Source organism: Arthrobacter sp. 'calajunan' (assembly GCF_046940185.1).
In the GTDB taxonomy this organism is placed as follows: domain Bacteria; phylum Actinomycetota; class Actinomycetes; order Actinomycetales; family Micrococcaceae; genus Glutamicibacter; species Glutamicibacter soli.
In genome coordinates, this window is sequence record NZ_JBKZDY010000002.1 from 340206 (window position 1) to 397876 (window position 57671).

At 66.5% G+C, this 57671-nt stretch carries 51 protein-coding genes (2 of these 51 cut by a window edge); 26 read left to right on the forward strand and 25 right to left on the reverse strand.

Features of this window, described 5'->3' with window-relative positions; genetic code table 11:
• Positions 1-290: the 3' end of an ABC-F family ATP-binding cassette domain-containing protein gene (locus tag RF641_RS04105; protein WP_424572556.1), read on the forward strand. 1501 nt of this gene lie to the left of the window's left edge; only the last 290 of its 1791 coding nucleotides appear in the window; its start codon lies beyond the left edge, outside the window; it ends in the stop codon at positions 288-290.
• 482 nt (positions 291-772) lie between these two features.
• Here the strand turns inward: RF641_RS04105 and RF641_RS04110 are convergent, their stop codons facing one another.
• Complete coding sequence (locus tag RF641_RS04110; protein ID WP_424572557.1) at positions 773-1453, reverse strand: SDR family NAD(P)-dependent oxidoreductase; 681 nt, start codon at positions 1451-1453, stop codon at positions 773-775.
• 60 nt (positions 1454-1513) lie between these two features.
• On the opposite strand from RF641_RS04110, the gene RF641_RS04115 reads away from it, so the two are divergent.
• From RF641_RS04115 to RF641_RS04125, 3 genes are read left to right on the forward strand one after another with little or no spacing between them, the layout of a single operon-like run.
• On the forward strand, positions 1514-2239 hold the full coding sequence (locus RF641_RS04115) for a PIG-L deacetylase family protein (protein ID WP_424572558.1): 726 nt from the start codon (positions 1514-1516) through the stop codon (positions 2237-2239).
• Complete coding sequence (locus RF641_RS04120) at positions 2226-3395, forward strand: MalY/PatB family protein (RefSeq protein WP_424572559.1); 1170 nt, start codon at positions 2226-2228, stop codon at positions 3393-3395. The genes RF641_RS04115 and RF641_RS04120 overlap by 14 nt, the downstream gene beginning before the upstream one ends.
• The gene (locus RF641_RS04125; protein ID WP_424572560.1) at positions 3392-3961 is read left to right on the forward strand and encodes a hypothetical protein; all 570 of its coding nucleotides are present in this window, start codon (positions 3392-3394) and stop codon (positions 3959-3961) included. Before RF641_RS04120 ends, RF641_RS04125 begins: the two co-directional genes overlap by 4 nt.
• A gap of 44 nt (positions 3962-4005) precedes the next feature.
• Here the strand turns inward: RF641_RS04125 and RF641_RS04130 are convergent, their stop codons facing one another.
• The 5 genes from RF641_RS04130 to RF641_RS04150 all read right to left on the reverse strand — a co-directional run bounded on the left by RF641_RS04130 (position 4006) and on the right by RF641_RS04150 (position 9816).
• A complete protein-coding gene (locus RF641_RS04130; RefSeq protein WP_424572561.1) occupies positions 4006-5376 on the reverse strand; it encodes an NAD(P)/FAD-dependent oxidoreductase in 1371 nt (456 codons plus the stop codon).
• A 114-nt stretch (positions 5377-5490) separates the two neighbouring features.
• Positions 5491-6423, reverse strand: coding sequence for a 4-(cytidine 5'-diphospho)-2-C-methyl-D-erythritol kinase (locus tag RF641_RS04135; RefSeq protein ID WP_424572562.1), 933 nt, complete (start codon positions 6421-6423; stop codon positions 5491-5493).
• A gap of 2 nt (positions 6424-6425) precedes the next feature.
• Complete coding sequence (gene rsmA, locus RF641_RS04140) at positions 6426-7307, reverse strand: 16S rRNA (adenine(1518)-N(6)/adenine(1519)-N(6))-dimethyltransferase RsmA (protein ID WP_424572563.1); 882 nt, start codon at positions 7305-7307, stop codon at positions 6426-6428.
• 103 nt (positions 7308-7410) lie between these two features.
• Positions 7411-8589 carry a resuscitation-promoting factor gene (locus tag RF641_RS04145; RefSeq protein ID WP_047118467.1) on the reverse strand — a complete coding sequence of 393 codons (1179 nt, stop codon included), beginning with the start codon at positions 8587-8589 and terminating at the stop codon, positions 7411-7413.
• 255 nt (positions 8590-8844) lie between these two features.
• Positions 8845-9816, reverse strand: coding sequence for a TatD family hydrolase (locus RF641_RS04150; RefSeq protein WP_424572564.1), 972 nt, complete (start codon positions 9814-9816; stop codon positions 8845-8847).
• Positions 9817-10030: 214 nt separating this feature from the next.
• On the opposite strand from RF641_RS04150, the gene RF641_RS04155 reads away from it, so the two are divergent.
• The 3 genes from RF641_RS04155 to RF641_RS04165 are packed head-to-tail and all read left to right on the forward strand — an operon-like array spanning position 10031 to position 14765.
• The gene (locus tag RF641_RS04155; protein WP_082344653.1) at positions 10031-10993 is read left to right on the forward strand and encodes an AAA family ATPase; all 963 of its coding nucleotides are present in this window, start codon (positions 10031-10033) and stop codon (positions 10991-10993) included.
• An 11-nt stretch (positions 10994-11004) separates the two neighbouring features.
• Entirely contained in the window at positions 11005-12330 is a 1326-nt protein-coding gene (locus RF641_RS04160; RefSeq protein ID WP_424572565.1) for a DUF58 domain-containing protein, read from the forward strand.
• The gene (locus RF641_RS04165) at positions 12327-14765 is read left to right on the forward strand and encodes a transglutaminaseTgpA domain-containing protein (RefSeq protein WP_424572566.1); all 2439 of its coding nucleotides are present in this window, start codon (positions 12327-12329) and stop codon (positions 14763-14765) included. Before RF641_RS04160 ends, RF641_RS04165 begins: the two co-directional genes overlap by 4 nt.
• Positions 14766-14832: 67 nt before the next feature.
• Here RF641_RS04165 and RF641_RS04170 read toward each other — a convergent pair whose 3' ends face one another.
• Together RF641_RS04170 and rsmI are read right to left on the reverse strand one after the other, a co-directional pair.
• A complete protein-coding gene (locus RF641_RS04170) occupies positions 14833-16317 on the reverse strand; it encodes an NAD-dependent succinate-semialdehyde dehydrogenase (RefSeq protein ID WP_424572567.1) in 1485 nt (494 codons plus the stop codon).
• Between the two features lie 136 nt (positions 16318-16453).
• The gene (gene rsmI / locus RF641_RS04175) at positions 16454-17314 is read right to left on the reverse strand and encodes a 16S rRNA (cytidine(1402)-2'-O)-methyltransferase (RefSeq protein WP_231735988.1); all 861 of its coding nucleotides are present in this window, start codon (positions 17312-17314) and stop codon (positions 16454-16456) included.
• A 67-nt stretch (positions 17315-17381) separates the two neighbouring features.
• Between rsmI and RF641_RS04180 the strand changes: the two genes are divergently transcribed.
• Together RF641_RS04180 and RF641_RS04185 are read left to right on the forward strand one after the other, a co-directional pair.
• Complete coding sequence (locus RF641_RS04180; protein WP_424572568.1) at positions 17382-18992, forward strand: dolichyl-phosphate-mannose--protein mannosyltransferase; 1611 nt, start codon at positions 17382-17384, stop codon at positions 18990-18992.
• A gap of 90 nt (positions 18993-19082) precedes the next feature.
• Positions 19083-20924, forward strand: coding sequence for an AMP-dependent synthetase/ligase (locus RF641_RS04185; protein ID WP_424572569.1), 1842 nt, complete (start codon positions 19083-19085; stop codon positions 20922-20924).
• Between the two features lie 85 nt (positions 20925-21009).
• Here RF641_RS04185 and RF641_RS04190 read toward each other — a convergent pair whose 3' ends face one another.
• The gene (locus RF641_RS04190; RefSeq protein WP_424572570.1) at positions 21010-22431 is read right to left on the reverse strand and encodes a TIGR01906 family membrane protein; all 1422 of its coding nucleotides are present in this window, start codon (positions 22429-22431) and stop codon (positions 21010-21012) included.
• A gap of 277 nt (positions 22432-22708) precedes the next feature.
• The gene (locus RF641_RS04195; protein WP_053797515.1) at positions 22709-23092 is read right to left on the reverse strand and encodes a DUF3499 domain-containing protein; all 384 of its coding nucleotides are present in this window, start codon (positions 23090-23092) and stop codon (positions 22709-22711) included.
• A gap of 67 nt (positions 23093-23159) precedes the next feature.
• On the opposite strand from RF641_RS04195, the gene RF641_RS04200 reads away from it, so the two are divergent.
• Together RF641_RS04200 and RF641_RS04205 are read left to right on the forward strand one after the other, a co-directional pair.
• Entirely contained in the window at positions 23160-23618 is a 459-nt protein-coding gene (locus RF641_RS04200) for a metallopeptidase family protein (protein WP_047118458.1), read from the forward strand.
• A 65-nt stretch (positions 23619-23683) separates the two neighbouring features.
• Positions 23684-23887 (forward strand): hypothetical protein, encoded by a 204-nt coding sequence (locus tag RF641_RS04205; protein WP_424572571.1) that lies wholly within the window; start codon positions 23684-23686, stop codon positions 23885-23887.
• 95 nt (positions 23888-23982) lie between these two features.
• Here the strand turns inward: RF641_RS04205 and RF641_RS04210 are convergent, their stop codons facing one another.
• Genes RF641_RS04210 through RF641_RS04220 form a run of 3 tightly spaced genes read right to left on the reverse strand, consistent with a single transcriptional unit; the run spans position 23983 to position 30427 of the window.
• Positions 23983-26427 (reverse strand): DUF5719 family protein, encoded by a 2445-nt coding sequence (locus RF641_RS04210; protein ID WP_424572572.1) that lies wholly within the window; start codon positions 26425-26427, stop codon positions 23983-23985.
• Entirely contained in the window at positions 26424-29957 is a 3534-nt protein-coding gene (locus tag RF641_RS04215; RefSeq protein ID WP_424572573.1) for a glycosyltransferase, read from the reverse strand. The genes RF641_RS04210 and RF641_RS04215 overlap by 4 nt, the downstream gene beginning before the upstream one ends.
• Positions 29903-30427 (reverse strand): WhiB family transcriptional regulator, encoded by a 525-nt coding sequence (locus RF641_RS04220; RefSeq protein WP_082123812.1) that lies wholly within the window; start codon positions 30425-30427, stop codon positions 29903-29905. The genes RF641_RS04215 and RF641_RS04220 overlap by 55 nt, the downstream gene beginning before the upstream one ends.
• Before the next feature lie 287 nt (positions 30428-30714).
• Here RF641_RS04220 and RF641_RS04225 point away from each other — a divergent pair, with 287 nt between their 5' ends.
• Positions 30715-31440, forward strand: coding sequence for a TIGR03089 family protein (locus RF641_RS04225; RefSeq protein WP_146955898.1), 726 nt, complete (start codon positions 30715-30717; stop codon positions 31438-31440).
• 9 nt (positions 31441-31449) lie between these two features.
• On the opposite strand, the gene RF641_RS04230 is transcribed toward RF641_RS04225, so the two are convergent.
• A complete protein-coding gene (locus RF641_RS04230; RefSeq protein WP_047118455.1) occupies positions 31450-32043 on the reverse strand; it encodes a GtrA family protein in 594 nt (197 codons plus the stop codon).
• A 234-nt stretch (positions 32044-32277) separates the two neighbouring features.
• On the opposite strand from RF641_RS04230, the gene RF641_RS04235 reads away from it, so the two are divergent.
• The 4 genes from RF641_RS04235 to manA all read left to right on the forward strand — a co-directional run bounded on the left by RF641_RS04235 (position 32278) and on the right by manA (position 36960).
• Entirely contained in the window at positions 32278-33438 is a 1161-nt protein-coding gene (locus RF641_RS04235; RefSeq protein ID WP_053797510.1) for a 5-(carboxyamino)imidazole ribonucleotide synthase, read from the forward strand.
• Between the two features lie 76 nt (positions 33439-33514).
• Entirely contained in the window at positions 33515-34045 is a 531-nt protein-coding gene (gene purE, locus RF641_RS04240; protein WP_047118453.1) for a 5-(carboxyamino)imidazole ribonucleotide mutase, read from the forward strand.
• Positions 34046-34063: 18 nt separating this feature from the next.
• Complete coding sequence (locus RF641_RS04245) at positions 34064-35686, forward strand: LCP family protein (RefSeq protein ID WP_047118452.1); 1623 nt, start codon at positions 34064-34066, stop codon at positions 35684-35686.
• Between the two features lie 65 nt (positions 35687-35751).
• Entirely contained in the window at positions 35752-36960 is a 1209-nt protein-coding gene (manA, locus tag RF641_RS04250; RefSeq protein ID WP_424572574.1) for a mannose-6-phosphate isomerase, class I, read from the forward strand.
• Positions 36961-37064: 104 nt separating this feature from the next.
• Here the strand turns inward: manA and glpX are convergent, their stop codons facing one another.
• Positions 37065-38099, reverse strand: a complete 1035-nt coding sequence (gene glpX / locus RF641_RS04255) for a class II fructose-bisphosphatase (RefSeq protein WP_047118450.1) — start codon at positions 38097-38099, stop codon at positions 37065-37067.
• Positions 38100-38256: 157 nt separating this feature from the next.
• On the opposite strand from glpX, the gene RF641_RS04260 reads away from it, so the two are divergent.
• The 5 genes from RF641_RS04260 (at position 38257) to RF641_RS04280 (ending at position 43857) form a co-directional block, all read left to right on the forward strand.
• A complete protein-coding gene (locus RF641_RS04260; RefSeq protein ID WP_181728044.1) occupies positions 38257-38928 on the forward strand; it encodes a DUF4245 domain-containing protein in 672 nt (223 codons plus the stop codon).
• Between the two features lie 72 nt (positions 38929-39000).
• On the forward strand, positions 39001-39636 hold the full coding sequence (locus RF641_RS04265) for a carbonic anhydrase (RefSeq protein WP_082123811.1): 636 nt from the start codon (positions 39001-39003) through the stop codon (positions 39634-39636).
• Between the two features lie 130 nt (positions 39637-39766).
• Positions 39767-41179 (forward strand): class II fumarate hydratase, encoded by a 1413-nt coding sequence (locus RF641_RS04270; RefSeq protein WP_424572575.1) that lies wholly within the window; start codon positions 39767-39769, stop codon positions 41177-41179.
• Between the two features lie 126 nt (positions 41180-41305).
• Positions 41306-42628 carry a hypothetical protein gene (locus RF641_RS04275; protein WP_424572576.1) on the forward strand — a complete coding sequence of 441 codons (1323 nt, stop codon included), beginning with the start codon at positions 41306-41308 and terminating at the stop codon, positions 42626-42628.
• A 38-nt stretch (positions 42629-42666) separates the two neighbouring features.
• A complete protein-coding gene (locus RF641_RS04280) occupies positions 42667-43857 on the forward strand; it encodes a dipeptidase (protein ID WP_424572577.1) in 1191 nt (396 codons plus the stop codon).
• 16 nt (positions 43858-43873) lie between these two features.
• Here RF641_RS04280 and RF641_RS04285 read toward each other — a convergent pair whose 3' ends face one another.
• Entirely contained in the window at positions 43874-44440 is a 567-nt protein-coding gene (locus RF641_RS04285; RefSeq protein WP_424572578.1) for a GNAT family N-acetyltransferase, read from the reverse strand.
• Positions 44441-44538: 98 nt separating this feature from the next.
• Between RF641_RS04285 and RF641_RS04290 the strand changes: the two genes are divergently transcribed.
• Complete coding sequence (locus tag RF641_RS04290; RefSeq protein ID WP_047118443.1) at positions 44539-45204, forward strand: TetR/AcrR family transcriptional regulator; 666 nt, start codon at positions 44539-44541, stop codon at positions 45202-45204.
• 25 nt (positions 45205-45229) lie between these two features.
• Positions 45230-46933: an MDR family MFS transporter gene (locus RF641_RS04295; protein WP_424572579.1), complete on the forward strand. Its 1704-nt coding sequence runs from the start codon at positions 45230-45232 to the stop codon at positions 46931-46933.
• Between the two features lie 103 nt (positions 46934-47036).
• On the opposite strand, the gene RF641_RS04300 is transcribed toward RF641_RS04295, so the two are convergent.
• Positions 47037-47504: an NUDIX hydrolase gene (locus RF641_RS04300; protein ID WP_047118441.1), complete on the reverse strand. Its 468-nt coding sequence runs from the start codon at positions 47502-47504 to the stop codon at positions 47037-47039.
• Between the two features lie 4 nt (positions 47505-47508).
• The gene (locus tag RF641_RS04305) at positions 47509-48084 is read right to left on the reverse strand and encodes a prepilin peptidase (RefSeq protein WP_424572580.1); all 576 of its coding nucleotides are present in this window, start codon (positions 48082-48084) and stop codon (positions 47509-47511) included.
• Between the two features lie 40 nt (positions 48085-48124).
• Between RF641_RS04305 and RF641_RS04310 the strand changes: the two genes are divergently transcribed.
• Positions 48125-48940, forward strand: a complete 816-nt coding sequence (locus tag RF641_RS04310) for a hypothetical protein (protein ID WP_424572581.1) — start codon at positions 48125-48127, stop codon at positions 48938-48940.
• Here RF641_RS04310 and RF641_RS04315 read toward each other — a convergent pair.
• The 5 genes from RF641_RS04315 to mca all read right to left on the reverse strand — a co-directional run bounded on the left by RF641_RS04315 (position 48937) and on the right by mca (position 54730).
• Entirely contained in the window at positions 48937-50253 is a 1317-nt protein-coding gene (locus RF641_RS04315) for a PhoH family protein (protein ID WP_047118440.1), read from the reverse strand. The genes RF641_RS04310 and RF641_RS04315 overlap by 4 nt on opposite strands.
• Before the next feature lie 262 nt (positions 50254-50515).
• The gene (locus tag RF641_RS04320) at positions 50516-51277 is read right to left on the reverse strand and encodes an isoprenyl transferase (protein ID WP_424572661.1); all 762 of its coding nucleotides are present in this window, start codon (positions 51275-51277) and stop codon (positions 50516-50518) included.
• 97 nt (positions 51278-51374) lie between these two features.
• A complete protein-coding gene (locus RF641_RS04325) occupies positions 51375-53480 on the reverse strand; it encodes a thioredoxin domain-containing protein (protein WP_424572582.1) in 2106 nt (701 codons plus the stop codon).
• A gap of 19 nt (positions 53481-53499) precedes the next feature.
• The gene (locus RF641_RS04330) at positions 53500-53781 is read right to left on the reverse strand and encodes a hypothetical protein (RefSeq protein WP_053797498.1); all 282 of its coding nucleotides are present in this window, start codon (positions 53779-53781) and stop codon (positions 53500-53502) included.
• A 43-nt stretch (positions 53782-53824) separates the two neighbouring features.
• The gene (gene mca, locus RF641_RS04335; RefSeq protein ID WP_424572662.1) at positions 53825-54730 is read right to left on the reverse strand and encodes a mycothiol conjugate amidase Mca; all 906 of its coding nucleotides are present in this window, start codon (positions 54728-54730) and stop codon (positions 53825-53827) included.
• Positions 54731-54933: 203 nt separating this feature from the next.
• Here mca and RF641_RS04340 point away from each other — a divergent pair, with 203 nt between their 5' ends.
• Both RF641_RS04340 and greA read left to right on the forward strand, forming a co-directional pair.
• Positions 54934-55353 carry a DUF4307 domain-containing protein gene (locus tag RF641_RS04340; protein WP_181728045.1) on the forward strand — a complete coding sequence of 140 codons (420 nt, stop codon included), beginning with the start codon at positions 54934-54936 and terminating at the stop codon, positions 55351-55353.
• Positions 55354-55629: 276 nt separating this feature from the next.
• Positions 55630-56124, forward strand: coding sequence for a transcription elongation factor GreA (gene greA, locus RF641_RS04345; protein ID WP_047118436.1), 495 nt, complete (start codon positions 55630-55632; stop codon positions 56122-56124).
• A gap of 74 nt (positions 56125-56198) precedes the next feature.
• Here greA and ilvA read toward each other — a convergent pair whose 3' ends face one another.
• Both ilvA and RF641_RS04355 read right to left on the reverse strand, forming a co-directional pair.
• The gene (gene ilvA, locus RF641_RS04350; RefSeq protein ID WP_053797497.1) at positions 56199-57470 is read right to left on the reverse strand and encodes a threonine ammonia-lyase; all 1272 of its coding nucleotides are present in this window, start codon (positions 57468-57470) and stop codon (positions 56199-56201) included.
• Positions 57460-57671 carry the 3' portion of an AI-2E family transporter gene (locus tag RF641_RS04355; protein ID WP_424572583.1) on the reverse strand. It continues 1105 nt past the right edge of the window, so the window shows 212 of its 1317 coding nt (coding positions 1106-1317); its start codon lies beyond the right edge, outside the window — the gene reads right to left on this strand; it ends in the stop codon at positions 57460-57462. The genes ilvA and RF641_RS04355 overlap by 11 nt, the downstream gene beginning before the upstream one ends.

The window sequence follows — 57671 nt, forward strand, 5'->3', positions numbered from 1 at the left end:
AGGGCACCGGTTCCGGTTCCAACCGCACCCAGTCATCCGGCACCGAGCAGGCAAAGCCCGCAGGCCCCAGCGGCGCCGAGCTGCGTGCCGCGCAGAAGGAGCTGAACGCCAACGAGCGCAAGGTCGGGCAGTTGCAGGACAAGATCGCCAAGATCCATGAGAAGATGGCCGGCCATGACCAGTCTGATTACGAGGGGCTAGGCAAGCTGACCGCAGAGATCAGCGAATTGCAGGACCAGGTTGACCAGCTGGAAGAACGCTGGCTGGAACTCTCCGAAATCGTCGGTTGATCCCAAAGAAAATTTATCCGCGCTGACCCTCCCTTGCGAGGATATGTTGGTTGCCGCAGCAATCCCTTGATCGAGCGCCGTTGGATGCTCGATGGCGGTTCAGCGGCGCCCAACGTTTTTTCATTCCGGGGACGTTTACAGACCCGTAATGCTGACCACGACTGCACGGAAATCCCGACATCGCCGCTCAATTCATTGGCTGATTTCCACGGCCGACGGAATTCCCCGATGATGCTGAGGTGCAATCACCGGCTTCAGTTTGCTACATACACTCAGTCGCCAGGGGTACTGCTCCAACGCTCAAGATCGTTTTTCTGTTGCCTCAGTTCTGGTTCCTCGCTGAAATAATCAATGAGGATATCCAATGCTTCCAACGCCCGTGCACGTCAGACTTCATCGATTTGCACGGTCAGGCGCAGCAAGGTGAAAGCAGCTGCCGCGACGAAAGTTGCATCCGAATACCATTCTTCAGCGTCGGGCTGCTACATCGACACGACGCCGCGCACCCGATGCCCGACAGCCATCGATTCGCCGCTGATCCCCGCGGAGCGCGGCGAAAGCAGAAAGGTGATAACTTCGGCGACCTGGGTTGGCTTCGTATCGCCAAAACCACCAGTCGCTACCGAGGTCGCCGGATGCTCGCTGACAATGCCCGGGCTGACGGTGTTGATCCCGATTCCGCTTCCCGCATGTTCGTCGGCCAGATGCTTGGCGATGGTGATCAGCGCGCCGTTGCGTACCGAACCGGCGATGTTCCCCGTCACCATCGCGTTCTGTCCCGAGACCCCGACGATCCTTCCGGTGCCGGCCGACCGCATGTGCGGCAATACCGCGTTGGCCACGCGCAGGAAACCCAAGGCCTTGCCCTGCACCGCTTCCATGACACGGGCCGGGTCGGAATTGCCGGCCGGGTCCAGTGTCCTGGCGCTGGGCGCTGCGGCATGAACCAGGCCGTCGATCCGTCCATGCATGTCCATCACCTGCGCGATGCCACGCTGAACCGAGTGCTCATCGCTTGCATCCAGCTGCAGTTCAGTGCTGGCGGAACGTGCGGCGCTGATGGCGATCGCTCCCTCGGCCCGCAAGCAGTTGACCACCGCAGAACCGATCAGTCCGGTCCCTCCGACGACAAGCACAATTTTTCCATCAAGTTCCAAGTCCATGCCGTTTAGCGTATCCGCCATTGCTGGTGTTGCGCAGCCCTTTGGGGAAGAATCAGGCCCATGGATACCACGCGAATCGACAAGCCCGAGTTGGAAGTCTTCGACGAGAACTGGCAGCGGGCGCTGGTGCTCATGGCGCATCCCGACGACCCTGAATACGGGACCGCGCTGGCGGTGAGCCGGTGGACCCGGCAGGGCAAAGAGGTAGCCTACGTCTTGGCGACGGCCGGCGAAGCAGGAATCGAGACCATCGCCCCGGCGCAGGCAGGACCTCTGCGCGAAATCGAGCAGCGCCGGGCCATAACCCACGTCGGCGTGCAGGAGCTCGAATTCCTAGGCTTGCCCGACGGCCGGCTGGAATACGGCATCGAGCTGCGCCGCGCCTTTGCCGCAGCGATTCGCCGCCACCGCCCGGATGTGGTCATCACGCTGAACTTTGAACGCACCTTCGGCGGGGTCTCCCGGAACTCGGCAGACCACCAAGCTGTGGGCCGAGCCGTTCTCGATGCCGTTTCAGACGCAGCCAACTCCTGGATCTTCCCCGAACTCACCGATCCGCCGCATACCGAAGTGCAGATGATCGCTGTATTCGCCGACGAGGCGCCGACGCACTGCGTACCGATCGAGCAGCAGGATATTGACGCGGCGATTGCCGCGCTGAGCGAGCACCGCGAATACCTCGCAGCGCTGAGCCCCGACTCGATCGAGGACCAGGCCCGCGCGCAAGTTCAGATGGTGCTGGGCGAACACCGCCCGGCAAGGGTGGGCTTCCGTGTCTACCGCTGAGTGGGACAAGCTGACCGAAGAGCAGCTGCGCGTCAACGGATCGCTGAAGTGGACCGCCCACGAGCACGCCATCGGCGCGTGGGTAGCGGAGATGGACTATCCTATCGCTCCCCCGATCCGCCAAGCACTGCGCGACTACGCCGAGTCGGAACTCTTCGGCTACCCGCCTCCGGCGCTCGACGCGCAGCTGGCGGCAGCCACCAGCGACTACTACGGAAGGCACTTCGGCTGGAGTCCGGAGCCAGAATGCGTCGCGCCGATTGCCGATGTCCTAGCCGGGCTTGGTGCCGTGCTGGACATCTTCCTGGACCCGCAGGCCGCGGTCGTTGTTCCAACCCCGGCCTACATGCCGTTCCTGACCTATCCGGCGCTCAAGAACCGCCGGATCATACAGGTGCCTATGCTGCGCGACGGCTCCGGGTGGCAGATGAATTTGCCCGGCATCCGCGAAGCGCTGCGAAACGGCGGCGGCCTGGTGCTGTTGTGCAATCCGCATAATCCCATCGGCAAGGTCTACACGCGACAGGAACTGCAGTCGCTGTCGGAGGTTGTCGAGGAACAGGGGGCAAGAGTGTTCTCGGACGAGATCCACTCCTCGCTCATTTTCGAGGGCACCCATCGGCTCTACGCCTCGCTGTCGCTGGAAACTGCTGCGCACACCATCACCGCAACCTCCGCGACCAAGGCGTTCAACATGCCGGGGCTCAAGTGCGCGCAACTGGTCTTTTCCGCCCCGGCAGATCTGGACCTCTGGCGGGACAAGGGATTCTTCATCGGGCATGGGGCTTCGACTCCTGGCAAGCTGGCCACCATCGCCGCCTACACCTCAGGGGATCCATGGCGGAGGCAAGTCCTGGGCTACCTTCGCGACAACCGTGATCTGCTCGCAGGTCTTTTGGATGAGCATTTGTCGTGGGTCACTTGGCTCCCGCCCGAAGGCACCTATCTGGGATGGCTGGATGCCAGCGCCTTGGGCCACGGCGAACGCACGGCCGAATTTTTCCTTAATCAGGCTCGCGTGGCACTGGTCGAGGGCGCCCAATGCGGCGAAGGCTCTGCCGGGTTCGTGCGCATGAATTTCGCGCTCCCCCGCCCGATCCTGGTCGAAGCCGTCAAGCGCATGGGACAGGCCGCATCGAAGGCGGGCGGATTGTGAGCAAGGAACAGACGAAGCCGAAGATCCGGCGAAAGCTGGCCCATTCGCTCGACGGGCAGATTCCAGTGAGGCTCACACGCAGTGTTGCGCCGGACGAACGCGAGGAAGGAATCGTCCGCAAGCTGGGCGAGGACTGGGTCCTGCTCGTGAAATTGCGCGACAGGGCGTACTTCAACGGATACATGATCCTGCGCATTGCAGACCTCGAGAAGGTGAAGCTCAAGCGCAAATTCATGCCGTTCATTGAATCCCGGACACCGGCGGCACCCCAACTGAACCTCGACGACATCGATCTGGGCTCTGCCGGGAGCATCTACGGCACAACCTCTGCGACCGCGCCGCTTATCCTGCTCTACGAGGAAAAGCGAGCCCCGGACAAGTTGTGGATTGGCACGGTTGTAGATTTGCGCCGCAAATCAGCATGGATTCACATGATCAATCCGAACACACGCTGGTACTACAAAGTCGTTAATGTCCGGTTCAAGAATCTCACTCGTATTGACCTGCTCAGCGACTACGACAGGGCGCTGCTCTACATGGCCGGCCCCGAGCCGAAGGCCGGCTGACCTCAGGCGTCGCTTCCGGCCCATCCACGCCACAGGCGTCCCCGCTAGGGCTTTCCGGTAATCAGGTCCGCCATGCGGGCGATCGGCGAGGCGGTGCCGCGCCCGTCCAACTCGCTGCGGTCGGCCCAGCCGTACGCGGCGTACAGTCCCTTGGTGGCGATCCAGCGCAGTGGTTCCGGCTCCCACTGGCGCACGCGATGGTTGACCCACGGAAGCTCGGTCAGCTCGGTGGTTTCACCCAGCACCAGGTCGCGCAGGGTGCGCCCGGAAAGGTTGGTGGTGGCCACGCCGGTGCCGACGTAGCCTCCGGCCCAGCCAAGGCCAGTGGCCGGATCCAGGCCCACGGTGGCCGCCCAGTCGCGCGGCACCCCGAGGACACCGGACCAGGCATGGTCGATGCGGGCAGTTGCGGTCTGCGGGAACATCCGGTGCAGCACCTCGCTCAGCCCGTCGATGGTCACCTGCGGCGTCTTGCCGTCGGCGTCCGTACGCGAGCCGAATTTGTACGGCACCCCGCGTCCACCGATGGCGATGCGGTCATCCGCGGTGCGCTGGGCATACATGTAGACGTGGGCGAAGTCGCCCAGCACCTCTCCCCTGCTCCAGTTCAGGTCCTCCCAGATGCCCTGGCTCAGCGGCTCGGTGGCGATCATCGAGGAGTTCATGGGCAGCCACAGGCGCTTATGCCCCTTGATGCCGGAGGTGAAGCCCTCGGTGGCGCGCAGGATGAATTCAGCGTTGAGCGTTCCGCCCTCGAATTCCAGCTGGCGCGGGCGGATGGTGGTGACGTGGGTGTTTTCGTAGATCGTGACGCCGAGCTTTTCGACCACCGCGGCCAGGGCCTTGACCAGCTTCGCCGGGTGGATGCGCGCTGCATGCGGGTGCCACAGCGCCGCCCGGGTTCCGGCGACGTTGATTTTCGCGGAGGCCTCGGAAGCTTCAAGGAGCTTGGTGTCCGTGTGCGCCCACTGGGCTTCGGCTTTCGCGTGCGAGCGCAGGCGGTGTTCCTGGGCCGGGGTGTAGGCGACCTCGAATTCGCCGCCCTGCTGGATATCCGCGTCGATGCCTTCGGCTTCGCAGACGGCGATGACCTCTGCGACGGTGCGGTTCATGGCGTCCTGGAAGGCCTCGGCGGCGCTGGGGCCGTGGCTCTTCACGTAGCGTTCGCGGCCGCCGGTGACGGTGTTGGTCAGCCAGCCGCCGTTGCGCCCCGAGGCGCCGTAGCCTACGTGGCGCGATTCGACCACGGTGATTTTCAGCCCCGGCTGCGCCTTGGCCAGGTAGTAGGCGGTCCACAGTCCGGTGAATCCAGCGCCCACGATGGCCACGTCGGCGGTGTGGTGGCCGGTAAGGGTAGGGCGAGGATCGGGCAGACCGATGTGCTCCCACCAATGGGAGACGTGACCGTTGATCATCAGAATCCTTCACTGCCGCATCGCAAAATGAACGTGCTTCACTTTGTGGGTTCAGGATTCACCCTATGAGCCGGGCAACAGCCTGACAAGAGCTTGGGGCAAAATAACCGGAGGTTACTCGGAGAGTTCGACCTTCGCGCCGGGAGCCGGGGCGCTGACCGCCAGCGTGGCCACGCCCACCTCGTCGCCCAGCTGGGCGCGCACCTGTTCGGCATGCTCGGCATCGCGGACCAGCAGCGCCAGGGTTGGGCCGGAGCCGGAGACCATGGCCCGCAGCGCGCCGGCGCCTTCGGCCAGGTCGCGCACGGTGCCCAGCTCCGGGGCCAGGGCCAGGGAGGCCTGGGTCAGGTCGTTGACGAGCACCTGCGACAGGGCCTGGGCGTCCGAGTGCATCAATGCCTCGATGACATCCGGGTCCACTTCCTGGGGTACCGCGATTTCCTGCCCGCTGCGCAGCCGGTCGAGCATGGCGTAGACGCGCGGGGTGGACAGCCCGTAGCTGGCGGGGATCAGCACCCACTGGGTCTTGGCGCGGGTCAGCAGCGGGGCGAGCTTGTCCCCCACCCCCAGGCCGATGGCCGCGCCGCCCATCAACGCGAAAGGCACGTCCGCGCCCAGCCGAGCTCCGAGGCGGCCCAGTTCCTCGCGGTCCAGGCCGGTCTGCCACAGCTCGTTGCAGGCCACCAGCGTCGCGGCCGCATCCGCGGAACCGCCGCCCATGCCGCCGGCGATGGGCACCCGCTTGGTGATATGCAGGTTCGCGCCGAGGGTGCAGCCGGTGTGCCGGCGCAGCAGCTGCGCTGCCTTGTACACCAGGTTGTGCTCGCCCAGCGGGAAGTTCTCCGGGTCTGAAACCACTGCGGAACCAGGTTCAAGGCTCAGCTGCAGTTCCCCGTCCTCGCGCAGCGTCGCCTCGATCTGCTCCAGCAGCGACACCGCGACATACAGGCTGGCGACCTCGTGGTAGCCGTCCTCGCGGGGCGGGCCGACACGGAAGTAGACATTGATCTTGCCCGGTGCGGTGGCGATGACTCGCTGTTTAGCCATGTCTAGCACTCTGGCTTCGGCTCGGCCGGAACCTGCTCGGCGGCGCGGGCGATTGCGATGAACCCGTCGATATCCAGCTTCTCGCCGCGTTCCTTCGGGTCGATGCCCGCCAGCGTGAGGATCTGCTCGGCGCGCATGCCGGACCCTGCCCAGCCGGAGAGCGCTGCGCGCAGGGTCTTGCGGCGTTGGGCGAAGGCGGCGTCGATGATCGCGAAGACCTGCTTGCGGTCCGGCGCATCACTGCGGTCCTTGTCGCGGGTGAACCCGACCAGGCCTGAATGGATCTTGGGGGCCGGCCAGAAGACGTTCATGCCGATGACCCCGGCCTTGCGCATGGTTCCGTACCAGGCGCCCTTGACCGACGGCACGCCGTAGATCTTGCTGCCCGGGCTCGCGCTCATGCGGTCGGCCACCTCGTCCTGGACCATCACCAGACCGTGGCGGATCGAGGGGAAGTGCTCCAGCAGGTGCAGCACCACGGGAACCGCGACGTTGTAGGGGAGGTTTGCCACCAGCGCGGTGGGCTCCCCGGGAAGCTCGGTGACCTTCATGGCATCCGAGAGGATCACCGTCAGGTCCTTTTCACGGCCCGGACGGAACTCGGCCATGGTCTGCGGAAGGCGCTTGGCCAGCGGCGGATCGATCTCCACGGCGACCACCTTGTCGGCGGCGTCCATGATGCCCAGGGTCAGCGAACCGAGCCCCGGCCCGACCTCCAGCACGGTTTCCTCCGGGGAGACGTGGGCGGCCGCCACGATGCGACGGATGGTGTTCCCATCGATCACGAAGTTCTGGCCCAGGGTCTTGGTGGGCCGGATCCCCAGCTCATCGGCCAGGCGACGGATTTCGGTGGCCCCAAGCAGCGGCAAAGATTCCTTAGACATCACGTTCTCAATTCTAGTTCAGCCTGAGTCGGGCGCGGAAAAGCGCAACGCGCCGGTTCGCTGAACCGGCGCGTTGCGCTCAATGAAGTGTCCGGGGCGGTGCTTAGCGCAGGCCCAGCTTGGACGAGCAGGCTGGCCAGTGGCCCCAGCCGCCGCTGGCACGCAGCTTCTCGGCTGCGGCAACCTGCTCGGCAGGAGTTGCCTGGTGCGGCAGCGGCGCGTACTTGGTGCCGCCCACTGCACGCCACGAGGAAGCCGAGAACTGCAGGCCGCCGTAGTAGCCGTTACCGGTGTTGATCGACCAGTTGCCGCCGGACTCGCACTTGGCCAGGGCCGCCCAGGTCGAGGAGACGCTGCCGGACGGGGCCTTGGTGGACTTGGAAGAGGATTCCTTCTTCTCTTCTTTCTTTTCTTCCTTGGTGCCGACCTTGACAACCTCGGCAACAGGCTTCTTGGTGACCTTGGCCTTCAGGACTTCTTCCTCGCCCTTCTTGCCGTTGCGGGTCTCCTGGCGCAGGGTCAGCTCGCGCTCGCCCTTTTCGCCCTTGGTTTCCACCTTGGTCTTGCCCTTGGCCAGGTTCTTGTCCTTGACCTTCTCGGTCTCGAAGGCGATGTCGCGGGTCTCATCCCAGGTCTTGATGCTGACCTTGATGACCTCGATCTGCTGGCCGTCGGCGATCTTGGTGCTGGTCTCGACGTCTTTCTCGGTGTCCTTCTTAACCTTGACGTTGACCTCGTCGTCGTTGCCCAGGGAGACGTTTTCCTCGGCGAGCAGTTCCTTGACGGTCTGCGCGGTGGTCGAAACCTCGGTCTTCTTCTTGTCCACCTGCAGGGTGACTGCCTTCGGGGTGATGATCTCGATGTCGCTGGCGACTGCGGCCAGGTTCTGCGATTCATCCATGGAGATCTCGGCGCCCTTTTCCAGGTCGAGCTCCTCGACCAGATCGGCGACGGTCATGCCGGTGGTGTGCACCACGCGTTCTGTGCCGTCCAGGTTGACCTGGACCGACTTGTTGCGCTTGATCTCGATGTTCTGTGCGTCGACCACCGGGGCGTCGGTTGCCACGGAGATCTCGTCGCGCTCATCCAGGGTGATGTCCTGCTGCTCGAGCACGGAGGCTACGGTGGCGGCGCGGGTGGTAACCACCTTGCTCTCGCCATCGACGGAGATGGTGATTGATTTCTGGCCGGCGATATAGAAAACGGTGCCGGCAATCACCAGGGCCACGGCGAGCGCCTGGACCAGGTATTTAGCCCAGCGGTTCTTGAGCAAGTGAGTCACGGTAGTGAGATCCCCATCGTTTGTAGGCCGGGCTCCGGAAGGTGCCCCGGAAATGCTGTCCGGCCCGGCGGCTTGGCCGCCTGTCTATCATTCAGTTTCTGCGCCGTGTTTCCCAAGCTGTGGAACCAGGATCAGGCTGCGCGTCAACCAGCCGCCCTGTAATTGGGCGCCGTCGTGCAACACATCTGCATCTACCGTAACCGAATTGTTATATTTCAAGCAACAGTCATATGGCCATCAACACATTCGACGGGTCTAGAATGCCCCGTACACCTCGCGGGTATTCGCCTCCAGCTGCGCGCAGAATTCCGCCAGCTGGGCGCCGCGGGTTTCGGCCATGAAACGCACCGTGTACGGGATCATGTAGCTGGCGTTGGGACGCCCCCGGAAGGGGTGCGGGGTGAGGAACGGCGCGTCAGTTTCCACCAGCAGCAACTCGGGTTTGGCAAGGCTCAATGCCTCGCGCAGCTCGTGCGAGTTCTTGAAGGTGACGGTCCCGGCGAAGGACATGTACCAGCCGTTCTCGTTGCAGATCCGCGCCAGCTCGGCGCCGCCGGAGAAGCAGTGGAAGACCACACGCTCGGGCAGGGTCGAATCCTTCAGGATCCGCACCACATCGTCGTGTGCGTCACGGTCGTGGATTTGCAGGGCCTTTTCCTGCTCCACGGCGATGCGCAGATGCTCGCGGAAAGAGTATTCCTGGGCGCCGTGTCCTTCTTCGCCGGTGCGGAAGTAGTCAAGTCCGGTCTCCCCGATGGCGCGCACCCGCCCGTCGGCGGCCAGCTGCTCGATCCGGGCGATTGCCCCATCCAGGGCACCGTGTTCGGCCAGCCGCGCCGCATCGTTGGGATGGATGGCCACGGCAGCCAGCACGTTGGGGAAATCGTTGGCCGCCTTGACGGCGTATTCGGAGGACTCGACGTCGCAGCCGACCTGGATCAGGCCCTTGACCCCCACGGCCGCCGCGGCGGCCAGCGCGTCGGCGGCTTCGACCCGGACCTCTCCGTCCAGGAAGTCCAGGTGCGTGTGGTTGTCCACCACCGCCACCGGCAGCGGGTCCGGCGCTTCGGGATACCGCAGGTTGCGCTTCGATCCGCCCTTTTCATTGGTCCCGGAGCGGCCCCGCTCCCCGTCCGCGGCCGCAGCCTGCTGGGCGTCGGGGCGGTAGGCCGTGGGGATGCCGGCGTAGATATCGCCGGAGTTCGTCGCTTCGTTCTTTGCTGGCACCGCTGGTCCTTCACATCCGCTGGTCTTCCGGGCGCTGGGCCCACCAGTCATTCTCTCACCCCGCCCGCGCGCAGGTGAAGCCGACGGGGCCGGATTCGGGCAATTAGAGTCTGTTACTGGATAAAAGAACCCCATACGATATGTGCAACAGCTATCAGGATTCGACTGTCCGCAACGACCTTGCGGACAGGCTGAACCCGTCAGGAGGATGCGCATGAGCGCAAACCCAACGTTGCCTTCGCTCGACTCGTCGTTCAGGCACAATTGCCAGCGCGTCCTCGAAGCGGTGCAAACCGTCATCACCGGCAAACCCGAAGCGGTCACCAACGCCCTGGTGGTGCTGCTGGCCCAGGGCCACCTGCTGGTGGAGGACGTGCCGGGGGTCGGCAAGACCATGCTGGCCAAGTCCCTGGCGCGCAGCGTGGACGGTTCGGTGCACCGCATCCAGTTCACCCCGGACCTGCTGCCCAGCGACGTCACCGGCGTCTCCGTGTATTCCCCGCAGACCCACGAGTTCACCTTCCACCCGGGCCCCATCTTCGCGAACATCGTCATTGCCGACGAGATCAACCGCGCCAACGCCAAAACCCAGTCCGCGCTGCTCGAATGCATGGAGGAGCAGCAGGTGACCGTGGATTCCATCACCCACCCGTTGCAGCGCCCGTTCATGGTGGTCGCCACCCAGAACCCCATCGACTCCGAAGGCACCTTCGCCCTGCCCGAGGCCCAGCGCGACAGGTTCATGGGCAGGATTTCCATGGGCTACCCGCGGCGGGACGACGAGCTGGCGATGCTCGGCAGCCACCACCGGGACGAGCCGCTGCAGTCGCTGGCTCCGGTGCTGCAGCTGGAGGAGCTGGTCCGGATGATCGAGCAGGTCAAGCTCGTCACGGTCACCGACCGGCTGAGCGCCTACGTGGTGGATCTGGGGCGAGCCTCGCGCGAGCACCCGCAGGTGCAGCTGGGCGCTTCGCCGCGCGCGCTGCTGCAGTGGGTGCGCGCCGCCAAGTCCCACGCCGCGATCTCCGGGCGGGACCACGTGCTGCCCGAGGACGTGCGCGCGGTGGCGGAAATGGTGCTCAGCCACCGGCTGATCCTCACCCGCCGGGCCTTGGCCGACGGGGTGGAACCGGCGGCCGTCGTGCAGGAACTGCTGGCCAGCACGCCGGTCAGCTAGGCGGTGAGCCCATGGACAAGCCCCAGCGCTTCGACTCGCGCAACGCCCTGTCCTGGACGCGCTCCGACCCGGGCCCCGAAGCCCTGCGCCGGTGGCATCTGGACCTGTTCACCCCGCGCGGATGGTACACCCTGGGGGCCGGGGCGGGGCTGATCGCCCTGGCCTATGTCCTGGGGCGCCACGAGCTCATGGCCCTGGGCGTCGGGCTGGCCGCGCTGGCAATTGCCAGCTGGCTGCTCGTCCTGCGCGCCCGGCGCACCACCAGCCTGCGCCGCAGGCTGCACTCCCCCGCGGCCACCGTGGCGGAGCCCGCGCTGGTCACCCTCGAATGCCCCGACGAGGTGCGCATCCGCGAAACCCTGCCCGAAGAATTCGGCCCCGGACCCGAGCTGGAGGGCCCCGGCGCGGTCGACTACGAGCTGGTGTTCCGCTCGCGCGGCGTCCACCTGCTGGGCCCGGCCCGCCAGGTGATCTCCGATCCGCTGGGATTGATCCGCGGCATGGTGTCCATCGGGCAGCCGCAGCCGGTGCCGGTGCGCGCCCAGATCCACCCGCTGGCGCGTTTCGCCTCGCTGGGCGAACGCATGCTCACGGGCGACGCCCGGTTCTCCCGCAGCACCACCGCCGACTACTACGACGTGGCCACGCGCGACTACCAGCAGGGAGATTCGATCCGCCAGGTGCACTGGAAGGCCACCGCGCGCCACGGGAAACTCATGGTGCGCCAGGAGAACCACGTGGCCACCGCCCAGGCGCTGATGGTGCTTGACCGCACCGCGGAGCATTGGCAATCCGGCGGGGCTGACCTGCGGATCGGCATCCCGCAGGGCCTGGGCCCGGAACTGTCCAGCAGCCGCCGCTTCGAGAACGCGCTGTCGCTGGCCTGCAGCATCGGCCAGCGCTACGCGGACAGCGGCTACCAGCTGTTGTTCCGGGACCTGGACGGCAGCCCGCTGGTGGGCGGGGAATCCCTGCGGCTTTCCGAGCATGCCGCCCGCTGTAGCTTCGAGGACTTCCACCTGGCCAGCGCCGAACTCGGTCCGCTGCCCGCCGCACCGGGCCAGCACCAGGCCCAGGACCTGATCGGAGCGAATCTGCACCGCGAGCTGCTCTCGATGCGCGAAGAACCGGTGATCATGATTCTCGGCCAGGTGAGCCTCGACCAGGCCGCCGCCTTGGCGGCCCTGTCCCGCACGGTGCGCCACGTGGAGCTGTTCCTGCTGGCCGCCCATCCCGAACGCTACGCGCAGGTCCAGCAGCTGATGGCCCGCACCGGATGGAACATCCACCTGCTGCACGGCAACGGTTCCCTGGACGACGCGCGAGGTGTCTCATGAGCGCAACCCTGCACGACTCCCCCGCCCTCCCGGCCCCGGACCCCGAATCCCGGCGGCCCGCGCCCGCCGCGCCGATGACCCACAACCTGCTGGCCCGCACCGCGGCAGCGCTCTGCCTGGCCGTGGCGGTGCTCGCCGGATTCGCCTCGCTGACCGGCGTGGTGGAAGGCCGGGCGTGGTTCCCGGCGCTGGTGCTGCCGGTGCTGGCCATCCACCTCAGCGCAGGGGTGCTGCGCGGAATCACCGGGCTGCGTTGGGTCGCCTACCCGGTCGCCATGCTGGTGGCGCTGGTCGCCCTGGTCCAGCACGAAGCCATGCTGTCCACCGGGTACACGCTCACCGGATTCCAGTGGTTCAACGCGGTGCTCTCCGAGGCGGCCTTGCAGCTGTCCACCCAGGTGCCGCCGGTGGCCTACTCGCGCTACGTGGCCTTCGCCATCCTGGTCTGCGCGGTGGCGATCAGCCTGCTCATCGAGCTGCTGGCAAGCTTCCGCAAGGTCGCGCTGCTGGTGATCGCCCCGTTGTGCTTCGCCCCGGTGGTCGCCTCGCTGTTCAAGCAGGAAGGCGCCGGCATCTGGAACCTGGCGCTGCTGCTCGCGGCGGTGCTGGGCTACACGGCCCTGCTGCCCTACCTGTTCCGCGGCGGCCAGCCGCCGGCCCATCCGAAATTCCCTGCCCCGCGGCAGCTCGGATTCCTCGGGGCCACCGCGCTGGTCTGCATTGCGGCGATGCTGGCTGCCGGCTTCTGGGTGCCGGGCTTTCGCAAGGGCATGTTCCCGGAAGGCATCCGCCCCTCCGGAGACCTGCTGGCCAGCAACGTCGATCCGCTGCTGACCCTGGGCCGGGACCTGCGCGCCAACAACGGCAGCACCGTGCTCAGCTACTACACCACCTCGGACAAGGCCCCGTACCTGCGCACCTCGGTCATCGAGGACCTGTCGCAGGCCCGCTGGGAACCCAACGAGGCGCTGCCCAAGGACACCTACTTCGGCAACACCGCCATGCAGGAGGACTTCACCACCTTCAACGCCAACGAACAGGTGGCAAGGCTTGAATGGGCCAACGGCATCTCCTCCCCGGTGCTGCCGCTGCCGAACCGCAGCTACTTCGTGGAGGGCATCGTCGGCAACTGGAACTGGGTCCCCGAATCCTCGGTGGCCCGGCTCAGCGGCGATGCCGTAGCGGCGACCGGGGATGTTTCGGTGGCGTACTCGGAATTGGACCTCAGCCCGCAGATGGCCCGCAATCTGGGCTTCTTCGGCGGGGTGCGGCAGGACGAGCCCGGCGAGGTCTACCGCCAGCTGCCCGAGGACCCGGAAAATACGCTGCGCACCTCCCTGGACGGCGCCCTGGACGAGGCCTACAAGGATGCCGACTCGACCGGCAGCGACTTCGAGAAGGCCGTGGCGATCCAGGATTTCCTGCGCTCGCGCAAGTTCGTGTACTCGGAGCGCACCCCGCTGCGCGAAGGCTACGACGGCGCGAACAAGCGTGTGGTCGAAGCCTTCCTTGAACGCCGGCAGGGATACTGCGTGCACTTCGCCTCCGCCATGGCCCTGATGGCCAGGGAGGCGGGGATCCCCTCGCGGATCGCGGTGGGCTACGCGCCGGGCAAGGCCAACGGCAAGACCGTTCAGGTCGGCAAGGACGCTGCCGAAAGCGAGCTGGAGTCGAGGCTGGAGCAGGGCACCAAGCTGACCGGGTATTCGGTCACCGGCCAGCAGTCGCATTCCTGGCCCGAGCTCTACCTCCAGGGGCTGGGCTGGGTGCCCTTCGAGCCGACCCCTGGCCAGGGCCAGCCGCCGAGCTACGCCCCGCAGGAAACCAGCACCGTCGGGCCTGCGGAATTCGGCGACGAGGAGGTCCCCACGGACCGCGCCACCCAGCGCCCCGCGGAATCGCCCGAGGCCAGCGCCCCGGCCGCCGCGCCGCAGGCGGCTCCGGGAGAAACCGCCAACGGCTGGTGGGCGCTGGCGCTGCTGGCCGTCGTGGTCGGCGGGGCGCTCTCGCTGGCCCCGCTGCGGCGCCGGCACCTGGCCAGGCAGCGCCAGATGCTGATCGCCGCCGGCGGCGAACCCGCGGCCGAGGCGCTGTGGGTGGAGTTGCAGGCCATCGGCGCCGATGCCGGACGGCGGGCCGGGGAGCAGGAATCGGTCAGCGACTACACCCGCAGGCTCGGGGACGATTTCACCGGGCTCGATGCCGAACTGCGGCGGCTGGAAACTGCCATCCAGGCCAGCTTCTACGCCTCCCGGCATCCGGAACCCGGTGCCGCAAAGCAGCTGGTTTCCGACCTGCAGTCGGTGCGCGCGCAGTTGCACCTGTCCCTGCCGCTGCGCGCTCGGCTGGCCGCAGCGCTCTTCCCCGCGTCCCTGCGGACGGCGAGGCTGCGGCGGCTTGACGATTCCCGGGCCGCCCGGAGCACGGCGAGCTAGGACGGTTTAAAGCAGCCGACGGGCGGCCCCGCAAGGGGACCGCCCGTCGGCGTTCTACCGGTGCCGCCTACTTGGCCGCGTACGGATCAGAGATGCCGATGTACTGCACGGTGGTGTACTCGGCCAGGCCCTCGGCGCCGCCTTCGCGGCCGAGGCCCGACTGCTTCACGCCGCCGAACGGCGCCGCGGCGTTGGAGATGACGCCGGCGTTGAAGCCGACCAGGCCGAACTCGATCTGCTCTGCCACGCGGAACAGGCGGTTGAAGTCCTTGGAGTAGATGTAGGACGCCAGGCCGTACTCCGAAGCGTTGGCCAGCTTGATGGCGTGCTCCTCGGAGGTGAAGGTGGTCACCGGTGCCACCGGGCCGAAGATTTCCTGGCCCAGGATCTCGGCATCGTTGGCTACGTTGGCCAGCACGGTCGGCTGGTAGAAGTAGCCCGGGCCCTCGACCGGCGCGCCGCCGACGATGGCGGTGGCGCCGTTGGAAACGGCTGCCTCAACCAGTGCGTGGACCTCGTCGCGGGCCTTTTCCTCGACCAGCGGGCCGACGGTGGAGTCGGCCTCGGTGCCGCGCCCCGGCTTCAGCGCCTTCATGGCGGCGGCGAACTTGGCGGTGAATTCCTCGGCCACGTCCTGGTGCACCAGGAAGCGGTTGGCAGCGGTGCAGGCCTCGCCCATGTTGCGCATCTTGGCGGCCATGGCGCCCTCGACTGCAGCGTCCAGGTCGGCGTCCTCGAAGACGATGAACGGCGCGTTGCCGCCCAGTTCCATCGAGGTGCGCAGCACCTTGTCCGCGGCGTCCTTCATCAGCTGCTTGCCCACCGGGGTGGAGCCGGTGAAGGACACCTTGCGCAGGCGGTCGTCCTGCATCAGCGGGCCGGAGATCTTCGAGGCCGAAGCGCCGGAGACCACGTTCAGCACGCCTGCCGGCAGGCCGGCTTCCATCATGGTGGCGGCGAACAGCTGGCTGGTCAGCGGGGTCAGCTTGGCTGGCTTGAGCACCATGGTGCAGCCTGCGGCAACTGCCGGGCCGACCTTGCGGGTGGCCATGGCCAGCGGGAAGTTCCATGGGGTGATCAGCAGGCACGGGCCGACAGGCTTGTGCTGGACCAGGACCTTGTTCTTGCCCTCAGGGGTGGTGATGTAGCGGCCGTAGTGGCGCACGGTCTCTTCGGAGAACCAGCGCAGGAACTCGGCGCCGTAGGTGACCTCGCCGTAGGCCTCGGCCAGCGGCTTGCCCATTTCCAGGCTCATCAGCAGCGCGAAGTCGTCCTTGCGCTCGGTGACCAGGTCGAAGGCGCGGCGCAGGATCTCGGCGCGTTCGCGTGGAGCGGTCAGGGCCCATTCGGCCTGTACTGCATCGGCGGCGTCAAGGGCGGCCATGGCGTCTTCGCTGGTGGCGCTGGCCAGGGTCAGCAGCTTCTGTCCGGTGGCCGGGTCGAGCACGTCAAAGGTGCCGCCATCCGAGGCATCGCGCCATTCGCCGTTGATCAAAAGGCCGGTTGGCACCTTGGCGAGCAACTCGGCTTCGCGCTGAGCAGTAATCGACATACGCACATCTCCTGAAACTCTAAATGAAGCTAATCTTCGTTGATCCCAACGCTATTCTCGGCACGCTGGCGCTGTAAATCGCCCGTTGCACTACGAAAGCGCAGATTCATTGTGCATTCAGCCTACGCCAAGACGCCTATATTTCACTTTCCTTACGTTCAGCCAAGACTGCCTCGTATAGGTCTCGTTTTTTCACGCCGTGCTGCTCCGCCACGTCCGCGACTGCCTGCTTCATCCGGGTCCCGCCGTCGACCAGTTCCGCGACCTTGGGCAGCAGGTCCTCGATGGAGGCCGCTTCCGGTTCAGGAGCCCCCGACACCACCACCACGATTTCACCGCGAAGCCCTTCCAACGCCCAACGGTGCAGTTCACCCAGGCTGTCGCGGCGGACTTCCTCGAACTTCTTGGTCAGCTCGCGGGCCACGGCCGCCTGCCGGTCGGCGCCGAAGGCCTCGATCGCCGCTTCCAGGAAATCGGCGACGCGGTGCGGGGCTTCGAAGAACACCATGGTGCGTTCCTCGTGCAGCAGCGCGTCCAGGCGCTTGCGGCGTTCGCCGGCCTTGCGCGGCAAGAAGCCCTCGAAGGTGAAGCGGCCGGTCGGCAAGCCCGACAAGGCCAGCGCGGTGAGCACCGCTGACGGGCCGGGCACCGCGGTGACGCGGATTCCCTCGTCCAGGGCGGCGGCCACCAACGGGTAGCCGGGATCCGAGACAGCGGGCATGCCGGCGTCCGAGACCACCAGGATGGTGGCTCCGGTTTTGGCCAGCTCCAGCACCTCGGAGAGCTTGTGGGCCTCGTTGTGCTCATGCAAGCTCATGACCCGGGCGTTGATCTTCAGCCCCAGCGCGTTGGCCAGGTGGTGGAAGTTCCTGGTGTCTTCCGCAGCGATGATATCTGCGCTCACCATGATTTCCTTCAGGCGCGGTGACGCGTCGGACAAATTGCCAATGGGGGTGGCTCCCAGGACGATGACGCCCTCATTCTCTGAGTTCTGCACATTCTTTAGCCTACGCGAAGTAGGAAAAGCGCACATTCTCCCAAGCGCGCCGGTAGCATGACTCTTGATGAGCCCCACTGCCTTGCAAACCCCGGACACCGGTCACGTGCGATCAGCGCGCCAAGCCTTCACCTTGGAGAGCCTGAAACTGCGGTTGCTGACCGCGACGGCTCCCCGGGGGCCGCTGATGTGGATCATTCCGCTGGCGGTCACGCTCATCGCAGGGCTGCTGCGCTTCATCAACCTCTCGCACCCCCACATGCTCATCTTCGACGAGACCTACTACGTCAAGGACGCGTACTCGATGCTGCAAAGCGGCTACGAGCGCGAGTGGGAAGAAGACATCAACGAGCAGTTCATTGCCGGCGATCCGCGGCTGACCAACGAGCCCTCCTTCGTGGTGCACCCGCCGCTGGGCAAATGGCTGATCGGCCTGGGCATGCTGCTCTTCGGGGACTTCAACGGCATGGGCTGGCGTTTCTCCGCCGCGCTGTTCGGCACCCTGGCGGTCCTGCTGGTCACGCTCAGCGCCCGGCAGCTGTTCGGCTCGCACTACCTGGCAGGCATCGCCGGGCTGCTCATGGCAGTCGACGGGCACTCGATTGTCATGTCGCGCACCGCGCTGTTGGACATCTTCCTGATGTTCTTCATCAGCGTCGCGTTCTACGCGCTGCTCAAGGACCGCGCCCACGGCAGGCTGTCCCTGGCGAAAAAACTCGCGGTGCCCGCCGGCAACCGGCCCGACGACTTCCTGCTGACCCACGGCCCCATGCTCTGGTGGCGGCCGTGGCGGCTGGCCGCCGCGGTGATGCTCGGCTGCGCGGTCGGCGTGAAATGGTCGGCGCTCTCCTTCGTCGCGGTGTTCTGCGTGATGGCCGTGCTGTGGGACTTCTCCGCACGGCGCACCGCCGGCATCCACAAGTGGTTCAGCTCCGCGCTGGCGCGCGACGGCATCTACGCCTTCGCGACCATGATGCCAGTGGTCCTGCTGACCTACCTGTCCACCTGGGCCGGCTGGTTCGCCACCAACGGCGGGCGCTACCGGCACTGGGCCGAGGAGCATCCGGGCGAGGGAATCAGCTGGCTGCCGGCGCCGCTGCGCTCGCTGTGGGAATACCACCAGGCCGGCTACACCTTCCACACGGGCCTGGGATCCCCGCACGGCTGGCAGTCCTCCCCATGGACCTGGCCCTTCGCCGGACGCCCGGTGATGTTCTATTTCGAAGGCTACGACCAGGGTGTCAACGGGTGCGACGTCTCGCGCTGCACCGAAGTCATCACCGACCTGCCGAACCCGGTGATGTGGTGGGCCTGCTCGCTGAGCATGCTGCTGCTGATCCTGTGGTGGATCGGCGCCCGCGACTGGCGGGCCGGGGCCATCCTCTCGGCCGGCGCCGCCGGCTTCCTGCCCTGGCTGATGTACCCCGAGCGCACCATGTATTTCTTCTACACCCTGCCGATGGTTCCGGCCATGGTCCTCGCGCTGACGTATATGATAGGGAAGTTCATTTCCAGCGATCCTCGCCGGGGCGCGGCTACACGCCCCCGGGTTGCCGCGGTCTCCGTGTTCCTGGCAGTTCTGCTGCTGGTTTCCGCCCTGTTCTGGCCGATCTGGAGCGGCGAGCTGATCGATGATGAGTACTGGCGTGCGCTGCGCTGGATCCCCAACTGGGGATAGTCCCCCGCTGCCGCCGCGCCCCACGCACCACCTAATGGCGCGGTTTTCCTATGGAACGCGTCACCAACGATGTCAAAGGAATCATCTTCCATGCAAGAAGTGCACGTCGAGCAGCTGACGGATCTGGCGCCAGAAGTGAACGCCACCAACCTGCTCCTGGACCGCGTCGCGGCCTCCGGCGGGCAGGCCCTGTTCATGGTCCAGCGCTCGGGCACCTGGCATGAAGTGACCGCCGCCGGATTCCTGGCCGACGTCAAGCGGCTGGCCATGAAACTGGTCTCCGACGGCCTGCAGCCCGGCGGGAAGGTCGCCATCATCTCGCGCACCCGCTACGAGTGGGCGCTGGCAGAGGAAGCCATCTGGTTCGCCGGCGGCGTCTGCGTGCCGATCTACGAAACGTCCAGCCCCTTCCAGATTGAATGGATCCTGCGTGATTCCGGGGCGCGTGTGGTGTTCGCAGAGGACCACGAGCTGCGCTCGCATGTGCGCCAGGCCGCAGCCCAGCTGGGCGAACCGGTCATCACCCACATGTTCGAAGGCTCCGACGGGTCGAACAAGGAGCTGATCCCCTCGGTAGGGCTGCACAAGCTGCTGGTCGACCAGCACGAGGTCGATGAGCAGCTCATCGAGCAGCGCCGCGCGTCGATGAAGCTGTCAGATACCGCGACGATGGTCTATACCTCCGGCACCACCGGACGCCCCAAGGGCTGCAACATGACCCACGCGAACTTCGCGCTGGTGGCGCACAACCTGGCGGCGCACATGGAAGACATCCTAGGCGAGCGCCGCCGCACGCTGATGTTCCTGCCGCTGGCCCATGTGCTGGCCCGCGCCGTCCAGCAGACCTGCATCCACGGCGGGACCGTCATCGCGCATTCGAATTCCACCGCCACCCTGGCCCAGGACATGGCAGCGATCAAGCCGGGCTTCCTGCTGGCAGTCCCGCGCGTGTTCGAGAAGATCCGCACCACCGCGCTGTCCACGGCCGAGGCGAGCGGCAAGGGCGAGTTGTTCCTGAAGGCCGAGCAGACCGCAATCGAGGTCTCCCGGATCCGCGATGCCAAGGCCCGCGGGCAGAAGGCCCGCATGCCGCTGGGGCTGCGCGCCCGCTATGCGCTGTTCAACAAGGTCCTCTACCCGAAGCTGCGCGCGGTCTTCGGGGGCGAGTGCGGCTACGCGATCTCCGGGGCCAGCGCGTTGAATGAGGAACTGGCGCACTTCTTCCGCGGGGCAGGCATCCAGCTGGTCGAAGGCTACGGCCTGACCGAGACCACCGCCCCGGCCACCGTCAACCAGGCCACCCGCACCCGGGTCGGCACCGTGGGCCGCCCGATCCCGGGCACCAGCGTCCGGATCGCCGAGGACGGGGAAATCCTGATCAAGGGCATCGGCGTCTTCGCCGGCTACCACCAGAACCCCGCAGCCACCGCCGAGGCCTTCGACGCCGACGGCTATTTCAAGACCGGCGACACCGGCGTGCTGGACGAGGCCGGCTACCTGAAGGTCACCGGCCGCAAGAAGGAACTGATCGTCACCGCGGGCGGCAAAAATGTCTCCCCCGGCCCGTTGGAGGAAATGGTCCGCGCCGGGCGCATCGTGGCGCAGTGCGTGCTGGTCGGCGAGAACCGCCCGTTCATCGCCGCCATGGTGTCCCTGGATCCGGAGGAGCTGGTGCTGTGGGCCAAGGCCAAGGGGCTCGGTTCCATGTCGCTGGCCGAGGCCGCGGCCAACGGGCAGGTGATCCAGGAAGTGCAAAGCTACCTCGACCTCGCGAACTCCACCGTGTCCAAGGCCGAGTCCATCCGCAAGTTCGTGGTGCTTCCGGTGGAGTTCACCGAGGAATCGGGGCACCTGACCAGCACGTTGAAGCTCAAGCGCCAGGACGTGCTGCGCGATTTCGCGCAGCGCGCCGATGAGCTCTACCAGCGCTAGGATTCGCTGTCCCGCAAAAGCAGTGAGGCTGGCCCACCACGATGCGTGGTGGGCCAGCCTCCGTGCTTTGCAGCCTGCGTGCGGCCTAGTTGCCCAGTCCGAAGGCGCGGGCTTCCTGGCGCAGGCGCGCCGCTTCGCGGCGGCGTCCGGTGGGCCAGCAGGAGATCAGCACAATGACCACCGTCAGCAGGATCAGTCCGGCGACGGCCACGGCCGAATCGATCCAGAACTGCTCCGGGTACAGGCGGATCAGGGTGTCGCTGAGCTTGAAGGTCCAGGTTCCCTCGGAAAAGAACAGCGCGTGGAAGTCGCTGAAGAATGACTGCCAGCCCATGAACGCCATGGCGAGAAGCGCGGCGATCAGCACCAGGGTGGCGATGGCTCCGGAGAACAGCGCGCGGCGCACGCCGCCGGCGTAGCGCTTGGCCAGGTACCAGATGCCGATGACCATCAGCACGGCCAGGCAGGCGCCCAGCACGTAGGCGAATCCGATCAGGTTCTTCACGTCCACCATGTGCTGGACTTCCCCGGCGGTGAACATGGCCGAGCCGGTGGGCAGCACCAGCCCCGAGAGGAACTCCGGGCCGGCGAAGTTGTTCAGGTAGTCGACCCCGTAGCTGCCGTAGGTCAGCCGTTCGGCGGCGCTGAACCCGTAGATGTCGTCGGGGAATCCAGGGCGCCCGTAGGACAAGGCCAGGAATCCGGGGGTCGCCACCAGGCGGATGGCGGCGATCAAGGTCAGGATCGGGAAAATCACCGCAACCAGGATCTGCGCCGGGCGGGCCATCGCGGGCTTGGAGTTCAAGGCGCGCTCACGGGCCACGCGACGCTTCATGGCGGCTTCCGAGGGCTCCTCTTCGGGGCCCGAGCTGCCGAAAACGCGGGAGCGGGCCTGGGCCACGGCAGCAGCGGTGGAGGCGTTGGATTCGTTCTGGGGTGCCACGGACACCGGCGGGACCACGGCGCCCGCCGCCGTGGCGGGGGCTGGGGCCGCCTGCGCTTTCGCAGCCTTTTCCGCCGCGATTTCGTGGGGCAGCTTGATCGCCCGGATGACGTCCTCCACCGGGGTTTCCGCCTTCGCGGAGGCCGCCGGAGCAGCTGCGGCGGCCGGCGCGGCCTTCACCGCTGGCTGCACGGTGGTCTTGGCCGCGGTCTTTGCTGGCGCCGCCGCTGCGGCCGGCTTGGCGGCAGCGGGTTTGGATTCCGCTGGCTTGGCCGCAGCTGCAGGTTTCGCCGGAGCAGGCTTCTGCGCCGGCTGCTCGGCTGGCTTGGCCGGTTCAGGCTTGGCGGCTTCCGGCTTGGCAGCGGGAGCGTCGCCCTTGATCACGGCCTTGGCAGCGGCCCGGCGTTCGGCCGCGGCCTTGGCCGCCGCGTCCGCCTGGGCCTTGTTCTTGTGCTCTTCCAGGCGAGCGGCCAGCTCTTCGGCCTTCTGGCTCAGCGAGGCCTTGGGCATCTGCGTGGTTCCGGGATCCGGGGCCCCTACGGGGTCCTTCGCAGCCTCAGCCATGAGGAGTCCTCCTGCAATTTGCGCGATCAAGTGATGTTTGGGGTGGCGTGCGGGCGTGGTGACAGGCCTCGCGCCTTTAGCATATCCAGCAGAAACTCGCATCCAGCGTATAGCCACACCTGATTTGGCCACCGGGTGCGCCACATGCGCAGTTCCGCGAGGACGCCTATCGTGCCGTGGAAACGCGAAAGCCGCCGCCCGGTTCCTCGCACGGGGTCCGTTGGCAGCGGCGGGCGCCCGCTACGGGGCGGCGCGTGGCGTGGTGCTTGGTGCGGCGCTACTGGTTGTCCGGGGCGTCCGGCAGCATGGCCAGCCGCACGCGGGCATCGAAGCGCGGGCCGCGCGATTCGGCGGCATCCGGCTCGGCGATGGCTGCATGGCGCGGGGCGCGATCCCGAGGCCGGGGTTCACGGACTGCTTCGACCAGCGCGTTCAATTCGTCCTCGGGCTCGATGACATCCGGGATGGTGCCGCGGATCAGGCTCCACCCGCTGGGCACTGTCAACCGGTTGGCATGCCTCGCGCACAGGTCGTAGCAGTGGGGTTCCGGATAGGTCGCCAGCGGCCCCAGCACCGCGGTCGAATCCGCATAAACGTAGGTGAGGGTTGCGCGGGCCGTTTCACGGCAGGCTGGGCGAGAGCAAATACGAAGACCATCCACGCCCTCCAGTCTACTCGCGTCGGCGACGGTTGACCGGCAATTGGGTTCCCGGGGGTAGTCTGGAGGCATGAACGCCAAACTGCCGGATGAACCCAGCGGGCCACGCCGCAACCGGCATGGCAGGGGCCGGCGCGGGCCGTTGGTTCCCATGCACCTGCCGGCGTACCGCAACCGTCCCGAGCGCTTCGACGACGCGGTCATGGCCAGCGCCCAGCGCCTGGCCGAACGCTGGGAATCGCGGATGCTGAAAATCGATTTCCTCATTGAGCCGGTGCCCTCCGATACCCTGCTCTCCCAAGCCGAAGGCGCCGGCGAGCGGGTGCCGCTGTCCTGCTCTCGCACGGCGACCGCGCATGACCGCGCCCAGATCACGATTTTCCGGCTGCCGCTGGAGCAGCTGGCCGCAAGCCCGGTGGAATTGGTGGATCTGGTGCACCAGTGCGTGGTGCACGAGGTATCCGAGCTCTGGATGATCCCGGTGAGCGAAGTCGATCCCGACTACTTCCCCGAAGACCCGGATTTCTGACGCACCCAAGCCTTGGCGCGCGCCGGCGCGGAACTTACACTTGATGAACCGATGAAAGGTTCGTCATGGACAAGCTGGCTTTTTCGATTCCCGCTGATGACAGGTCGCAACCCGCCCAGGACGTGCAGCTGGTCCTCGAAGCATCACCGGGCAACAGGATGCCTAGGTGCGCGGACACCGGCCAGCCCGGAAGCCTGGCATTGCTTGAGCCCCCGCACTTCGAATGCCTGGTTGTGGCCGCGGCCGAATGCGACGGCGACGGCGATTAGCCCCGCTCCCCCGCCCTGCGGCGGGCGGCTTCCCGAGACAGCACAGGGCCTGGAACCGTTGCCGGTTCCAGGCCCTGTGCTGCAGGAGGGGAATCTCATCCCCCGACGTTGACCACGATGCCTTCGCGCCCGGCGTTCGCCGCCGGCATGGAGGCCCAGCCGATGGACTGCTCGGATCCCAGGATCACCTGGCCGATATAGGCGTTGGCGTCCGAGGAGAAGATCACCGCTTGGGCGTCTTCGCTGGTTTCGCGCGGATCGAAGACCGTGCTCGTCCCGGCCTTGATGTTCAGCTTCTGCGTCTTCTGCAGCTTGCCGTCCTTGGCGACGACCACCGCGTCAATCGAGGAATCGGCATCAGTCGCGGCAATCACGAACTTCCCGGTGCCGTTGGCGGACAACGGCATGACCTGGTTGCCTGCCAGCGGGTTGGAGCTGACCGCCCATGCGGTGTCCGAGGCGTCCTTCGGGTCGGCGCCGCGCACCATCTTCACGGAGGCAGTGACCGGGGCGTCGGCCTCGACCACCAGGGTGTAGTAGCCGCCGGCCAGCTGGTCCAGGTTCTGGACCGAGGTCGCGTTGGAGGACGCGGCCAGGTTCCGCTCGAAGCTTGCCGCCACCTCGCCGCCGGCGCCCAGCACCTTCACCTTGTAGCCGGCGCCCTGAGCGCCCGCCGCGGCGACGTGCAGCTGCGGAACCAGGGACTTGTTGTCCTTGGACAGCTTGGCGGAGTTGTTCTTGTTGTCGATCCACACCCCCGGAATCACCTGGGTGTTGGAAGCCGAGGCGTTCCCGGCGACCAGGTCCACACCCGAAGGCGTGAGTCCGCGCAGCGCTGCCTGCTGGACATATCCGGTCACCTTGCCGCCGGTGCTGGTCACGGTGGCGGCCACCGCCGAAAGGTCCTGGGCGTAGCCGCCGAGCACGATGGCCCGCTGCTCGCCCGGGGCGATCACCACATTCTGCAGCGTCGAGGTGTCGATCGGCCCCTCGGGGCCGCGCAGGTCCACTGCCACCTGGGCCGAGGTGCTGGTCGGGTTGGCCAGGTGCAACACCGAGGTGGACCCGGTGGTGGTCTGCAGCCCGGTGAAGCGCCAGGTCGACGCAGGCACCTGGCAGCTCGCCGCGGCCAGGCCGGCGAGGTCGCCGTCCTTGGCCTGGTAGCTGCGCAGGGTGCTGCCGATGGAGGGCAGCTGGCCCAGCGGCTGCACCTCGAAGAGCTGCTTGCCGTCGGCGTTGTTCACGGTGCTGACCTTGGCCGAGCGTCCGGTCAGGCCCTGGTCGTCAGCGCTGCGCGACTCGGAAGCCTCTGCGTCGTCGATGCGTTCGGTCAGGGTCTGCCGGGAACTGCCGCCCAGAGCGGAGAAGGTGGAGCCCGGGATGCGCTTGGCCAGGTCGGAGACCACGACGCTGCGCAGGTTGCTGGAGATTTCCTTGGCGCCCGGCGCGAACTGCGGATCGGTCCCGTCCACGCCCTTGAGCAGCTGCGGGGTCGAGGCGCAGACGCTCAACGCGTCGCCGGCCGGCAGGCTGGTCACCGCGGCCGGAAGGGTGGTGGTGTCAGGGCTCGGGGCCAGCAGCGAGCCCGCCGCGACCAGTCCGCCCGAGGCGAGCACCGCGGCCAGGCTCAGCAGCACCGCGCCGGTCTTCCGGCGGGTCGGTGAATGCTCGGCATCCCGCGCGGCGGCCGCGCGGGCGCGTTCGAGCTTCTCGCGGCGGCGTGCGGCCTTGGGGCTTTCCTGCGGCTTCTGTGCCGCCTCAGGTGCTTCCGACGTGTCGGCCTGTTCTGCGGATGTTGTGGAGCCCATGGTTTTCTTGGACGCCGTCGGCGCTGCCTCGGCGGCCTTGACCTCGGCCGCTTTCCCGGCCTCGGGTGCTGGCTTGTTCGGAGACGCCGGTTGTACCGCGGCAGCAGCAGCGGCGGCAGAAGCGGTCGAAGGCGCGGGCGAAGTGCCGTTTTTCTCCGGTGCGCTGGCTGCGGCATCGGCCGAAGGCTCCGGGAGCGAGCCGGCGTCGGCCTTGCCCTGTGCGGGGACCTCTGTTGCGGGCCTCTGGGCGGCGTCATCAACGGACGACGCCGCAGAAGACTTCACTGCCGGGGCAGGGGCCGCAGGTTCTGCCGGTGCGTCGGGAATCTTGGTTTCGGCAGGTCCTGGATCGGCGGCCGGAACAGCCGGTTCGGGCTTGGCCGCTTCGGGCTTGGCCGGTTCCGTTGGCGCGGGTTCGATCTTCTTCGATTTCGCGGCCTTGGCCTGTGCCTTGGCATCGGCCTTGGCTTGGATCTGCGCTTCTTTCTCGCGCACCTTGGCCAGCTTGGCATCGACCTTGGCCTTGGCCTTGGCGGCCTTCAGCTCGGCTTTGGTGACGGCGGCCGATACCGGGGCCGCGGCAGGCACCGCGGAGGGAACCGCCTGGGGCTGCGCCGGCTGCGGCTGCGCGGATTGCGTGGACGCGGATCCAGTCTGAGTTTCGGGCTGGCCCGCAGGCACCTGGGGTTCGGCGGAGGAACCCTGGGTGTTCTCGTTGTTCTGGTCGCTCACTGGTTCTTCTCCTGCTCCGGCTCATCGTCCGAAATGCGGTCGCTGAGCTTCGGGGTCAAGTTTTCACGAATCTGGCTGGCCTGGGCGCGTGCCTCGCGGCGGCTGCGCGGACGGCCGGCCTCTTGAACCTGGCTGGCTCCGGGCTGCGCGGCGGCGAGCACCTGCTCGCCGTCGGCGACTTCCTGGGGATCGCGCTGGGTTTCGCGGATCCGGTAGGAGTCGTTGCGGTAGTTCGCCAGGCGGCGGGTGCTCGGCACCGGGATCGCCAGCAGGACGGTGATCAGCAGGACCAGGCCGCTGAGGACCAGCATCGGCACGGCCAGCGGTTCGCGGTGGCTGAGCGCCAGGGTTCCGCCGGAGGCCGGGACCTCGTAGGCCTGGGCCCAGCGGGTCTGCGAGTCCTCCGGGTAGGACACCATGCGCAGCGCCTGCCCGTCGATCGAAGCGCGCAGCTTCGGGTCGGCGGCGGTGGCCAGCACCAGGGTCCGGCCGGAATCGGAGGCGGGAATCTGGACGTTCTGGATCTTGGCCCGGTTGCTCGGCAGCACCGTGACGGTGCCGTCTTCCGCGACCAGTCGTGCGAAGCCCGCGCCCCGGGCGGCCTCGGTGGTGGAATAGTCCACCCGCCACAGCCAACCGCTGTCGGTCTGGCCCACGGAGGCAAGGCCCGTGGCGGAGTCCAGCAGGCGGACGGTCGAGGAGACCGCTTCGCCGGTTTCGTTCAGCACCACGTAGCCGACACCCAAATCGCGCAGCTGCTCGCGGGCGTCCAGCCCGGATTCGGACAGCAGCATGGCCACCGCTTCACGCTGCACGGCATCCACGGCGGGCTTTTCGTTGCGTTCAGGGTCCAGCAGCGAACCGGTCAGCGTGGATACCTGCGAATAGCGGCTGAGCGTATCCAGGCTTTCGCCGTTGCCGGAGACCACGATGCTGTCGATTTCCCCGGACGACCGGGGCGTGAGCACCAGGGTGCGTTCGTGGAAATCGGAGCGGCCCGCGTCGGAGGCGGTGGCAGGGATGGTGCGTTCCTGCGAGGAGCCGACCTGCTGGGGCGCGTTCAGCGCGGTGAGCGTGCCATCCGGGTTGGCCGGATTCAGCTGGGCGCCGAGCAGCACCGCACCGCTGGCGAGGATCGCCACGGTGGACAGCGCCGCCATGAAGCCCAGCGCCGGGCGTCCGCCGGGCAGCCGCAGGGCGCGCGGAAGGTCTTCGCGGCGCAGCGCGGCGCTGGCATTGGCCGCGGCCGCCAGCAGCGCGAAGGACGCCATGGAGACGAACGGGCCGGTGTAGGCGCTGACGGTGGTGTGCGAATCCAGCCCCACGGGGATGAATCCGACGGCCCATCCGGCGGCCAGCGACAGGGCCGCGCCCCACAGCAGGCGGCGCGAATTGCGGCGCATGGTGGCGCTCGCGCTGGCGGAGCTGCTCAGCGTGCCGAAAACCGCCAGCAGCACCAGCGGGGCGCCGACCAGCAACGCGGCGACCAGGGCCCACGGGCCCTCGGGCAGGAAACCCCAGCCCACCGGGGTGGCCGCGGCGTCGAAGGATTCGGGGAAGCCCAGCGCCATCTGCCACAGCGAGGCCGGGGAGAACGCGCTAAGCGCTCCCGGCTCGGTGAACAGCAGGCGCGGAGTGCCCAGCGCGGAGATCAATAGCGGCAGGTTCCAGATCAGTGCGGGAACCGGGATCCACCACAGGGTGCGCGAGCGGTGCGGGGAAATCAAGGCCAGCACGTAGACCAGCACCGTTGCGCTCAGGAAGAAGGCCATGGAGCCGGCGGAGATGACCCACAGGATCAGCGCGGCGCAGGCCGAAGCGGTCCACGCCGAGGTGGTGCGCTGCTTGGCATCGCGCACGCCCTGGCCTTCGGGGGCCACCTGGGAATCCATGGCGCGCAGCACCGCGAGGAAGAGCAGCGGCAGCATCAGGTGCACCAGCACCGAGCCGACCCGGCCCGAGGCCAGGGAGGAAACCAGCGACGGGGACAAGGCCCAGAGCAGCGCGGCGATGAAGCGCACGGCGCGCGAACGGCTCAGCGCTCCCACACCCCACCAGGCGGACAGCGCCGCCAGCGGCATGGCGGCGAAGTACAGGTAGACCGAGGCCTGGTTCGCGTGGTCCAGGGTCAGCAGGGAGAAGAACCAGAACAGCGAATCGCTGTTGTCCGGGGCGGCGCTCAGGCCGGTGGCGGTGTTCTGCCACCAGGAGGACGCGTTGGCGCCGATCTCGCCCAGGGTCTGGGAGAACGGCCGGGCCGCGCCCCCGGACAGCGCGCCGGCGCCGAAGAGCGTACGCCAGGCCACCAGCGAGGCGGCGGCGGCGAGCAGCAGCGCGAAGACCAGGGAGAGCACCGCGGTGGTGCGCGGCGGCCGGGCGATGGAGACGAAATCCGAGAAGTTGTCGCCGCTGGGTTCCAGCGTGCCCTCGGAGCCGCTGCCGTCGCCAAAGACCTGCGAGTCCTCGCGGCCGGTGTTCAGGTTGCGGCGGTATTCGCGCACTTCCGAACCCGACACCATCAGCTTGCGCACCTGGCGGCGCGGCACGGTGCGGATCTGCTTGACGTTGCGGCGCGAGGCGCCGAGCTTCACCGGGGAGAACAGCCCGCGCAAGGTCGAGCCCAGGTGGCTGAAGCCGTGGCCCGGGTCCTTGGCCAGCAGCGAGACCAGGAAATGGCCGATGCCGCCGAGCAGGATGCCGATCCAGACGAACGGCAGGCCGGGGCCGGAGGCGTACTTCAGCCGCTGGAAGACCTCGGCGCGCTTGGCTTCGCGCGGGCCGGCCAGCGTTTCGACGATCTCCACCTGGTGGTAGATCTTCGCTTCGGGCACCACGATCACGCGGTGGCCGGCCAGCCGGTTGCGCCAGCAGATGTCGACGTCGTCGCCGCGGCCCGGCAGCGCCAGGTCGAAGCCGCCGAGCTGCTCGAAGATGTCGCGCCGGATGAACATGCCGGCGGAGGACACGGCGAAGTAGTCGCTGCGTCCGTCGTACTGCCCCTGGTCGACTTCGTCGGTGTCGATCATGGTCAGCCGCTGGGCCTTGCGGTCGACGCTCAGGCCCACCTCCACCAGGTGGCGGGGGTTGTCGATGTCCAGCAGCTTGCAGCCGGCAATGGTGACCGACTCGGAGGCTTCAACCGTGCGGGTCAGGAATTCAAGCGCGTCGGGAGCCGGCATCGAGTCGTCGTGGATGATCCACAGCCATTCGTCGCGGTCCTCGCGCGCCTGCGGCAGCTCGGCGACCGCGGTGTCCAGGGACAGGCCGAGCGATCCTTCTTCCGCGACGACCAAGGCCGCGTTCGACGGCAGGTTCGCCTTCAGGACTTCCAAGGAGCCGTCGGTGGACGATGCGTCAACACCGATGAAACGTTCAATGGGCCGGGACTGGTTTCGCAGCGCGGCTAAAGTGCGTGGTAAAAAGTCAGCGCCATCGTGCGTAGCAACGATGGCGGTGACATGAATTGGCGGGCGAATTAGATTGCTCGTTTCCGTAGACGGCGGCGTTCGCGCTCCGAGAGCCCTCCCCAAATGCCGAAGCGCTCATCATTGCTCAACGCGTATTCCAAACATTCCGAACGTACAACACATGCCCCGCAAACTCTTTTAGCATCGCGGGTCGAGCCGCCCTTTTCAGGGAAGAACGCCTCGGGATCGGTCTGCGCGCACAGGGCGCGGGCCTGCCAGCCGAGTTCGCCTTCATCCACTTCCCCGCCGACGCCCAGCCATACGGCCTTGATCGCTTCGCGGGTTTCGTCGTCTTCATCCAGTTCCGGGGCCCACGAACCTGCCGAGGGAATCTCCTCGACGGTTTCAGCGGTCTCGTGGTCCTTCAGGAAGTTGTCAGCGGCCGACTCCAGGTCCGCCGCGACAGCAAGGCGTGCGAACTCTCCGGCTTGCGGATCGACAAACCAATCCGACGGTGCGTCTTCGAGCCCGTATTGGGCGGACGCAACAGCCGAGGTCGAAAATTCGGAGTACCCCTGCTCCAGCTTCGCCATGGTGATGTTGACCTTTCACGTTGGTTTGAGAAGATCGGGGCATCCTAGCGCCCGATCCATTCGGCTTCATTTATTCCATCGAAATATCGAAAATGATGGTGCGAGCCGAACTCACCATCTAATTACATCTTTGTAACTAAGCCTGAGTCAAGCGGGGAAGGTATTCTAAGAACACTTCCCAGCAAACTCTCGGCACAACACGCCGTCTAAACGGGCAGATCAACCGGGCGAGTCGCAACTTGCCTGAATTCCCGGCGAATTCTCAGTTAAGAAGATTAAAGGTACAGGTGAGTTTCAACTTGATTTCCGGCACTTTCGTGGAAAACCTCCTGGCGCCCCACCGGGCTTCGGCTTCGCCGTGGCTCACCTGGTACGGAGCCAGCGGAGAACGTATTGAATTATCGGGACGGGTGTTCGACAACTGGGTGGCGAAAAGCGCGAACCTGCTGGCCGACTCCTTCGACCTCGAAGAAGACCAGGTGGTCGTGGTCGACCTGCCGACGCATTGGAAGTCGCTGGTGCTGGCCTTGGCCTCGCTGCACCACGGGGCGACCCTGGTAGCTCCCTCGCATGAGCGCGCTGCCGAAGCCGTCCTGTGGGTCACCGCCACCCCGACCGACCCAGGCATTCCCGCGTCCTGCGAAATCCTGGCCGTCGACCCCGCAGCGCTCGCACTATCCTTCGGCGGCGATTTGGGACCGGTGGCCGAGGACTTCAACGCTTCGGTCCGCTCCTTTGGAGACCAGTTCTTCCCGTCCTCCGTATCCGGCGCGGCGACCGCGATTGCAGGCGACGAACACCGCATCGACCTGGAGACCCTGTTCGCCACCTCGGCCGAAGCCAAGGGAACCATCCTGGTGCGGGCCGGCCTGCCGGTTCTGGAATTCCTTCCCTACGCCATTGCGCAGTGGGCCGCAGGGGACGCCCTGGTGTTGCTGGAGGACGGGGTGGAAGCGACCGAGCGGTTGCGCGAAGGCGAGCGCATCACCGCCGACTACTCTCCCGAGGCCTGATCCAGCCAGCTAGTTGACCACGGTGGGAACGCTCCCGGTGTCCGCGGGATCCGAATCCCCGGACCTCGCGGCGCCGGTTGCCGGCTTCGCACCGCCCGGCGCCTGGTGCGTGGATGGTGCGAGCAGGTCGTGGTCGTGGGCGAACTGCTCTTCCTGGTCCATTTCGGCTCCGAAGACCCAGAAGCGGTAGGCGAAGAAGCGGAAGATGGTGCCGAGCACCAGGCCCACCACCGAACCGGCGATGAACAGGCTCGTCGGGTCGGTCAGGCCGATCCAGTATTTGGTCACCCAGACGCAGGCAGCCGCGATGCCCAGGCCGATCGCGTTCATGATCAGGAACATCACCAGCTCGCGCACCACATTGGCCTGGCGGCGGTGGCGGAAGGTCCAGAAGCGGTTCGCCAGCCAGGAGAACAGCGTGGCCACCACGCCGGCAATGATCTTCGCCTTCACCTGGGAATCGCTCATGGGGCCGTGGAGCAGCCAGACGTAAATGCCGGAGTCGATGATGAACGCGACGCCGCCGACCACACCGAACTTGGCCACCTCGCGCCAGAGCAGCGAAATGAGTCCGGTGATTTTCAGTCTGATGCGCTCGAACATTTTCCTCCAGCCAGCCCTGCACCGCGTCGCAGCCAGCGTCCTCGCGGCACTGGCTGCTCGGTGTCCCGGGGGCGATCTGCCCCGCAGGTTATGTATTAACCGTCGCCCTCGGCGGCAAGCGCAGAGACGACATCCCGCCATTTTAGCGAGAATTCCTGATAGTTGGCCGGACAAAGCGAGTCATCCGGCTTCCCCCATTCAAGGCATCCACCGCTGGTTCGCTAATCTAGTAGGGTGAGCTTTCCAAAAATTGGTGTAATTGGTGGCGGGCAGCTAGCCCGAATGATGGCCCCTGAGGCCCTGAACCTTGGTTTTGAACTTCATGTCCTGGCCGAAGGCCCGGACGTCTCGGCCGCACGCAGCGTCCCGGATGCACCGGTGGGCGACTACAAGGACCTGCAGACCCTGCGCGAATTCGCCCAGGGCAAGGACGTGGTGACCTTCGACCACGAGCACGTTCCCAACGAGTTCCTCACCACCTTGATCAACGAGGGCGTCAACATCCAGCCGCGACCGGCGGCGCTGATCCATGCCCAGGACAAGCTGGTCATGCGCGAAGCCATTGAAAAGCTCGGACTGCCCAACCCGGCCTGGGCCAAGGTCGACTCGGTCGACGAGCTGGTCGCCTTCGGCGACAAGATCGGCTGGCCAATCGTGCTGAAGACCCCGCGCGGCGGCTACGACGGCAAGGGTGTGCGCATCCTGGATGACGCCGGCGAGGCCCGCGATTCGGCCGACTGGTTCGAGAACGGCCCGCTGCTGGCCGAGGACAAGGTCGATTTCTCCCGCGAGCTGTCCGCCATGGTGGCCCGCACCCCGTCGGGACAGGCCAAGGCCTGGCCCGTGGTCCACACCATCCAGGTCGACGGCGTCTGCGACGAAGTCATCGCCCCGGCCCAGGACATTTCCGAGCACACCGCCCGCACCGCGGCCAACGCAGCGCTGCGCATCGCCGAGGAATTCGGCGTCACCGGCGTGATGGCCGCCGAGCTATTCGAGACCCCCGGCGTCGGCGCCGGCTTCGTGATCAACGAGCTGGCCATGCGGCCGCACAACACCGGCCACTGGACCATGAACGGTTCGGTCACCAGCCAGTTCGAGCAGCACCTGCGCGCGGTGCTCGACCTGCCGCTGGGCGAAACCCGTGAATTGGGTGTCACCGTCATGAAGAACTACCTGGGCGGCGCCAACCAGGACCTGTACTCGGCGTTCGCCGCGGCCCTGGCCGCCGCGCCCGAGGTCAAGGTGCATGCCTACGGCAAGTCGGTGCGCCCGGGCCGCAAGATCGGCCACGTGAACGTGGTGGCAAACGCCGGGCAAAGCGTAGATGAACTTCGCCAGCGCGCCGACCTCGTTGCCGCGTTGATCCGCGACGGCGTGCCCGCCACCGCCTAGCCTGTTACCTAGAGCGCTGCCGCTCCCCCTGCGGGGGCGGCAGCGTTTGACCACCTGACCCAAGGAAAATTTCGTTATGACTGAAGCACCTCTTGTCGGCCTCGTAATGGGCTCGGATTCGGACTGGCCGGTCATGCGCCTGGCCGCCCAGGCCCTGGCCGAATTCGGCATTCCCTTCGAAGCGGACGTCGTCTCGGCCCACCGCATGCCGACCGAAATGATCGATTACGGCAAGCAGGCCCACGAACGCGGCCTGCGCGTGATCATCGCCGGAGCCGGCGGCGCCGCCCACCTTCCGGGCATGCTTGCATCAGTTACACCGCTTCCTGTCATCGGAGTACCAGTTCCGCTGGCTAAGCTGGATGGAATGGACTCCCTGCTGTCCATCGTGCAGATGCCGGCGGGGGTCCCCGTGGCAACTGTTTCGATCGGCGGAGCCCGCAATGCCGGACTGCTCGCAGTGCGCATGCTTGCGTCGGGAACCGACAAGCTGGCCGAGTCGTTACAGGTAAAGTTGCTTCAGTTCGCTGAATCTCTGCGCGATTCCGCCCATGCCAAGGGCGCATCGCTGCGTGAAGAAGTCGCGAACGAGAATTTCGCCTCCTAGGGAAAGTCATATAAGTACATGGGTTCTGCCAGTCACCGCGCTCCAAATCCGTTGCGCAATCCGGAGAGCATCAGCTCGCCGCAGCGCAGCAAACGCGCCCTGATCCTGGTCATTCTGACCATTTTCTTCCCGGGCAGCGCCCAGCTGATTGCGGGCAACCGCAAGCTGGGACGCATTGCAGTGTCTGTCACCATGCTGTGCTGGCTGGCCGTCATCGGCCTGGCGGCCCTGTACTTCATCAACAGGTCGGTCATCCTCGGATGGGTGGCCCACCCGAACTTCCAGATGGTGCTGGTTATCGTGCTGGGCACCCTGGCGGTGCTCTGGTTGATCATGTTCATCAACACCCTGGTGATCATCAAGCCGAAGATCCTCGCCCCGGGCATGCGCGTGATCGTAACGGTCTTCACCCTGGCGGCAGTGGTCGCCACCAGCGGCCTGTTCATCTACGGCGCGTCGCTGGTCAACACCGGACGCCAGACCATTGAAAAGGTCTTCGAAGCTGGACCGGCCTTCGAGCCGGTGAACGGACGATACAACATCGCGGTGTTCGGCGCCGACTCCGGCGACAACCGCGAGGGCGTGCGCACCGACTCGGTCGCCCTGCTGTCCGTCGACGCGAAGACCGGCAAGACCCTGCTGATCTCCATGCCGCGCAACTTCCAGGGCGCCCGCTTCGCGGACGACTCGCCCATGAAGAAGGCCTGGCCCGACGGCTACAACTGCGGCAACGAATGCCTGTTCAACGCCATCTACCGCGACGCCGAGGACAACCACGCCGATTTGTTCCCCGATTCGGTGAAGAACGTCGGCGCCCAGGCGGCCATGGATGCCCTGGAGGGCACCACCGGCCTCGCGGTCCAGGGCTACGTCATGGTCGACATGGCCGGCTTCTCCCAGTTCGTCGACGCGCTGGGCGGGGTCACCATCGATTCGGGCGGCTGGGTGCCGTACAACGGCAAGAAGTGGGAAGGCACCAACCTGCGCACCCACTGGTTCGCCCCGGGAGTCCAGACGTTCAACGGCAAGCAGGCGCTCTGGTTCGCCCGCTCGCGCGACTTCACCGACGACTACCACCGCATCAAGCGCCAGCAGTGCCTGCAGCAGGCGATCATCAAGCAGTTCACCCCGCAGACCATCCTGACCAACTTCACCAGCATCATGTCCGCCGGCGAGCAGCTGGTGGAAACCAATATTCCCGCCAGCCAGCTGGGCTCCTTCGTATCGCTGGCCGAGAAGGTGTCCTCCACCCCGTTCGCCCGACTGACCCTGGGCGCCCCGGACTTCCCGCGCTCATTCTCCACCTACCCGAAGTTCGACCAAATCCAGGAGCGCATCCAGTCGATCATCGACAAGCAGAACGCCCCGAAGAAGGAAAAAAAGAAGACCGAGGAGTCCGCGAAGACCGAAGAGTCCAAGAAGACCACCGAGGCCTCGCAGGCTCCGGAGCAGTCCGAGGCTCCCGAGGATGCAACCGACGTGAACAACGCCCCGAAGCTCTCCAACGGAGAGCAGGAGGAGTTCACGCAGCCCGACGGCAGCCCGATCACCGAGGAATACCTGGTGCAGCTGGAGCTGATGGGGTACACGACCCGCATCGCCCAGATTGCCGCGAACAACGACGAATGCTCGGTGCCGTAAACGGTTAAGACCCCCCGACCGACTGGCAATCCACATCCGTTTGTGAAAGGCGAAGGCTACAAGACGTGTTCGAACTGAACAACACGATTAGGGACTACCACTGGGGATCTGACAGCCAGATCACCGACTTGTTGGGGCTGGAAAATACGACAAGCCCGCAGGCCGAGCTCTGGCTCGGCGCCCACCCGGGATGCCCGAGCCGGGTGGCCGGCACCGGGCAGGGGCTGGACGCGCTCATCGCACACGACCCCGCGGCCATGCTGGGCGCGGATGTCGCCGAGCGCTTCGGCCGGCTCCCGTTTTTGTTCAAGGTGCTTTCGGCGGCCCAGCCGCTGTCCATCCAGGTGCATCCGACCCTGCAGCAGGCCAAGACCCGCTACGCCCTGGAAAACGCCGCAGGCAAGGCGCTGGATGCCGCCGACCGGAACTACCGGGACGACAACCACAAGCCGGAAATGCTCTACGCGCTGACCGATTTCACCGCGCTGTCCGGATTCCGCCGGCCCGAGGAAATCCTCGCTGATCTGGAGCTGCTGGGCCCGGCCCTGGCCGATGAGGCACGCACCGCCGTCGCCCAGCTGTCCGGCCTGCTGCGCGGCGAGGATCCGCTGGCCGCGGCGCTGGAGTTCGTGCTGGCCCGCCCGGGCGGGGTCGCCCCGGTGGTGCAGCAGATCTGCGCAGCCATCCAGGCCAGCCCGGAACTTCGCGAACGCGAGCATTTCGCGCAGCTGGTGGAGATCAACGGGATCTACCCGGGAGATGCCGGGGTGCTGGTGGCGCTGCTGCTGAACCTGGTTGTCCTCGAACCCGGCCAGGCCATCAGCCTGGCCGCCGGCAACGTGCACGCCTACCTGCGCGGGCTGGGCATCGAGGTCATGGCCAACTCGGACAACGTGCTGCGCGGCGGCCTGACCAGCAAGCACATCGACGTCCCGGAGCTGCTGGACGTGAGCATCGCCCAGCCTTCGGCTCCCCCGCTGCTCACCCCGCAGGCGCTGGGCGCCTCCAGCCGGCTGTACCAGCCGGAATTCGACGAGTTCCAGCTCCAGGTGATCAGCGGTGCCGGGGACCCGCTCCCGCAGCCGCTGGACCTGCACGGGGCCGGCATCCTGCTGTGCACCCAGGGCGAGTTCAGCGTGCGCGGAACGCAGGGCGAACAGCTGCTGCGCCGGGGCGACTCGGTCTTCCTGTCCGCCGCGGAGCTTCCCGCCACCGCCACCTGCCTGACTCCGGGCACCGGATGGCTGTTCGCGGCCAGCGCGCAGCGCTGCTAGGCAGGCACCCGCCGCCACGCCATTAAACGCATCGAGCCGCAGACTTCCACGGAAGTCTGCGGCTCGATGCGATTCCGGCCAGCTGTTCTGCGACCGTCAGGGGCCTAGCGGGTGTAAGCGTCCCACTTGTCCTGCTTGTGCTCGCCTTCGACGAAGCGGATGGTGCCGGACTTGGCGCGCATCACGATCGACTGGGTGTGGATGCGGTTGTTCTTGTAGCGGACGCCGCGCAGCAGATCGCCATCGGTGATGCCGGTGGCTGCGAAGTAGCAGTTGTCGGAGGTGACCAGGTCGTTGGTGGTCAGCACGCGGCCCAGTTCGTGGCCCGCGTCGAGAGCCTTCTGCTTCTCTGCCTCGTCGGTTGGCCACAGACGGCCCTGGATCACGCCGCCCAGCGCCTTGATGGCGCAGGCGGTCACGATGCCCTCCGGGGTGCCGCCGATGCCCATCAGCGCATCCACGCCGGTGCCCTCGCGGGTCGCGGCGATGGCTCCGGCCACGTCGCCGTCCAGGATCAGTTTGGTGCGCGCGCCGGCTTCGCGGATTTCCTCGATCAGGTCCGCGTGGCGTGGGCGGTCCAGCACGGTCACGGTGACCTGGCTGATCTTCTTGCCCTTGGCCTTGGCGATCAGGTGCAGGTTCTGCTTCACCGGCAGACGCAGGTCAACCAGCTCGGCGGCTTCCGGGCCGGTCACCAGCTTCTCCATGTAGAAGACTGCCGACGGGTCGAACATGCTGCCGCGGTCGGCCACTGCCAGCACGGACAGGGCGTTGTTCAGGCCCAGGGCGGTCAGGCGGGTGCCGTCGATCGGGTCGACTGCCACATCGCACTCGGCGCCTGAGCCGTTGCCGACCTGTTCGCCATTGAAGAGCATGGGGGCTTCGTCTTTTTCGCCTTCGCCGATCACCACGACGCCGTTGAAGTTCACGGTGGACAGCAGGCCGCGCATCGCATCCACTGCAGCACCGTCAGCGGCGTTCTTGTCACCGAATCCAACCCATGGCGAGGAGGCGATAGCCGCCGCCTCCGTGGCACGGACAAGTTCCAATGCCAGGTTACGGTCCGGCTCCGCGTCGGTTACCGACAGTCGCGAAGATAGGTGGGCGTAGTTGTTCTTTTCGGTCACGAAAGATCCCATCACTGAGTCGTAGTCATTGCGCCTATGCAAACACTGCCATTCTATCCTCTTTGCTTTCTGCGACGCATGTTGTGTCGCAGCTATCCTGCGCACACTGCGACGTGGGCTTGGGCACTGTAGTTCGAAATCCACAGAAACTTCGGGGAGAATGGGTATCGTGCAGCCCGAGAATACTGAGAACAACACCCCAGCGACTGATGCCGGGACCGCTCCCGCGATCAGCGATGAGCCCACGCGCCGCGACCTGAACGACCCGAAGGCTACCTTTGCGGATCTTCCGTACAAGCCGCAGCTGACGGAAAAGCAGTCCAAGCGTGCCAACCAGACGCTCAAGGGCATGATCATCTCGGTTGCGTTCTGCATCGCCGTGTTCATCCCCCTCTACCTGCTCAATCCGACCCCCAACGAGAAGGCCTTCGAGTCCACCGTGGACCTGCAGGCCACCGCGCAGGGCGCCTCGGAAATGGCCGGCACCGAACTCTTCGCCCCGGAGCTTGCGGAGGACGAGTACGCGAACTTCGCCCGCTGGCAGGCAAACACCGCCCAGGGTGTGCCCTACTGGGAGTTCGGCGTAGTCATCGAGGACAGCAAATTCGTCTGGGTTCGCCAGGCCGTCGACTCGAACCCGACCTGGGTCGCCCTGATCACCGACTCCGCGGTGCCTGCCGGCACCAAGCAGATCGACGGGGTGCAATGGGAAGTCCGCACCAAGGATGCCAAGACCTACCTCATCTCCGAGGAGAAGGACTCGACCTTCGTGCTGTCCAGCGACACCGGCGAGGCTGAACTTCTCGAGATGGCCCGGCTGGTCTCCGCGGACGCCAAGTAGCTTCTTCACTTTTGACGTCGAGGCGCGTCATTTATTCGATATCCGAACACTGCACCGGATAGAATCCAAATCATGCCTCAAGAAACCACACAGCATTCCATGACCCCGAACGAAGCGTGGGCGAAGCTCCGCGACGGCAACCTGCGGTTCGTCAATGACGAAACCGAGCACCCGAACCAGGACAGCGCCCGCCGCCAGTCGCTGGTCGCCGGCCAGGAGCCTTTCGCAGTGATTTTCGGCTGCTCCGACTCCCGACTTGCCGCGGAAATCATCTTCGACGTCGGACTGGGCGACATGTTTGTGGTTCGCACCGCCGGCCATGTGATCGATCTGGCCAGCATCGGCTCCCTCGAATTCGCGGTGGACGAGCTGAATGTCCCGCTGATCGTGATCCTGGGCCACAACTCCTGCGGCGCGGTCACCGGAGCCATCAACAGCCGCAACAGCGGCGTCATGCCCAAGGGCTTCGTGCGCGACCTGGTGGAGCACATCGCCCCCTCGGTCCAGGCCGCCGAACGCCAGGGCATCACCGATGTCAACGGCACCGTGGTGGAGCACGTCAAGCAGACCACCGACCGCCTGGTGGAGCTCTCCACCGTCCTGTCCAAGGCCATTTCCGAGGGCCGCACCGCGGTGGCAGGCGTGGCCTACCACCTGGACGACGGCAAGGCGCAGCTGGTTTCCAGCCTCGGTCTGGATGTCGCCTAGGCGCTCCGGGCAGGGAGCCTAAACCATCTTCTGACAGGGCTTATTCCCTGTTCCGGACATCGTCACTGTTGGTTGTGATGTTTTCGCCGAAACCTGTCTTTCGCTGGCGGTTCAGGCGTACGCTGACCCTATGATCAACAGTGACGATTTCCGTATCGAACATGACACCATGGGCGAAGTCCGGGTTCCGGCACAAGCCCTGTACCGCGCCCAGACCCAGCGCGCCGTGGAGAACTTCCCGATTTCGGGCAAGACCTTGGAGCCGGCCCACATCAAGGCCCTGGCCCAGGTGAAGAAGGCGGCGGCGCACGCGAACCGCACGCTGGAGGTACTCGACGCAGAGCGCGCCGAAGCGATCATTGCGGCGGCCGACCTGGTGGCCAGCGGGAAGTACGACGCCCACTTCCCCATCGACGTGTTCCAGACCGGCTCCGGCACCAGCTCGAACATGAACGCCAACGAGGTCATTGCCGAGCTGGCCACCCGCGCGCTGAAGGAGTCCGGCAGCGGCACCGAGGTTCACCCGAACGACCACGTGAACGCCTCGCAGTCCTCCAACGACGTCTTCCCGACCTCGGTGCACGTGGCGGCGACCGCCGCGCTGATCAACGACCTGGTCCCCGCGCTGGAAACCCTCGCCTCCTCGCTGGAAGCCAAGTCCGCGCAGTTCGCCGACGTGGTCAAGTCCGGGCGCACCCACCTGATGGACGCCACCCCGGTCACCCTGGGCCAGGAATTCAGCGGCTACGCGGCCCAGATGCGCTACGGCATCGAACGCATCCAGGCGGCCCTGCCGCGCGTGGCCGAGGTTCCGCTGGGCGGCACCGCCGTGGGCACCGGCATCAACACCCCGGACGGCTTCCCGGAAAAGGTCATCGAGTTCCTGCGCGAAGACACCGGCCTGCCGATCACCGAGGCGCGCAACCACTTCGAGGCGCAGGCCAACCGCGACGGCCTGGTCGAGGCCTCGGCGGCGCTGCGATCCATCGCGATCTCCCAGATGAAGATCGCCAACGACCTGCGCTGGATGGGTTCGGGCCCGAACACCGGCCTGGGCGAAATCGCCATCCCCGACCTTCAGCCGGGTTCCTCGATCATGCCGGGCAAGGTCAACCCGGTGATCTCCGAAGCCGCCATCCAGGTGGCCGCGCAGGTCATCGGCAACGACACCACCATCGCCTGGGCCGGTACCAACGGCGCCTTTGAGCTGAACGTGGGCATCCCGGTCATGGCCTCCAACCTGCTGGAGTCGATCCGCCTGCTGGCCAACGTCTCCACCGTCATGGCCGAAAAGATGATTGACGGGATCACCGCCAACGTGGAGCGCGCCCGCTTCCTGGCCGAGGCCTCCCCGTCCATCGTCACCCCGCTGAACAAGCTGATCGGCTACGAGAACGCGGCCAAAATCGCCAAGAAGGCGGTGGCCGACGGGCTCACCGTCCGCGAGGCCACCGTGGCGCTGGGCTTCGTCGAGCGCGGCGAAGTCACCGAAGCGCAGCTGGATGCGCTGCTGGATGTTTCCACCATGGTGGGCAAGCACTAGCGGAACCACCTTCAAGCCCGGCGCAGGCACATGCCGACGCCGGGCTTTTGCGTGCCGCCAGGCAGTTCGTGACGCGCTCTCGCCACAGCTTTTGGACTTCACCGGCCAGCAGGCCAAAATCAAGGAATGACAAGCACAGCAGGTTCCGCGACGTACACCGAGATTGCGCCTTCCAGCGCCGAGTGGGCCGCCGTGACACGCAGGCCGCCCCGGGCGCTGGCCCAACGGATCTCCTGGCTTCTGGTGCTGCTCACCACGGCTGGCATCTTCGTCGGCTTCCAGCATTGGAATGACCCGGACGCCGAGGCCTGGGACGGCGGCTTCCAGCTGCTCGACGTCCTGGGCCTGGCCAGCATCGGCCTGGTCGTGATTTTCAGCCTCGCCGGCTGGTACCTGCACCAGTTCAACTTGGGCCTGGCCCCGCTGCTGCTCGGCATTGCCGCCGTGGCGCATACCCTGGATTCCTCGCCCGAGGCCGTGTTCTGGTGGGCCGGGACGCTGCTGGCAGTGCTGTGGCTGCTGTTCGATTTCACGCTCCTGGCCCGCCAGACGCTGCAGGTGCGGGCGCTGGCCCGGTCCCTGCCGGCAGGGACCGGGCTTGCGCCGGAGCGCGGCGCACGTACCAAGCTGCTGCTGGGATCCGCTGCCGAAGGCCTGTGGGGGCTTGGCGCCGGGCTCCTCGCGGCGGGCTTGTGGTGGTGGACCCTTCGCATTTTTGCCGCGGAAGAAGGGCTGACCGCCGCCGCATTGGACCAGGCCTCGGAATCCGACCTGTGGGCCATACCCGCGCTGCTGGCGGCCGCACTCGCGGCGGTCCTGCTGCTTCGTGCACTGCTCGGCGTCTTGGCCCGCGGCCTGGTCGGCCGCTATGCCTGGCGGCTGCCGACAGGCCCGGGCCCCGTGGAACTCGTCTGGGACGAGGACGAACCGTCCGGCGGACAGATCAATATCGAGCGGGATACCAGCGAATACAGGTGCATCTGCGTCGCTGAGCTGGTGCAGATGCTCCCGGAAGACGCCGAGGAGATCCGCGAAAGCACGGACGTCTCGGCCAGCAACCATTGCCCCATCCATGGAATTGACGCGATCAACCTGCTTTCGCCCAGGGACTTCGCCAGCCTGGCCGGTTCATTGTGGCTTTGGGACGAACTCTCCGGCCTGCCTCAGTCAGGCGGCTTCACCTGCAGCTCGCCGCTGGTGATCGGGTATTGCGGCAGCGCCTTCACCGGTTACCCCGGAACCGCAACGACGCGGGGAACCGTGGACATCGTCGACTATGCCGACTGCGCCCTCGAGGTGGGTCGGGGCGATGGAGAATTCGCAGGACCGCGCCCCGCGTCCGCACCATCGGTCGGAGTGGTGGACAAGATCGATCTGCGCCCGTTCGGGATTGCCGGGCACGCTGTTCGCTTCAAGCACGCCCGCGCCTGGTTTGTTCCCGGGACGTAGCCTCCCCGCGGCCCGGTCCCTTTGCTAGTCTCGGCACTATGAGCCGCACCACACGCACACTGTTCAAGCGACTGGCACTGGGCCTCGGGTCGTTCCTGGTCCTCGCCCTCGCCGCGTTTTTCATCTTCGCCCCGGGGATCGTCGAACGCAGCCACAACGAGCTGGCGGACACTGCGCTGCCTCAGCTCGGCGACGAGGCGAAGGCCGTTCATGGCAAGCTGCAGATCGTGGACATGCACTCGGACACACTCATGTGGGATCGCTCCCTGCTCAAGCGCGCCACCCGCGGCCACGTCGACCTGCCGAGGCTGCAGGAAGGCAATGTGGCCCTGCAGGTCTTCTCCTCCGTGTCCAAGTCCCCGGTGGGCCAGAACTACGAGTCGAACAGCGCGGATTCGGACAACATCACGCTCCTGAGCATCGCCCAACTGCAGCCTCCGAAGACCTGGTTCTCGCCGTTTGAACGATCGCGCTTCCACGCCACGAAGCTGCGCGAGGCCGCACAGCGCTCCGAGGGGGCGCTGCGCACCATCACCACGAAGGCCCAGCTGAAAGACCTGCTGGCCCAGCGCGCCCAGGGCGTCAATGTCACCGGGGCGCTGTTTTCGGTCGAGGGGCTGCAGAACCTGGAGGGAGATCTCAAGAACCTGGACGTGCTCTTCGCCGACGGCATGCGCATGGCCGGGCTGACGCATTTCTTCGACAACGAAGTGGCCGGCTCGATGCACGGCGAGGCCAAGGGCGGGCTCACCGACCTGGGCCGCGAAGCGGTCACCCGCATGGAGCAGCTGGGGATCGTCATCGACCTCGCCCATGCCAGCAACCAGAGCATTGACGAGGTATTGGCCATGGCCACCCGGCCCGTGGTCTTCAGCCACGGCGGCGTGCAGGCCACCTGCCAGGTGAACCGCAACCTGAGCGATGCGCAGATCCGCGCCGTGGCCGCCACCGGCGGGGTCATCGGCATCGGCTACTGGGATGCCGCCGTCTGCCGGCTGGACGTGGATGCGGTGGTGGACGCCATCGAGCACGTGATTGCGGTGGGAGGCCTGGACAGCGCCGCGCTGGGCAGCGACTTCGACGGATCCACCGAGGTCGCCTGGGACACCAGCCAGCTTGCGTTGGTCACCCAAGAGCTGATGGATCGCGGCCGTTCCGCGGCGGAGATCCAGGCCATCATGGGCGGCAACACCCTGCGGGTGCTGGGCCAGGTGCTACCGGCAGGCTAGCCCGGCCCGTCCGCTGCTACAGGCTGATCCAGTAGCGGCGCAGGTCCTCGACCGCGCCGAAGGGCTCGGCGATTTCCTCCCGCGGCACGATGCGCTCCATGTCGCCGCCGCAGGCCTCGATGGTCTTGGCTGAGGCGATGTTCGAGTCATTACAGGTGACCAGCACGCGTCGCAGGCCCAACGCCCGGGCCTGCTCCAGCGCCCCGGCGAGCGCGAGCTTGGCCAGCCCTTGGCCTCGGGCTGATGGGCGGATCCCGTATCCGATATGCCCGCCGATTTCCTGAAGGAAGTGGTTCACCAGGGCGTGGCGCAGGCTCACCGCCCCGAGGTACTCTCCCCCGCGCTCAAGCCACAGCGTGCTTTGCGCGGCGAAGCCAACCGGTGGCACCGCGCCCGGCTCGCCCATCTCGTTGAGCAGCTGCACCCACTGGGCAAACCCCTGCAGCGTGCGCAAGTTCCAGCCGAACTTCGACGCAAAGAAGACGCTGGCGCCGTCCTGGTCGGTGGTTTCCCACTCGTCCCAGCTCTTCAGCCAGGAGTTGTGCAGGGCGGCGGTCGGCGGGCGGAGCTCAATACTTGTCATTCCCCGAGCCTATGTCGCAGATCCGGCAGCTGTCGAAGCCGGTGTGCACCCAGTCACCTTATTTGCACTATCAGAGTTAAAGTGCAAAACTGCACTTTATGGAGAATAGTGCAAAAGATGATCCCGCGGCGAAGGGCAAGGGCCCTCATCTGAGCGCCCGCATGCTCAAGACCCGGCTGGCGATCACCCGGCAGGCCCGCACGCTGACGGCGGAGCACGGCTACAACGGCTTCACCGTCGAGCAGCTGTGCGAACACGTGGGCATCTCACGCCGCACGTTCTTCAACTACTTCCCCACCAAGCTGGACGCGGTCTTCGGCCACGACACCGACGAGATCCCCGAGGGCGCCGTGGAACGCTTCATGGCCGCCCGCCCGGAGGGGCTCACCGGGATCTCCCCCACCCTGCTGGCCGACCTGGTCGAGCTGGCGCTGGAACAGCTGACGCACGACGAGCAGGCCATCGTCAGCACCCACGGCTTCTTCTCCGTCATCCACCGCGAGCCCGAGCTGCTGCAGCGCATGATGCAGGTCGGTCCCGAAAAGGAAGCGGAATTCCTGCAGCTGATGGCCACCCGCGAAGGCGTGGAACCGGACGACCCGCAGCTGGTGGTCCTGGTCCACATCCTGCATCTGGCAGTCATGAAATCCGTGGACCGCTATGTGAAGGGCTCTGGCGAGCGCTCGATCACCGAGGAATTCCTGGAGTACATGGAAAAAGCCCGAAATATCCTCGCCCAGCCGCTGACGCGGCCGAACCCGTAAACCAAGAACTCCTGCAAGGACAGCCATGACCACCACCACTTCCCGCGGCAAGCCCTCGGGTGATGCACCGCTGGCACTGACCCAGCGGCGCATCTGGATCATCTTCTCGGCATTGATCGCCGGCATGATGCTCTCCTCCCTGGACCAGACCATCGTCTCCACCGCCATGCCCACCATCGTGGGCCAGCTCGGCGGCGTGGAGCACCAGGCCTGGATCACCACTTCCTACCTGTTGGCCACCACCATCGTCATGCCGATCTACGGCAAGTTCGGCGACGTGCTGGGCCGGCGCAACCTGTTCCTGATCGCCATCGCCCTGTTCACCCTGGCCTCGGTGGGCGCGGCGTTCTCCACCGACTTCTGGACCTTCGTGGTGTTCCGCGCCATGCAGGGCTTGGGCGGCGGCGGCTTGATGATCCTCTCGCAGGCCATCATCGCCGACATCGTTCCGGCATCCGAGCGCGGCAAGTACATGGGCCCGCTGGGCGGCATCTTCGGTTTGTCCGCGGTGGCCGGGCCGCTGCTGGGTGGCTTCTTCGTCGACCACCTTTCCTGGCAGTGGGCGTTCTACATCAACATCCCGATCGGCGTCGCCGCCTTCCTGATCGCCTGGTTCACGCTGACCCTGCCGAGCAAGAAGGCCGAGAAGAAGATCGACGTCCTGGGCGTGATCCTGCTGTCCATCGCCACCACCTGCCTGATCTTCTTCACCGACTTCGGCGGCTCCGCCGACCACGGCTGGGCCGCACTGGAAACCTGGGCGTGGGGCGCCGGTTTGGTGACCGCCGCGCTGCTGTTCGTGCTGGTCGAGTCCCGCGCCGCGGACCCGATCATCCCGCTGGGCCTGTTCAAGAACAAGGTCTTCATCAATGCCACCGCCATAGGCTTCACCCTGGGCATCGGCATGTTCTCCGCCATCGCGTTCGTCCCGACTTTCCTGCAGATGTCCTCGGGCACCTCCGCGGCGGTTTCCGGCCTGCTGATGCTGCCGATGATGGCTGGCATGATGGGCACCTCGATCTACTCGGGTATCGCCATCACCAAGTCGGGCCGCTACAAGGGCTACCCGATCGCCGGCACCGTGGTCACCGCCATCGCGATGCTGTGCTTCACCACGCTGACCGCGCAGACCCCGCTGTGGCTGATCTGCGTGTACCTGTTCTTCCTGGGCGCGGGCATGGGCCTGATCATGCAGGTGGTGGTGCTGGTGGTGCAGAACGCCGTGGATCCGCAAATGGTCGGCGTGGCCACCTCCACCAACAACTACTTCCGCGAGGTCGGCGCCTCGCTGGGTGTCGCGATCTTCGGCGCGATGTTCACCAACCGGCTCTCCGAGAAGCTGATGGAGGTGTTCTCCGGCGCCGGGGCCGGCCCCGAGGATGCCGGGCGGGCCACCGCCACGCTGGATCCGGAAACCCTGTCGCAGCTGCCCGAGCCGCTGCGCGACGGCATCGTGACCGCCTACGCGGACTCGCTGGCCCCGGTGTTCTGGTACCTGATTCCGTTCCTGGCCGTGGCCTTCGGGCTGGCGCTGTTCCTGAAGCAGGTCCCGCTCTCCGAGCAGGCGGGCATGGTGGCCCGTGGCGAGGCCATCGCCGGCGAGGAAGCCGAAGCCGTGGAGGCCGCCCAGCGGTCAGGTGGCGCCGCCCGGCCGGAGGCTGCCACGCAGGTCGAGCCGGACTCCGGTTCGGTGCCGGTTCAGGACCCGAAGGAGCAGCGCAACAGCTGACCCGGTGTCGGATCTGAACTGTTTCGGAAAAGAGCATGCCCCGCACCGTGGTGCGGGGCATGCTCTTTGCCTTGTGGGGACCGAGGGCCGGCCGCGGCACCGGTCAGGCGGCGAAGTAGCCGCCCGGGCGGGGATTCAGCGCCCAGTCGATGGCCCGCTCATGCAGCGGCGGAAGCTGCGGCCGCTCATCGAGCTGGAAGTAGCCGACCTCGAGGTTCTCGTCATCACCCCGGACCGCGTGGCCGGACCGGTGCGCCGCCTTGAACACCAGGTCCAGGTACTGCGCATGGTCGCCATTGGGGTACACGGTCGGCGCGGTGATGCCCACGCCGAGCAGGTCGGTGATTTCGCATTCCACCCCGGTTTCCTCCAGCACCTCCCGCGCTGCGGTGTGCGAGGCTTCTTCCCCGGGTTCGATGATTCCTGCCGGCAGGGTCCATTTGCCGTTGTCAGCACGGCGCACCAGCAGCACCCGGTCCTCGTCGAAAACCACGACCTTCACCCCGGACAGCCACAACATTTCGTGTCCGATATGGGTTCTCAGATTCGTGATGAATTCAGGGGTGGGCATGAACCTATCGTGCCACACCCAGCGCAATGAGCGCACCGAGGATCATGAACGGGCCGAAGGGCACCGCCGACTTCAGGGTCAGCCGGCGCAGGATCGTCCCGCCCAGCACGAACAGCGCTGCCATGACGAAGGCCAGCAGCGTGGCGAGGAACAGCGAGGGCAGGGAGAAATACGCCAGGTTCAACCCGAGCACGGAGGCGAGCTTCACGTCCCCCATGCCCATGGCCCCGGAGGATACCAGCGACACCAGCAGGTACCCGCCGCACAGCAGCGCCATGCCGAACAGGGCCCGCAGCACCGGCCAGAAATCCATGCGGACCGCGCCCAGCAGCGCGAGGATGACCACTGAGGCCAGCAGCCACCTGGCGACCAGCCGGTTGGGCAGCCGGTGCCCGGCGATATCCGCGGCGGACAGCGCGTACCCGTACCCTGCATAACAAAGCAGCAGCGCGGCGACCAGCAGCGCCGTCGCCCACGATTCCCGGGCGACGGCCAGGATCTGCACCGTGCTGTGCTCCATCATGCTTCCAGCATAGGCGCGGGCGCCGGCGGTGTCGGCGGTCCCGGCGGGAATGTGCACAACCGGTGCTATTCGCGGCTTCGGCTCCTAGACTGGAGTCATGACCCAGCCAGCAGCACCCCCGCTTTTCCCCGGACACCCGCTGCCCGATTCGGCGGCCCGACGGCATGTGCGCGCCCTCGCCCGCTCCGCGCCCTGGCTGAGCACATCGGTGCGCATCTCCTTCCAGGTGCCGCAGGAGTTCCAGGACCCGGCCCGGGGCTTGGAAGGACGCCTGGAGCTGATCCTGCGGCAGCGCGAGGCCGCCGCGGCCTTCGACGAGGCCGGCCGGCCGGTCTACCAGCGCGAGCATTTCACCGCCGACCGCGGACGCGATTACGTGGCCACCGCCTCCGCCTCCTCGTGGAAGCTGCCTGCGGGCCTGACCTCCCCGGTCTTCACCAGCGACCGGCTGGTGCTGCGCCGCCCGGAGATCGCCGGGTTCGGCGACCTGCTGCCGCTGCCCTTCCTGTCCACGATGCTCGACCCGTTCGAGATTGCCGGCGCGGAGCCAGCCTCGCTGGATCTGGCCTTCGACCATCCGACCTACATCCACGAGCTGGCCGAGACCGAGTTCTCCGGGCGCCCGGCGCTGGCGGCGGTGTTGTCCGCTGGGTACAGCTACCGGCCGTGCCTGGCTGACTTCGCGCTGGTGCCGCCGGAAACCAGGACGCTGGTCATGCTGGATGCGGACACCGGGATCTGCGTGCACCGGCGCGTGCTGGATGCCGGCAGCCGGGTTCCGGAAATCAGCCTGCAGGTCTTGGCGCACGACGAGTACTACATCGACTCGCTGTTCACCGCCCCGGCTCCCACGCTGACCGATGTCAGGGCACCGATCCCGTGGGAGCTGCGCAAGGACGCCGGCCGCGGCTAACCCAGGTAGGGGCCGTCCAGCATCTCGGTGACCAGCGCGGCGATGGCCGAACGCTCGGAGCGGGTCAGCGTGACGTGCCCGAACAGCGCATGCCCCTTGAGCTGCTCCACCACCGCGGCCACCCCGTCGTGGCGTCCCACATGCAGGTTGTCGCGCTGGGCCACGTCATGGGTCAGCACCACCTTTGAATTCTGCCCGATGCGCGAGAGCACGGTGAGTAGCACATTGCGTTCCAGGGACTGCGCCTCGTCCACGATCACGAAGGCGTCATGCAGCGACCGGCCGCGGATGTGGGTCAACGGCAGCACCTCCAGCATGCCGCGGTCCACCACCTCGTCGATCACGTTCTTGGACACGATGGAGCCGAGGGTGTCGAAGACCGCCTGGGCCCAGGGGCCCATCTTCTCTCCTTCGGAGCCCGGCAGGTAGCCCAGTTCCTGCCCGCCGACCGCATACAGCGGACGGAATACGGTGATCTTCCGGTGCTCCCGGCGCTCCATGACAGCTTCCATGCCGGCGCACAGCGCCAGGGCGGACTTGCCGGTGCCTGCATTGCCGCCCAGCGAGACGATGCCCACCCCGGGGTCCATCAGCAGGTCAAGGGCGATGCGCTGCTCGGCGCTGCGCCCGTGCAGCCCGAAGGCCTGCTGGTCGCCGCGCACCAGCTTCAAGGTCGTGGCATCCGTCTTGCGCCCCAGCGCGCTGCCGCGTGGCGAAGTGATCACGAAACCCGTGTTGACCGGGGCGTCGGCGATCTCCGGCAGGTTGGCCAGCTGTTCGCGTTCGTAGAGGGAAGCCATGGCGTCCTCGCCCAGTTCCAGCTGCTGGATTCCGCTCCAACCGGTGGAGGTGATCAGTTCGCTGCGGTAGACTTCCGCATGGATGCCGATGGCCGAGGCCTTGATGCGCATCGGCAGGTCCTTGGTCACCAGGGCGACGTCCTGGCCCTGGTCCAGCAGGTGCTTGGCCACGGCGAGGATCCGGGTGTCGTTCTCTCCGGTCCGCATTCCCACCGGCAGCACCTCGGCGGCGATGTGGTTCAGCTCGATACGCAGCGTTCCACCGAGCTCGGAGACCGGCACCGCGCGGGATAGCCCGCCGTGGCTTGCAATCAGGTCGTCCAGCAGCCGCAGGGCCTGGCGGGCGAAGTACCCGAGTTCCGGGTCCTTGCGCTTGTTCTCCAGCTCGGTGATGACGGTCAGCGGGATCACCACGTGGTGCTCCTCGAAGCGGTACATCGCCCGCGGGTCGGAGAGCAGCACCGACGTATCGATCACGTAGGTCCGGACAGCCTCGTCAGCATTTCGGGTCATGGCAGCGCACCTATTCTCGGTTCCGGCGTGGGGAGCATTCCCCACGCATGTGTGGGGACTCCCGGCACCGGATGTCCAAGGGCGAATCCGGCGGTGAAACCGGTGAACGCTGCTGTGGTCATCTAGTGGGAAACCCTTCGCTCAGCGGGGGCTGCTTGCCCCCGCCTTAGTGCCCACGATAGCCCCAAACCCCGGGCAGCGAACATCGTGTCGGGTTACGAGTAGGCAACGTTTTTCCCAATATTTGCCGCGCCGCGGATTCCTAGGTGCCGAAGCGGCGCTGGCGGTCGGCGAAATCACGCAGGGCGCGCAGGAAATCTACCCGCCGGAAGTCCGGCCACAACGCTTCGCAGAAGTAGAACTCGGAGTAGGCGCTCTGCCAGGTCAAAAAGCCGCTCAGGCGCTGCTCCCCGCTGGTGCGGATCACCAGGTCCGGGTCGGGCTGTCCCTTGGTGTACAGGTAGGACTCGATGTCATCGGTGCACAGCTGGTCGGTGACCTGTTTGAGGGTGCGTCCGTCCTTGGCTGCATCGCGCAGCAGCGACTTGATGGCGTCCAGGATTTCCCGGCGTCCGCCGTAGCCGATGGCCACGTTCACGTGCACGCCGCCGCGGTTCGCCGTTGCGGATTCCAGCGCGGCCAGCTTCTGCGCCAGCTCCGCCGGCAACAGGTCGCGGGCCCCGACCTGCTGGACCTTGACCCGGTTGGTCTCTCCCAGCCGGTCCAGCGTGGACCCGATGACTTCAAGCAGGTCGCGCAGCTCCCCCGGCTCGCGGTTCAGGTTGTCCGTGGAGAGCATGTACAGGGTGACGACCTTGATGTTCAGGTCTTCGCACCAGTCCAGGAACTCCAGGATCTTGTCCGCGCCGGCCTGGTGGCCGGCGACCGTCGGGGTTCCAGCGAGCTTGGCCCAACGGCGGTTGCCGTCCACCATCACGCCGATGTGGTGCGGCAGCTTGTCGGCAGGAAGCGACTTTGCCAGGCGCCGTTCATAGAAACGGTACGCGAGGTTGGGAAGCTGCACCGCGCCCTGCCTTTCCTTGGAAATCAAAAACCCTAGATTCTAAATCTACCGTGTCCGCCCGCCCGTTCCCTTCATCTTGCGTGGCGGAAGCGGTGATTCAGCGGTGGTGCAGGGTTTGCACAAAGCGCTCCAGCGAATCCACCGGGGCCTGGCACAGCTCCTTGCGGCATCCCTGGATGCGCAGCGTCCCCGCGGGGCCCGCTGCGTCTTTCTCCTCGCGTAGTTCCAGTCGCATCGACCGGCCCAGCCGGCGCAACCGCGCCAGCTGATCCGGCTGCGCGCCGCCCACGGTCGCGTACTGCACGGGAGCGTTGAGCACGGCCTGGACTTCCAGCGCGGTGGCGACCTGGGTCGGGACTTCGGTGGCCAGCGCCAGCGCATGCACGGTCAGCTCCCCCGCCCGCTCCAGGCCGGCGGCTTGGGCGTCGGTCCAGGCGCCGTCCGCCATGGCCGTGACCGCCCGGCGCGCCAGCGCCATGGCGTACAACGCACCGGCGGCCGGGATGGCGTCATCCAGCACTGTCGCCGCGCCGGCCGCTCGCTGGGCGCTCAGCCGCGCATCCAGCTGCACCGCATCGCGCGGCACACCGGTCCCAGGATCGATGAAGTCGCCAGCGCGTTCCAGCAGCGCATCGGCGCGCGCTGCCCAGGGCCCGTTGCCCCGCGCGGAGTCCAGGGCCAGCAGTCCCAGGGCCAGCGCCGCGTAGTCCTGCAAGGTTCCCTCGTTGGAGTGCTCGGCCTTCCCGTCGAAGCTGACCCGGGCCAAGCGGCGGGTTTCGGGGTCCCAATGCGCCTGCCACACCGCGGTGGCGGCGTCCTCGGCCATCTCCAGCAATTCGGGTGCGTCCAGCAGTGCGCCGGCCTCGCATAGGGCCTCGATAGCCAGTCCATTCCATCCGGCGATGACCTTGGCGTCCCGCCCGGGCCGCTGGCGTGTGGCCCGTACCAGGCCGAGCTCCTGTTTCAGCTGGTTCCACAGCGGCTCTTCCCCGGCATGGGGGAATCGGGCCAGCGACAGGCAGTAGTGTCCGGGATCCTCGGCGACCTCGGCGAGCCGGACCAGGTTCGGAGGCAGGGCGTCGAGCCCGTCGAGGGCCGCGTTCAGTTCGGCCCGGGAGAACGTGTAGTAGGCGCCTTCGATGCTCTTCCCCTCGCGCGGTGAATCGGCGTCCAGCGAGCTGGCCAGAGCCTGCGGCCCGCCGCCGTCCGCGCCGACACGCATCTCGCGGCGCAGGAATTCGGCGGTGTCCAGGGCGGCGGCCCGGGCGGCTGCGGCAAGGGCTTCGGCGCGCTGCTGCTGGGCGCCGGCGGCGCCGCGCGCGTATTCCCCGGCGAGCACGGCGCTGCGGGCGCACAACGAGAGCAGCCCGGCATTATCGTAGAGCATTTTCTCGAAGTGCGGTACCGACCAGTGCTCGTCCACGCAGTAGCGGGCGAAGCCGCCGCCCAGATGGTCCTGCAGGCCGCCGTGCAGGATCGCCTCCAGCGTGGTGGCTGCGGCGTTGAAGGCCTCGTCGCCGCGGCTGCCTCCGGCCAGCGCCGAGCGCCACAGGGTTTTCAGCGCCCAGGTGGGCGGGAATTTCGGTGCGGGCGTGGTGCCGCCCTCAGGTCGGGTGGCGGAGATCCAGTGCGTCACTGCAGCTTCCTGGGACTGCTGCGCGGGCAGCGCCGAATGCAGGGACAACAAGGCGCCCTGCCTGGCGCCGAGCTCCGCCAGGTGGCCGGCGAGCATGTCTGCCTGTTCGGCCAGCCCGTCGCGCTTGGTTTCCCAGGCTTCATTCACGGCGTTGAGCACCTGGGTGAAGGAGGGGGTCTTGCCCCGGGGCACGGCCGGATAGTAGGTTCCGGCGTGGAAGGCCCTGCCGTCGGGCAGGGCGAAGATGGTCATGGGCCAGCCCCCGGCGCCGGTGAGCGCCTGGGTGGCCATCATGTAGGTGTCGTCCACCAGCGGGTGTTCCTCGCGGTCCACCTTGATGGCGACAAAATGCTCGTTGAGCAGCTGCGCGATGGCGGGGTCGTCAAAGGACTCATGGCTCATCACGTGGCACCAGTGGCAGGCCGAATACCCGATGGAGAGCATCACCGGGACATCGCGCAGGCGCGCCTGTTCGAAGGCCTGGTCCCCATAGGGGAACCAGTCCACTAGCTGGTGCGCATGTTGCCTGAGGTATTGGCTCGAAGAGCCTGAAAGTCGCTGAGCCACGACTTCAAGCTAGCACGGACTACTTGTCTTCGCTGGTCTTCGGGTCGATCGGCTCGTCCGGCTCTTCGAGCGTGCGCTTTTCGCCTTCGTCCATCATCTGCTGCTGGCGCTGCTCGGCCTCGGACTGGTAGCGCACACGGCGTACACGACGGACCATGTCACGCATCAGGAAGATGCCGGCGACAACCATCACGGCGGTGAAGACGAAGCCGAGGAAACCGGGACCGTAGTCGCTGGCCTTCTCGGTGCCGAAAGTATTGCGGGTCGATGCCAGGATCACGGACGCGTAAATCGCATTCACGGTGTACAGACAACTCATTTCTACAGCTGGAAGGTATTGGGAACTATCTTAGTCCGGCAAACAGGTCGGACTCCGGCAGTTCGGTGGCCACCTTGGAGGAAATCAAGGTGTAGTCCTCCCACGGCCAGCTTTCAGCATAGACGTGTTCCGGAACGGCGAAGAAGAATCCCTCCGGATCTATCTGGGTTCGGTGCGCCAGCAGGGCCTGATCGCGCTGGGAGAAGTAGTCGGCGCACAGGATCTGGGTGGTCGTGGTGTGTGGTGAAACCCACTTGAACATCTGGTTGTCCTCGTCGGCTTCCCACTGGGCCACGCGCTCGGTGTAGGGCGATTCGTAGCCCGACTCGAGCATCGCGTAGTGCAGGGTGCGGAAGCGCTCCGGGGAGAACGCGCGGTCGTAGTAGAGCTTGCCGACCTGCCACGGGTCGCCCAGCTCGGGGTACATTTCCGGGTTTCCGGCGTGCTCGAAGGCGAAGGTGGAAACCTTGTGGCACTGGATGTGGTCCGGATGCGGGTAGCCGCCGTTTTCGTCATAGGTGACGATGACGTGCGGGCGGAATTCGCGGATCAGCTTGATGATGCCGGCCGAGGCGGTCTCCACCGGCTGCAGGGCGAAGGCGCCGAAGGGAAGCTCGGGCAGTGGGTCGCCCTCGGGGAGCCCGGAGTCGACGTAGCCCAGCCAGCGGTGCTTGATGCCCAGGACCGCGGCGGCTTCAGCCATTTCGGTGCGGCGCACTCCGGCCAGGTCGCGGTGCGCGTGGGCCAGCTCGCCGGCCGCCGCGTTGAGGATGTCCCCGCGTTCGCCGCCGGTGCAGCTGACGACCATGACCTCGGCGCCGGCGTCGACGTAGGCCGCCATGGTCGCGGCGCCCTTGGATGACTCGTCGTCGGGATGCGCATGGATCGCCATGAGGCGCAGGCCCTGGGAAGGGGCGATCTTTTTCATCACGTGGTTCTCCACTGGTCAACTTCCTTCAGCACTTTGTACACTCGCGCGGGGCTTTCGCGCCAGCCCTCTATCTCAACCACTGTCCGACCTCCCGTTATTCCCCGGAGCAAGTCAACGGTAGACTTAACATCCAGGACCCAATGAACGGAAGGCCCTTGAATACCGGGCCACCGCCAAGGCAAGAGAGTGGTGCAAGGCGCGCAATGTCTGATCCAAGCTTAACGGCTCGCTACAACAACCCCAAGAAACGCCACCTGTCGAAAAAGAACCGCAACATCCTGATCGGTTCGGCCCTGGTCATTGGAATCGCCGGCGCAGCCTATTTCGCTTCCTCGAACTATGACGCGCTTTCCTACCAGGACGTCGGTTTCGACGTCGAGTCCCCCACCATGGCCCAGGCGACGATCGCGGTTGAATACAACGCCAAGGACCGGGTGCAGTGCGATGTTCGCGCCATGAACAAGACCAAGGCCATCGTCGGATTCAAGACCATCGTATTGGATCCGGGCGAACAGACCGGCGTGGTGAAGCAAACGCTCACCGTGGATCTGCACACCGACAACCTGGCCGTCACCGCCGGGATCGAGGAATGCACTGTCGTCCCGCAGGACTTCAAAGGCTGACATTTCCCCTGTTGACTCACCTGATAGCTGAAACTATTGGGTTTATTCAGGTTTGGCGACTACTATCGATGAAAAGATACGTTTCGCCCCGCATCGGCGCATGACCGGAAAGACAAACCGGAACATGTTGCTGGCGGGGTCTTTGCTTGCATCTGTAGGAATGCGGCATCCGCCAAACGTACCGAATCCGACTTCGTCGAGGCCACCGTACAGGTGGCTTTCCACTTTCCTGAGGAAGGTGCGGCGAGGTCCCGACTGACCAAAGGAAGTACAACCGTGAGCACCAACAGCAACGAACCCATCGTTTGGCTGACTCAGGAAGCCTACGATCGGCTCAATAATGAACTGACCTTCCTCTCCGGCCCGGGCCGCGCCGAGATCGTTGCCCGTATCGAGCAGGCCCGTTCCGAAGGCGATCTGAAGGAAAACGGTGGATACCACGCAGCCCGCGAGGAGCAGGGCAAGGCCGAAGCGCGCATCCTGTACCTGAAGGACCTGCTGCGCCGTGCGCATGTCGGTGAAGCTCCAGCCGATGACGGAGTTGTCGAGCCGGGCATGCTGGTCGTGGCCAACATCGCCGGCGACGAGACCACCTTCCTGTTCGGTTCGCGCGAGGTTGCCGGCGACACCGACCTGGAGGTCTACTCCGAGCAGTCCCCTATCGGCGTGGCAGTGCACGGCGCCAAGGTGGGCGACAAGCTGACCTACGCCGCCCCGAACGGCCGCGACATCAAGGTGGAGATCATCTCCGCCAAGCCGTTCTCCGCCTAGCACCCGCCAGGCAAGACCATAAGCCGCTGGCCGCCCCCTTCCGGGAGCGGCCAGCGGCTTTTTGCGGGTTCCGGCTAGGCGACGGAGCCGCCTGCGGTATTGGTGATGTGCGGGTCGAATCCTTCGGCGCGCAGGTTGTTCAGCACCATCTTGGAGTGCTCGTGGCCCTTGGTCTCCAAATCGATGGTGATCGCCACGTCGCCCATGGACAGCGAGCCGCCGATGCGGGTGTGGTCCAGGCGGGTCACGTTGGCATCCGATTCGGCGATGATGCGCGAGATCTGCGCCAGGGCGCCTGGGCGGTCCGGAAGCATCATGCGGATGGTCAGGAAGCGTCCTGCGGCGGACAGGCCGCGCTGGATCACCTTGAGCATCAGCAGCGGGTCGATGTTGCCGCCGGAGAGGATCACCGCGGTGGTCGCCGGGTTGATCCCGTGCTCCTCCAGCTTGTTCTCCAGCAGCGCCGCGACGCCCACGGCGCCGGCCGGCTCCACCACCAGCTTGTTGCGCTCCAGCAGCACCACCAGGGCGCGGGCCAGCGCGTCCTCGGAGACGGTGACCACGTCGTCCACCAGCTCCTTGATGATCGCGAAGGGCAGCTGGCCGGGTTTGCCCACGGCGATGCCGTCGGCGATGGTGTGCACGGTGTCCAGCGGCACCAGGGCGTCCGCCGCCAACGACGGCGGGTAGGCCGCGGCGTTCTCCGCCTGCACGCCCACCACGCGGATCTCGCGGCCCAGCTCGCGGGCGCGTTCCTTCAGCGCGATGGCCACGCCGGCCAGCAGCCCGCCGCCGCCCACGCCCATGAGCACGGTGTCCACCTCCGGCAGCTGCTCCAGCAGCTCCAGCCCGATGGTGCCCTGCCCGGCGATGATGTCGGGGTGGTCGAAGGGATGCACGAAGACCGCGCCGGTTTCATCCGCGAAGCGCTGTGCCTCGGCCAAGGCCTGGTCCACCGTGTCGCCGAACAAGACGACCTCGGCGCCGTGGTCCCGCGTTGCGGTGAGCTTGGGCAGGGCGACACCCAGCGGCATGTAGATGCGGGCCTTGATGCCCAGGTGGCTGGCGGCCTGCGCGACGCCCTGGGCATGGTTGCCTGCCGAGGCGGCGACGACGCCGCGGGCCTTCTCCTCCTCGCTGAGCTTGGCCATGCGCACGTAGGCGCCGCGGACCTTGAAGGATCCGGCGCGCTGCATGTTCTCGCACTTGAGGTAGACCTCGCCGCCCAGGTGCTGGGACAGCACGCGGGAGTGCTCGACCGGGGTGAGCGCGATAACCGGCTTGAGGACCTTCGCGGCTTCTTCGATATCCGCCAGGCTGACCGGAAGTTTGGTTTCAGTGTTCATGATTCTTGTCCTCGGGATGCTCGGGAAGCCGGGGTGTCGGCGCAGGTGATGATGTTGGTGGAGCCGCTGGGGTGGCCGCAGCTTCCAGGTCGGATGCGGGGGCTCTGGCACCGGCCAGATTCGTGCCGTAGTTCTGCGCGACGAATGGATCGTCTTCCCAGCTGCGCCGGGAGAGGTACTTGACGACCGTGTTCAACACGG

Coding starts and splice junctions, on each gene's coding strand:
- RF641_RS04110 (WP_424572557.1), bottom strand. CDS start 1,453: ATGGACTTGGAACTTGATGGAAAAATTGTGCTTGTCGTCGGAGGGACC.
- RF641_RS04115 (WP_424572558.1), top strand. CDS start 1,514: ATGGATACCACGCGAATCGACAAGCCCGAGTTGGAAGTCTTCGACGAG.
- RF641_RS04130 (WP_424572561.1), bottom strand. CDS start 5,376: ATGATCAACGGTCACGTCTCCCATTGGTGGGAGCACATCGGTCTGCCC.
- RF641_RS04135 (WP_424572562.1), bottom strand. CDS start 6,423: ATGGCTAAACAGCGAGTCATCGCCACCGCACCGGGCAAGATCAATGTC.
- rsmA (WP_424572563.1), bottom strand. CDS start 7,307: ATGTCTAAGGAATCTTTGCCGCTGCTTGGGGCCACCGAAATCCGTCGC.
- RF641_RS04155 (WP_082344653.1), top strand. CDS start 10,031: ATGAGCGCAAACCCAACGTTGCCTTCGCTCGACTCGTCGTTCAGGCAC.
- RF641_RS04160 (WP_424572565.1), top strand. CDS start 11,005: ATGGACAAGCCCCAGCGCTTCGACTCGCGCAACGCCCTGTCCTGGACG.
- RF641_RS04165 (WP_424572566.1), top strand. CDS start 12,327: ATGAGCGCAACCCTGCACGACTCCCCCGCCCTCCCGGCCCCGGACCCC.
- RF641_RS04170 (WP_424572567.1), bottom strand. CDS start 16,317: ATGTCGATTACTGCTCAGCGCGAAGCCGAGTTGCTCGCCAAGGTGCCA.
- RF641_RS04180 (WP_424572568.1), top strand. CDS start 17,382: ATGAGCCCCACTGCCTTGCAAACCCCGGACACCGGTCACGTGCGATCA.
- RF641_RS04185 (WP_424572569.1), top strand. CDS start 19,083: ATGCAAGAAGTGCACGTCGAGCAGCTGACGGATCTGGCGCCAGAAGTG.
- RF641_RS04190 (WP_424572570.1), bottom strand. CDS start 22,431: ATGGCTGAGGCTGCGAAGGACCCCGTAGGGGCCCCGGATCCCGGAACC.
- RF641_RS04200 (WP_047118458.1), top strand. CDS start 23,160: ATGAACGCCAAACTGCCGGATGAACCCAGCGGGCCACGCCGCAACCGG.
- RF641_RS04205 (WP_424572571.1), top strand. CDS start 23,684: ATGGACAAGCTGGCTTTTTCGATTCCCGCTGATGACAGGTCGCAACCC.
- RF641_RS04220 (WP_082123812.1), bottom strand. CDS start 30,427: ATGGCGAAGCTGGAGCAGGGGTACTCCGAATTTTCGACCTCGGCTGTT.
- RF641_RS04230 (WP_047118455.1), bottom strand. CDS start 32,043: ATGTTCGAGCGCATCAGACTGAAAATCACCGGACTCATTTCGCTGCTC.
- purE (WP_047118453.1), top strand. CDS start 33,515: ATGACTGAAGCACCTCTTGTCGGCCTCGTAATGGGCTCGGATTCGGAC.
- RF641_RS04245 (WP_047118452.1), top strand. CDS start 34,064: ATGGGTTCTGCCAGTCACCGCGCTCCAAATCCGTTGCGCAATCCGGAG.
- glpX (WP_047118450.1), bottom strand. CDS start 38,099: ATGGGATCTTTCGTGACCGAAAAGAACAACTACGCCCACCTATCTTCG.
- RF641_RS04265 (WP_082123811.1), top strand. CDS start 39,001: ATGCCTCAAGAAACCACACAGCATTCCATGACCCCGAACGAAGCGTGG.
- RF641_RS04270 (WP_424572575.1), top strand. CDS start 39,767: ATGATCAACAGTGACGATTTCCGTATCGAACATGACACCATGGGCGAA.
- RF641_RS04275 (WP_424572576.1), top strand. CDS start 41,306: ATGACAAGCACAGCAGGTTCCGCGACGTACACCGAGATTGCGCCTTCC.
- RF641_RS04280 (WP_424572577.1), top strand. CDS start 42,667: ATGAGCCGCACCACACGCACACTGTTCAAGCGACTGGCACTGGGCCTC.
- RF641_RS04285 (WP_424572578.1), bottom strand. CDS start 44,440: ATGACAAGTATTGAGCTCCGCCCGCCGACCGCCGCCCTGCACAACTCC.
- RF641_RS04290 (WP_047118443.1), top strand. CDS start 44,539: ATGGAGAATAGTGCAAAAGATGATCCCGCGGCGAAGGGCAAGGGCCCT.
- RF641_RS04295 (WP_424572579.1), top strand. CDS start 45,230: ATGACCACCACCACTTCCCGCGGCAAGCCCTCGGGTGATGCACCGCTG.
- RF641_RS04300 (WP_047118441.1), bottom strand. CDS start 47,504: ATGCCCACCCCTGAATTCATCACGAATCTGAGAACCCATATCGGACAC.
- RF641_RS04310 (WP_424572581.1), top strand. CDS start 48,125: ATGACCCAGCCAGCAGCACCCCCGCTTTTCCCCGGACACCCGCTGCCC.
- RF641_RS04315 (WP_047118440.1), bottom strand. CDS start 50,253: ATGACCCGAAATGCTGACGAGGCTGTCCGGACCTACGTGATCGATACG.
- RF641_RS04340 (WP_181728045.1), top strand. CDS start 54,934: ATGTCTGATCCAAGCTTAACGGCTCGCTACAACAACCCCAAGAAACGC.
- ilvA (WP_053797497.1), bottom strand. CDS start 57,470: ATGAACACTGAAACCAAACTTCCGGTCAGCCTGGCGGATATCGAAGAA.